Genomic DNA, 57,671 nt, shown 5'->3' on the forward strand with positions numbered 1-57,671 from the left:
CTGCAGAGACAGCTTATCGCCAACCTGAACATCAGGCAGCAGCAGATCTTCATCTTTCTTGCCCGCAGGAGGGGCAACTTTGAGAAAGCCATCAAAACGAATCACCCTGCCGCGAGCACGCAACTCAAAGTCACCGGCACTCACCACAATTGAGGTCGAAGTGTATTTTGCTGGGGTCATCTGACAGGCGACGAACTGCTGCCAAATCAGATTGTAGAGCCGCTCTGCATCCCGCTCCGCACCTGAGAGCATATTGGGGGCAACACGTACATCGGAGGGACGAATTGCCTCGTGAGCCTCTTGCGCTCCCTCCTTGCTGCTATAACTAACGGGCTTTTCTGGCAGATACTTATCGCCAAAATTCTCACCGATATACTGCCGGGCCGACTCAACCGCCTCTTTACTTAGATTGGTCGAATCGGTACGCATGTATGTAATATGACCGGCTTCGTAGAGACGCTGTGCAAGGGTCATGGTTTTCTTGACACTGAAACCGAGACGATTACTAGCCGCCTGCTGCAGTGTCGAAGTAATAAAGGGAGCACTAGGCTTGGAACTGGTAGGCTTATCGTCACGACCGCTAACAACAAACTCACTACCCTGAAGCAATTTCACCGCGCTATTCGCATCGGCTTCATTGGTGGGGCGGAAAGTTTCACCAGCTTGTTTTTTAACCTCTAGCCGCAGCTTGTTCGCTTTGCTGGTAGCGGTATCAGCGAAAAGCGTCCAGTACTCCTCAGGAATGAAAGCGCGGATCTCACGTTCGCGCTCTACCACGAGACGAACTGCCACTGACTGCACCCGGCCAGCAGAGAGTCCTCGGGCAACTTTCTCCCACAATAGTGGGGAGACCATATAGCCAACAATACGATCGAGGAATCGGCGAGCCTGCTGGGCATGAACCCGATTGATATTCAGGCGGCCGGGATCTTTGAACGCCTCCTGGATCGCGGACTTAGTGATTTCATTAAAAACCACTCGGCGATAGCGTTCGTCATTACCGCCAATTGCTTCCCGCAAGTGCCAGGCGATCGCCTCTCCCTCGCGGTCCAAATCCGTTGCCAGATAAATGTGATCGGCATTCTCAGCCAGCTTTTGCAACTCGCTGACTACTTTTTCCTTGCCTGGCAAAATTTCGTAGTGAGCCTGCCAGCTATTATCCGGGTCGATCCCCATGCGCTTGATCAGCTGCGCACGATTTTTCTTGCGCTTGTAAGCCTCTTTCGCCTCAGGGGAAAGCTTACGAGTCTCTGCCGCACGCCTTGCCCGTTCTTTTGCGTCAACGGGCTGTTTGTTGCCGCCACCGGTTGGCAAATCGCGAATATGACCGACGCTGGACTTAACAACAAAGTCCTTGCCGAGATATTTATTGATGGTTTTCGCTTTGGCCGGTGATTCGACGATGACCAGTGATTTACCCATAAGCCTTTGATTTCAAATGAAAAATTTACTGCTATCCGAAGCATTTCAGGCCCATCAATCGGGCCTGCGCTGCGCGAATATATAAGCCTCAGTCAAGGCGCGGTCAAGCAAAGCTGACAACTTTTAGTGCTTATTCGCCAAATTTCACCCCCAGAAAAGGGTAAAATTGTGACAATTTTCCCTATTTGAGCAGCCCGCTAAAATGCCTGTCGCCCTAGTCTTCTGGGAGCTTAATGGGACTGATCTTGCGTACAGATTCTTCTATAAGAGGGGTGTACTCCGCCAAACTCTCAGACAGCTGCGAAAAAGCTTTGACCCCGCCGTTTTCCTGCCATTGCACGCCCAATCCGACATCGGTTGCGATAATCGCACAGCAATCCGCCGGCAAGCTATCCAACAACTGGTGCAATTGCTGCCATGCTGCCTGGGGAGCTCTCACACTGTTGCCCCAATCCCAACTACCGGCAAAATTCATTTCGTGCGTAATCCGCTGGCGCTGTAGCTTCCAACCAATCTGTAGACGCTTTCTATCCTTCCACCGATAGTAATAAACCGCTGCGGTCCCCTCCCCCAAAGCTTCAGGTAAGGCTTGAATTTGCACGGTAATACCTGCCCTGGCGGCACGGCCACGCAAATCAGCCAGACGGCTGTCGCGCTGATTGGGCTTCAGCCACATCACTGGCCCCAGCACCAGGGCAATAGCAAAGCCAATAATGATTACCGGTAGCCATTCGGACATAAAAGTTCCTTATGATGGTTTTACAAACGGCCTATTCTGCGGCGCCATATATGATCCATGTCAAACAGTTTTTTTTGCGATAGACTGAAAATAGCTGTCGTAAGAGGCCCCACTGGGCAAATAGAAAAGACAGGAGCTAATGGAAAATGGCGAAATATGAACGAATATTGGTGGGCCTGGACCTCTCGGAAGAATCCTCACAAGTGCTGGAAAAAGCGGCCTCCCTCGCTGAAGCTTTCAATGCCGAAATCAGCTTGATGCATGCCATTGAGCCACTGACATTTGCCTATGGTGGGGATATCCCCATGGATTTATCAGAGGTACAGGATCAGCTGCAGAGACAGGCCAAGGAACAGCTTCACAAAGCCGCTCTACCGCTGAATATCCCCACTGAACGACAGCATGTAATTTTGGGCCAACCATCCACCGAGATACATCGCCTAGCCAAAGATCTAGAAGTCGATCTTATTGTTATCGGTAGCCATGGACGCCATGGCCTGGCTCTTCTGCTGGGCTCAACCTCTAATGGGGTTCTTCACGGCGCCAAGTGCGATGTTTTAGCTGTCAGGGTATATGTGGACGAAGAGTAAGCCCCCACTTTCGGCGAGAGAAGGGGTGCATGGCACCACTTCTCTCCAATACTCAAACCTTACTCTTCGCCCCCCTCCAACTCCGACCATCGATCAAAAGCGGTCTCTAATTGAGTTTGTTTCTCCGCCAGTAAATTGAGCCGGTTTTGCACCTGGACTTGCTCCTGTTGATAAAAAGAAGGGTCTGCTACTTCAGCCTCTATAGCGCCAATTTCAACTTCAAGCTGTTCGATCAAGGCTGGTAAGCCATCCAGTTCACGTTGCAGCTTATAGCTGAGCTTCTTTTTCTTAACCTGAGGCTTGTCCGCTTCGACCGGCTTCGCTTTCACCTTGCCTTCGGGGACTTTTTCCTCTTTTGACTCCTGTTCAAAACTACCTCCCTGGCGAATGAAGTCCGCATAACCACCCACATACTCTCGGATACGACCATCTCCCTCGAAGGCCAGACAGGAATCCACAACATTATCGAGAAATGCACGGTCGTGACTAACTAATAACACTGTGCCTGTGAATTCCAAAAGTAACTTTTCAAGCAGCTCCAGGGTTTCTACATCCAGGTCGTTGGTCGGCTCATCGAGCACCAGAATATTGGCTGGCTGACTGAATAATTTCGCCAGAAGAGCCCTATTGCGCTCACCACCACTCAACGCACTTACCTTGGTCCGCGCTTTCAAACCGCTAAAGAGGAAATCGGATAAATAGGACATGATGTGGCGGCTTTTGCCGCCAATGGTGACAGAGTCGCGCCCTCCACCAACATTATCCAATACGGTAAGTTCAGGATTTAATTGGTCCCTGCGCTGATCAAAGTAGGCTACCTGCTGCTTTGTACCCAAACGCACCTGACCAGACTGAGACTGAAGGTCCCCGAGCAACACTCGAATTAAGGTGCTTTTACCAACCCCATTAGGACCAATCAATCCCACCTTATCACCGCGCATTAAGGTAAATGAAAGGTCGCGAATCAGGGGGGACTCATTGGGGTAGGCAAAGGTAACGTTACTAAGCTCAGCCACCAACTTACCGGATGTTTCTCCACTATCGAGAGACATCCTTGCAATGCCCTGTTGAGTTCGACGCGCCTCTCTCTGGCGCCTTAGTCCCTGCAAGGCCCGCACCCGCCCTTCATTACGGGTGCGTCGCGCCTTGATACCCTGGCGAATCCAGGCTTCCTCCTGGGCTAGCTTTTTGTCGAATAGCGCTTCGTTCCTGGCCTCTTCTTCTAAAAGTTTCTCTTTTTCTTCCTGGTAACGCCCAAACTTGCAGCGAAAAACCCGTAGGTATCCACGATCCAAATCCCAGACTGTACTGGCCAACCGCTGCGCCAAAGCACGATCGTGGCTGACGAACAATAACGCGCCCCTAAAAGTATCGAGGAATCCTTCCAACCACTCCACAGCGGCAATATCCAAATGGTTGGTGGGCTCATCGAGAATGAGCAGATCGGGCTCTGTAACCAGCGCGCGCGCGAGAGCTGCACGGCGCTGCCAACCTCCAGAGAGATCAGCCACGGATTCATCAGGACTCAAGCCGAGGCGGTCGAGCACGCTATCTACTCTAGGCAGGAGATCCCAGCCGTGCTCCGCTTCAATTTTGGCCTGTAGCTCGGCCGATGGGTCCTCCCGATAACCAGCCAATACACGCCCTATAGGGCCCAGACCCTCGGCAACATATCGGTAGACAGAATCGAGACAGCCTGCGGGTAACTCCTGCTCAAGGGTTGCCATAACCATCCCACTCGCGCGCACAATCTCCCCAGCATCTGGGTCCACCTGCCCCGCAATTAAACGCAACAGGCTGGACTTACCCTCTCCATTGCGGCCAACAAGGCAAATACGATCGCCCCGCTCAATTTTTGCACTGACGTTTTCAGCAAGCACCTGGGTCCCGTAACGCAGACTGACCCCATCCAATAGAAGCAACATAATTAGGCACTACAATTAACAGACCCAGTTAACATTCTCGCTAGTTAGTTGAATGAAACGAAAATTGATACTTCGGGTCCTGTGAAAAATTCGCTATTTTACGCTTTTTTGCCAAGCCGTCTCATAAACTTGCGCGACCAGACTCAACTTTGGGGTTACTGTCATGTCAGTTAGCACAAGTCGACTCTTCCAGTTTATTGCCCCTTTAATGGTCTGGATCTGCCTCAGCGCCCAGGCAGAGCCACAAGCATCATCGAAGGATTTGTCTCAGCAAGACAAGCCAGCCACAGGTATATCCAACCAGCGCCAGCTATTACAACAAGCCAGGATAGCGATCAAATACGGCAATAAAAAACAGTTAAAGCAATTGAAAGCCAAGTTGGCGAATTACCCTCTAGTACCCTATCTCGACTACTGGGCGATCGGAAGAAAATTGCGCCAATTGCCTCTAAAAGATATAAATCGCTTTCTCGCTGAGAATCAGGGAACAGCGGTGGGTGACTGGATGCGTATTAGGTTGCTTAGAGAGCTGGGGCAACAGAGACAATTTCAGACCTACCTAAAATACTTTCAACCTGAGAAACACAAGCGCGCGGCACTGCGTTGCTATTATGCCGACGCACTGTTTCGCCATGGCAGCAAAGACAATGCCAATCAAGTAACCACCGAGCTCTGGCTGGTTGGGCACTCACAAGTAGAGGAGTGTGACCCAGTTTTTGCCCGTTGGAAGCGCAATGGTGGCCTAACCCAGGAAAAGATTTGGTCCCGCCATTTACTCGCCTTAGAAGAGGATAACCTAGAACTCGCTTCCTATATCGCCAGGAAAATGGACAAACCCTTCCAACAAAGAGCAGCCCTACTAAGGGAGGTGCACAAATCACCCAAGCTTCTTCTCAATTACCCCCGCTTCTTACAGTCACCGGAGCATCATAGGGAAATCATTCTCCATGGATTGCATCGATTAGCTAGGGAAGATGCAGCCGTCGCTGAACAGGCATGGCAGCGCTATAGTGCCAGCCTCCTGTTTAACGATAAGGAGCAAGCCAATATGCTCCGCCATCTGGCTCGACAATTTGCTCGTCAAGACGATACCCAGGGACTGCTACAACTGACCAAGAATCACACAATGGATGATGGATATTCCATTGAATGGCTGGCGCGGCAATCCCTGCGAGAGCTCGACTGGGAGCAGGTTGCCTTTTGGATTGATCGCCTGCCACTCGAACGGCAACAGCGCGATCGCTGGCTCTACTGGAAAGCCCGCTCACTGGAAGAACTTTATGGTAAAGCGCAGTCTGGCGCAGCCTCCCTGCTCTATCGAAAAGCTGCACGGGAACGCAGTTACTACGGTTTCCTTGCTGCCGATACCCTCGGACAAAATTACAGCTTTGTAGATCGTCCCGCGCCAATCACGCCAATTCAAGTGCAGCAGATGGCCCAGCACACCGGCTTACAAAGGGCACGTGAATTGCAGGCTATTGGTGAACTATTCCATGCTCGGCGTGAGTGGAGCTACGCTACTCGGGAAATGGATCACGAGGAACTATTAGCCGCGGGCAAAGTGGCAAGCGCATGGGGTTGGTATCACAAATCCATTCAATCTGTTCTTGCGGCAGACTACCTGGATGATCTGGAACTCCGCTTCCCCCTGGCCTTTGCCGATATTGTAGAAAGTGTAAGTGAGCAGGTTGGACGGCAGAGCACGCCTCTAGAGCCCTATATGATTTACGCAGTTGCCCGCCAGGAAAGCCACTTCAGCCACGACGCCAAATCACGGTCTGGCGCATTGGGCCTAATGCAATTGCTACCCTCTACCGCACGCGCAACGGCAAAGCGCGCCGGTGTACGCTATCGACGCAGCTGGGATCTACTAAGCCCCCAAACTAATATTGCCCTTGGCAGCTTTTACCTGAGCACCCTGTTAAATCGATTCGATAACAATCGCTTCCTCGCCGCTGCCGCTTACAACGCGGGGCCAACGCGGGTTGCCAAGTGGTTAAAGGAGACTCGTCAGCGTCTGCCACACGATGTCTGGATCGAGACGATTCCCTATAGTGAAACAAGGAATTATGTACAGAATGTACTCGCTTATACGGTAATTTATGCCTATCGGAGCGGCACCAAGCTGCAACTTCTCAAGGCGCATGAGGCAGGGAATAAACTTTAAGGTGCCTCAGAATAACCTTACAAACCTCTGCCCTAACTTTGATACCGTTTAAATAGGAATAGAGCCCCCCTTGGGCACCCGAGTCATTAGGGCTTAAGGTGGGAGTTATCTCCCAATAAATGAAGGGCGCCTAACCAATTCGTTTGGCTAACCAGGCTTGCAGCTGCGATTGCTGAAAGGGCCATGCATAAGTGTCTTCAGGATCACCGAGCCCCACCACGGGTATCAAAAGACTAAAGCGCTCGAATAAATTGTCATCATCGGCAATATCTACCTCCCTTAAACGCAACCCAAACTGCTCGAGCAGGGGCCATATTTCCAGCTTGGCCTTTTCGCACAGGCTGCATCCAAGGGTGGTATAGAGCAGCAATTCACGGGGCGAACTCATGAGAACACTCCCTGGTTATTAACCCAAAAATATCCGGCAGCACCGGCAACCAATAACAGAGTCAAGCCCAAGGCTTTTATAGGGATACGTGGCTGAAGTTTTTCCTCCTGGGGCTTAGCCATACTTGGGCTCTCTTCCCGCAGCCCGGCGATAGAAGCCGAGAAGGATCTCTGAGTGACATCTTCAGCTGCCACTTCACCTGAGCCAATTTTTGGAGACTTCATAAGATGTGAAGAGATTGCAGGGCGCACTGCAGTGCGATCAAGATCATCCACAGGGCCCACAACAGAAAAACTCAACGAATCAAACCGCAGCTCATCGCCTCTTCGCACACGGCTTTCCGTGATCCGTCGACCATTGACGAATGTCCCGTTGGCCGAGCCGAGATCAATTGCGAACAGCAACCCTTCACGCACCTCCAACCTTGCATGGCGACGTGAAAGGTGTGACAAGGAAAACGTGATATCGCACTCCTCAGAGCGCCCCACCACCGCGCCCCCTTTTACAGGAAACACTTTCCCCGCTATCGCCTTGTGATTTGCCCGTAGCGCCCAGGCGGTATTTTTCGACTTGCTCGAATTAAGCTTTGTTACTTTGGGGTCAATAATTTGTAGTGTTCGAGTACCGATTGTTATCTGATCGTTCAGCTTGATTCGACAGGCTGATGCTATCGGCTTCCCATTAACCAATACATGGGAGTCTCCAGAAACATTCCCCAGGGTAAGCTGCCCCCCCTTAATCGCGATCTTTAGATGTAACTTCGCAATCGAGTCATCCGGTATACACAGATCACAAACCTGATCTCGCCCCACCGTTACACCGGGGGCCACCAGCCAAACACTCTGGCCAGAATCGTTTACATCACAAAGTTTTAGCATTGATCACGCTCCTCAGCCCTAAGGAGACTGAATATAGGGCAGCCTAAATAAAGGGACTGTCCCAATTAACAGTAAAACCTGAAAAAAATTTGCAGATTGAAGATAAAACCGAGTTTAACACGGGCAATATCATTAGCGTGTGATTGGGTTTGCAGCTTACAATGGCGCAAAGGTCTAATATCCGGCTCAGGCAGGGGTGACCAATTCAGCTGCCATTGGTGTCGTTGGGTAAAGTACACTTGCAGCACCACAAGGAAAAGACGGATCTTTGCCAAATCGGCTATCACCGTCAGTTACGATGAGAAACCATAACAGGTAGTTGCACGCCAGTGAGTGAAGCCAAAGTTCGCGAGGTATCGCGGCACAGCGAAGTAGTTCAACACACCCCAAGTGCTGCACGTAGCGCTGGCGCCACTCATCCCGGCTACCGGCGAGAGCAGAATGAAGATGCCTATTGGGCTGATGAGGAAAAAGGCATCTGGGTTGTCGCCGATGGTTTGGGCGGACACCACGCCGGCGAGATTGCCAGTCAGACCGTAGTAGAAGAAATCCAACAATGTACGGCAACTGATCGCCACTATGAGCGTGCCCTACAAAGGGCCCATGCCCTACTGCTAGGTGATGAGCACAGCACTGCCAATATGGGCTCAACCGCAGTAGTGCTCGCCGAGGAAGGCGATTACTATCACATCTATTGGGTTGGAGATAGCCGAGCTTACCTTTGGACACCGGGCGACAAAAACGGCGAACTCAGCCAACTGACAAGTGATCACTCCTATGTTCAGATGCTGATGGATTCCGGTGCCATCAACTCCGAGGAAGCCGCAACCCACCCAAATCGCCACGTTATTACCCGATGTATCGGCGGTAGTACCAATCCCAAGCTCGAAGTTGACAGGGTATCTCATCGCTGGAGCTCTGGGCAAAAACTTCTACTTTGCAGCGATGGACTCAGCTCCGAAGTACCCAATGAAAAAATAAACCGGATCATCGCTGAAAACTCCAATAACCACCAAATAGTAGAGCTTCTCATAAACGCAGCCCTTGATGCCGGTGGCAAGGACAATATCACCGTTCAGGTTATCGAAGCACCAGCTATCGCCCCTCCCCCAAGCTTTTCGCAAGAATCTCACAACAGCACTGCACAAAACGAAACTAATAGTGACAGCCAAAGCAATAGAAGCTGGCGACCACTTCTGGCCTTACTTGCTGCTTGCGGAGCAATTGCCGCACTGGCAGGCGGAATATTCCAGTTATTTTAACGGGGCCATAACACACCATGGAGCTCGTAAAGAGTGGCAATTCGTCGCTACAAATTCCCGGCTATCGCATCCTCCGCAAAATTAACCAGGGTGGCATGTCCACGGTATACCTAGCCATTCAGCGCAGTGTCGGCCGCCAAGTGGCCCTCAAGGTTATGTCGCCGGTTCTCAATGCCGACCCAATTTTCAGTGAGCGATTTCAACGGGAAGCCAACATTGTTGGACAACTCTCTCACCCAAATATCGTTGGCATCCATGATATTGGACGCTATCGCAGCCTTAACTATATCGCCATGGACTATATGGCTGGGGGCTCTGTTGCGGAAAGACTCGCCAAAGGACCATTGGAGCCACTGGAAGCCCTCAATGTTGTACGCCAAATTGCCATGGCCTTGGACCACTCCCACAGCAAGGGGTATGTGCACAGGGACCTAAAACCAGAAAATATACTGTTTCGGGAGGATGGCTCTGCCGTATTGAGTGATTTTGGCGTGGCGCGCGCTGTTGCACATACCACAAGAATGACCAATAGCGGCATGGTCGTAGGCACGCCCCACTATATGAGCCCCGAGCAGGCCAGAGGTAATGCTATTGATGGTCGGGCCGATCTCTACAGCCTAGGTGTTGTCTTTTATGAAATGCTCACTGGTGCTGTCCCCTACCAAGCAGAGGAAGCGGTGGCTATTGCCATCAAGCACCTGACCGACCCCATCCCCAAGTTACCTGCTCGGCACGCGCTATACCAGCCGATCATTGATCGCGCCCTGGCCAAAGAGCCGGCCAAACGATTTCAACGGGGCTTGGATGTCGCAGATGCAACCGATCAGATAGTTACAACCCTAGCCGGCAAGCCCAGCCAGCAAATCAGCCAGTTAAACAACGCCTCTGTCGGTGTTTCCAGTCTAGCCCGTGCACTTTTTCTCACTCTTTTAAGCAGCCTCCGGGATCGCTTTATTAAAGGCTGGCAGGTGAGACTGGAAAACCCCCAGCAAGTGGACTCCGTACGTAAAGATCAGGATACCCTGGTGCGTTTACGACAGCTGGTCAGTGAACCAACAAAGCACAGGCGCCCATGGGCACTAACCGCCATCACCGCCATTACGCTACTCTTTGGCTGGAGCGTTCATAGCACTTTCAGTGGTAAGGAAACTTGGCTTAGCCAGATCACTTTATCCGACAGCGCAAGACGCCATACCTCCGATACTACGCCCAGCACGCCCAGCGCCGATCGCTCTGAAGAAGTACAAGTCAGAGATATAGAGAAGCCTCCAGTTGAAGATCTGGTACAGACACAAGGGCAGGAGATCTCTCAAGGTGATTCCGTAAACAACCAATCCCCGGAAAATTCACTATCGGGCAATCTACCCACCCAAAACTCGGTTGTGCTTTCGCAGGAGCAGCCAAACTCAGTACCAAAGTTTGCATTTACGGTCAAAACTGAGCCCGAAGATGCCCGCGTACGTATTATGAATATAAGTCCGCGCTATGCACCGGGTATTCAACTAGAGCCCGGGCGATACGATGTAGAGGTCAGCAAACCCGGCTATGACCGCTATCGTAATTGGATCATTATTGAGGATCAGAACCACAAGCTTTCGGTAAAGCTACAAAAAGCCTATTTTGCCGGAAAGAAAATACGCTCCAAGCTCTCCTCCGGCGGTCAGGGCCCTCAGATGATCGTAGTAGGTTCGGGAGAATTTATGATGGGCAGCAATAAACGCAGTAATAGCCGCCCTGAGCACCAAATAAAAATTCCCAAACCGTTTGCCATTTCAACTCAAGAAATCACTTTTCAGGATTATGACCGCTTTGCTCTCGCCACAGGGACCAATCAGCCCAGTGACTCAGGCTGGGGCCGAGGGAGGCGACCGGTCACCAATATTACCTGGCGGGACGCACAAAAATATGTTGAGTGGCTTTCAGAGCAAACGGGACAAAAATATCGTTTGCCCAGCGAGGCCGAGTGGGAATATGCAGCCCGCGCGGGCACTGACCAACCTTTCTGGTGGAAAAGCAGCGATGCAAGGGGAAAAGCCAATTGCAGGCGCGGATGTGACAGTGAATTTAACAGTCTCTTTATCACGAAAACCGGACCGGTAGCGAATTACCAAGCCAACCCTTTTGGACTATACGATACGGCCGGCAATGCGGCAGAGTGGGTGCAAGACTGTTACCAACCCGGTTATGATAAAAACCACAACACATCTGCACCACTGAAAATCAAAAACTGTCAGTTACGCAGTGTTCGCGGTGGCTCAATGCGAGACCCATCTAGCAGAATTGGGGCAGATTATCGCAAGGGGCTCAATGAAAATAGTCGTGCAAAGGATGTAGGAATGCGGATTGTTATGGATCTTAATTGACCGACCCCAGGCTACTTTCGAAGCAAAAAATAATCCTGTTTTTCATTGAGCCTGTGGCTTTTGATTTACACCAACCAAATAGTGATACAGAAATTCTTTATAATCTAACCCAATGACTGCCAGCAGCGGCAACACTTCCCTGTGCCGCATTAACTCACTGCATCATTCAGACCCTAGGCTAGCAGCTAACTCCCACTACTTAGCCCGAACTTCCCAAACGTTGTGGATTTTAGGGTTGCGTTGAAAATCCTTATCCAACAACTGTAAAGGCTGCACAGCAAAGGCATCTGTAATCGCCACATCCATTTTAAAACTGCGCAAATTATTGGAAAAAATCAGAGTGCCCCCCGGGGCCAATAATGCCATGCATTGGCTGATCAGCTTGGCGTGGTCGCGCTGAATATCCAGCACTCCGCGCATTTTGGCCGAATTGGAAAAGCTCGGGGGATCGAGGAAGATCAGGTCGTAATGGCCTTTGCGATTTTGTTGGGCCGATGCCAACCACTGCAGGCAATCAGCTTCCACCAGCTGGTGCTTATAGGGATCCATACCATTTGCACGGAAGTTTCGCGCAGCCCAGGATTGATAGGTTTTGGACATATCTACACTGGTACTTTGTACGCTGCCACCCAAAGCAGCTTGTACAGTGGCTGTTGCGGTATAGCAAAACAGGTTGAGAAATTTCTTCCCAGAGGATATATCGCGCAGGTGCTTTCTCACCGGGCGATGATCTAGGAACAACCCAGTATCCAAGTAGCGCCATAAATCCACTTCCAGCTCAGCGCCGTACTCCTGTACCTGCACGCTAGCCCTTACGTCAACCTGCTTTTGATACTGGCCAGCGCCCTTTTGGCCACCTTTATGGCTGTGGCGACGACGCTCCTTGATACTAATTTTCCCTCTAGGCAGCTCCAATACGGATTGCACGGCTCTCAACAGATCTCTTAACCGGTTGCGCGCCTTACCCTCATCAATACTGGCCGGCGGGCGGTACTCCTGGAGGTGAGCATAAAGCTCCCCCTCTAAGGTGCGATATAAATCTACTGCGGCGGCGTACTCCGGTAAGTCAGCATCGTAGAGCCTATAACAGTCAATAGCGTTTCTGGATGCCCACTTGCCTGTTGTGCGTAAATTCTTACGGAGCCGATTGGCCACCATTTCAGCTTCCGGGGAAAGCTTGCGTTCCTTGGGTGCGCTCTCGGCCTGCCCCCCCTGTTCGCGCACCTGAAACAACAACAGCTGACTGGGGATTGAGCCGTTATATAACTGGTAGTGCTTGTGAGAGCGTAGCCCGGTGGAATACCCCAACTCAGGGTTGCCGGTAAAAATTCCCACCTGCCAACCGGGAAACTCCGCCTTTAACTGCTTACCCAACTCCGCGTAGGTTTCTCGCAGAGCCTCCTGCTCACCAAGGCGTTCACCATAGGGGGGGTTGGTCAATACCAAACCAGTATTGATCTTTCGATGACTCGGAACCTTGAATGCGGCGACCGGCCGGCAACTTACCCGCACCTGGCGCTCCAATCCCGCCCTATCAATATTGGCTTCGGCAGCAAATAGCACCCTAGCATCGGCATCATAACCGCGAATTTCCGGCAAAGGCTTCTCCAAACCGGCAACGCGACGCTGTAGAGCCTCTTCACGAAGCTCATTCCAAATATCGCTCTGGTGGTTGAGCCAGCGCTCAAAACCAAAACTCTCACGGAAGAGACCCGGAGCAATATCAGCAGCCATCATGGCCGCTTCAATCAAAATAGTGCCCGAACCACACATTGGATCCAGCAGAGCCCCGCCCTCAGCCGCAATCTGCGGCCAACGAGCGCGCAATAACAGGGCTGCAGCCAGGTTTTCCTTGAGGGGGGCAGCACCGATATGCGTTCGGTAGCCTCTTTTATGCAAGCTATCCCCACTGAGATCTATGGCAATATCCAGCCTGTCCCGCTGCAGTCGCAAAGCCACAGTCAGGTCCGGATTGTGCTTATCAATACTCGGTCTCGCCCCGGTTTTATCACGCAAGCGATCAACGATGGCATCTTTTGTTTTTTGGGCTCCGAACTGACTATTACGGATTTCCCGATTGGTCCCCGAAAACTGCAACCACAGTTTGCCCGAAGGGCCAATATGCTCTTCCCAAGGCTGTGCAGCCACCGCCCGGTAGAGGTCTTCAGCATCACCGATGCGAACCTGATCGAGTTGCAGCAAAATCCGATTTGCCAGGCGACTCCACAGACAGCAACGATAAGCAAGCTTCAAGGAGCCTGCAAAATGTATGGCTGCAGGCTGCTCCCGAAGGACCTTAGCCCCCAGAGACCCAAGCTCTACAGCAAGTAAGCTTTCCAACCCTTTCGGACATGTCGCAGTAAACTTAAATTCTTCTATACGTGAGTCGATCAAAACTTTTACTCGATAACCCCTAGCATCAGGGGGATAAACATGGCGCCTCTTGGCGCAAATTAGATTTTCAAGAGCCTGGTAGACATACCAAGGGGTCAGTATTCCCCTCTACAGGCCAGATTTTCTGGCGCGATTATCCCACTTTGTAGCGGCGGAGCCTACGTAGTCGGGATATCTTGCTAGTGTCTACACAGTCACCCCGACTTTTAAATGCCTCTCTGTAGATATCTTAAGAGCGACGCCCAGCCGTTTTCCGTTTTTGCTGTCTCCACCATATTCTTGCTATGTGGGAAGCGATAGGAGTCACACAACTGCCCGCGTAAAAGTTTCGCTAAGCTTTAATTGTCGATGCAACAAAACCGTAATAAGCATCCAACGGACTGCGCCGCAGTTCGTAAATCTACAAGCAGAGGTGCCGTATAGATGAAACGCCAAAAACGCAATCACGCCGACAGGGCTTTCTACAAAGGGTATTTGGCAGCCCTGAACAATAAGTCTATTGATAGCTGTCCCTTTGTCGAAAATGACCCACACCAGGAATGGGTTAACGGCTGGCGTGAAGGGCGGGAAGATTACTGGAATGGCTTTGATAGGACTACCAAGGCGCAAAAACTGGAAATCTATGGCGCCATTTCCACCGATATCCAATATCCAGACGGCTGGAGTACTATTTAGCCTGCGGGAAAGGTGCAGGTTCACCTGCACCTTTTACAAGACCACCACCAGGCTACACCTGCATCCCTCTGAACCCGTTCAACGATAAAGATGAATTCGACATCTCAATCTAGGTTAATAGGACCAGGCGTTACTCGCCTATTCACCAGCTGAGCGACGACGCTCCATAGCTATAGACTCCACCGCTTCGCGGACAAGCTGCGGTCCCCGGTATATAAACCCGGTATAAACCTGTACGGCAGTTGCCCCTGCGCGAATTTTTTCTGCTGCACTGTCACCGTCGAAGATACCCCCAACACCAATAATAGGGATCTGCTTGTCCAGAGCCTTCGACAGCTGCGCAATAACCTCAGTGGAGCGGTGCTGTAGAGGCTTACCACTCAGCCCACCCTGCTCATTACCATGGGGCAGATTAGCCACAGATGACTTATCAATGGTGGTATTAGTGGCAATTACGCCATCAATACCGTATTCGCACAGAGCCTCGGCGATCTGCTCTATGGCATCCCCTTCGATATCTGGCGCGATTTTTACCGCAACGGGCACGTAGCGATCGCTCTTTTGAGCCAGTTCCGCCTGCTTCTCCTTGATACTTCCCAGTAGCCTGTTGAGGCTCTCACCAAACTGCAGGTCCCGCAGCCCCTTGGTGTTCGGCGAAGAAACATTGGCGGTGATGTAATCCGCATAGGGATAAACCTTTTCCATACAGAGCCGGTAATCATCCGCCGCCTTCTCTACCGGAGTGTCGAAGTTTTTACCAACATTGATTCCCAAAACACCCCTGTAACGGCGGTGCTTCACTCTGTCGATTAAGTAGTCAACTCCCAGGTTGTTAAACCCCATACGGTTGATAATGGCACCCGCCTCTTCCACACGGAACAGTCGTGGCAACGGGTTGCCCGGCTGTGGGCGTGGAGTCACGGTGCCAACTTCAACAAAACCGAAACCCAAAGCACCCAAACCGTTAAAAGCCTGGGCATTCTTATCCAATCCTGCAGCCAGACCAACAGGGTTAGGTAGGGTCAACCCCATCAGCTCTACCGGGTCGTGAGCGACTGCCTGTTTGAAAAAAGACATCAGGCCAAGCCGCTCAACGGCACCAATTGCATCCAGAGAGAGGTGGTGGGCCCGCTCGGGATCGAGCGCAAACAGAGCTTTACGCAGAGTTGAATACATACCTTTCCTTACGTGGAGACTGAACCCGTCCGCCAGGAGTCAACGAACGGAGATAGAATTTCATTGCCACCCGTGAAATAGCGCCAAGGAGAACTAACTCCCTAGCGCTATTTCCCGAACTCACTTCGGCCTACTCAGCCAGGGTTTCGCGGTCTGCAGTTGCGTGGGCAAGGTACATCAACTCGCGCAGCGCTACTGTAAACATCGCAAAATCACCGACGGCAGCTGCCTTCAGCTCGGCAATCATGTTGTGCCAACGCTGAATAGCCGGCGCCATAATAGCGCCCCAGCGCAACATTGCACTATCTACGTCCAATTTCTCCACAGTGGCAAGGCGCAGGATATTCACTGCCAGGGTGGCGAGCTGGCTGTCTAAGTCATCCATACTCGTTTCGCGTGCCTGGGCTTGCCAGAAGCTGTCCACCGGTAGATCGACAATCAAATTGCCAAACCAGTGTAGATTCAACTCGTCAGAGAGGCTGAAATAGACTTTGGCCACCTCTTCTACAGGGCGGTCACTGGCATAAGCAGATTCGGAAATGCCCAGTGCAGAATAAAGGTAGGTCGGAGATGCTGATAGCAGGGCAATCTCCTCTGGCAGCCCCGCCTCTAATAATTTTTGGTAGCGCTGTTCCCACTCACCCAGCGGACCACCACTCAGGACTTTCGGCAGGGCCTTGATCACCCTCTGCACCTGAGACTGGAACAGTGCGCAGTTTTGCCCAGGCTCTAAATCACTGCGACGATTGCGCAGGAACCAGCGGGTGGCACGGCGGACCCGACCGATCATGGAGTTGAGCAACTCGGTCTGCAGCTCGGCCGGTACTTTGTAGTCCAATTCAGCCAGTTGCTGCTGGAATTCCACCATCTTATAAACATCGCGGGCACTGATATAAGCCGCAGCGACATCATTGACATCTGCGCCTGTTGCCGTGCTGATGCGGTTATAGAAGGTGATTCCCATGCTGTTCACCATTTCGTTGGCCACCTGGGTGGAAACGATCTGGCGCAGTAGGGGGTGCTCGTAAACCTGGCCCTTATAACGCCCCACCAATGCCGAAGGAAAAGCGGATTCCGCAGCTTCACGCACTCGTGGGTTATCCGTGATTTCCGCCTCTTGAAGCTCCTCTTTTAACTTCACCTTCACATAAGAAATCAAAACGGAAAGTTCCGGCCGGGTCAGGGTCTGCCCCTTATGTACCCGATCGGAAATCTGCTCGTTATCGGGGATAAACTCCAGAGCCCGATTCAGTCGACCGTCATCTTCCAGGGTATTAATAGTGCGGCGGTATTCGTCAAGGCGTTTGGAAACCTGGTATTCCGCCACACTCAATGCACGAGTTTGATCATAGTTATTGTGCAGCACCAGATCACTCACGGAGTCTGTCATACCATGCAGCAGCTCATTGCGCTGCTTCTCGGTCAAGTCACCGTTGGCAACAACTTTATCGAGGAGAATCTTGATATTCACCTCATGGTCGGAACAGTCCACTCCTGCCGCGTTATCGATAAAGTCGGTGTTACAGCGGCCGCCATTGAGGGCAAATTCGATACGCCCTTGTTGGGTCATACCAAGGTTGCCACCCTCACCAAAAACTTTGGCACGCAACTCAGCACCATTAACCCGCAGGTGGTCGTTGGATTTGTCACCCACCTCACTGTCGGATTCAGTCCCGGCTTTCACATAAGTACCGATGCCACCATTCCAGATTAAATCAACCGGCGCACGCAGTAGTGCACTGATTAATTCGTTTGGCGTGAGTCGGTCTTCTTTGATATCGAAGGCTTCTTTCATCTCAGGTGTGATGCTAATGGCCTTCACCCGGCGCTCAAAAACACCACCCCCCTTGGAAATGAGAGTGCGATCGTAATCCCTCCAGCTGGAGCGAGGCAGCTCAAACAGGCGCTTGCGTTCTTCAAAGCTAGCCGCTGCATCAGGGCTTGGGTCAATAAAAATATGCATGTGGTTGAAGGCAGCCTTCAACTGAATATGCTCAGATAGCAACATACCGTTGCCAAAGACATCCCCACCCATGTCGCCAATACCGATGACAGAGAAGTCCTCTTTCTGAACATCCACCCCCATCTCGCGGAAGTGCCTCTGTACAGATACCCAGGCACCGCGCGCAGTGATTCCCATCTTCTTGTGGTCGTACCCCTGACTACCGCCTGAAGCAAAGGCATCCCCCAACCAAAAACCGTAGTCCTCAGCAATACCATTGGCGATATCGGAAAAAGTCGCAGTTCCCTTATCTGCAGCCACTACCAGATAGGGGTCATCCTCATCCCTGCGCACCACTTGCTTAGGCGCTACTATCTCACCATTTTTCAGATTGTCGGTGATATCTAGTAAACCGCGAATAAAGGTTTTATAACAGGAAATGCCCTCTTCCAGCATGGCTTCACGACTGCCATCCACCGGAGGACGCCGCACAACGAAACCGCCCTTGGCTCCACTGGGGACAATCACGGCATTTTTTACAGCCTGGGCCTTTACCAGCCCCAACACCTCGGTGCGGAAATCTTCTAAACGATCGGACCAACGCAAGCCACCGCGGGCCACCTTACTACCGCGCAGGTGAACACCTTCCACTCTGGGAGAGTAAACGAAGATTTCAAATTCCGGGCGAGGTTCGGGAATACCGGGAATATCCCGCGGGCTGAATTTAATAGAGATGTAGTCTTTAGGCTGTCCGTCAGCACCCGCCTGGAAGAAGTTGGTCCGCAAAGTAGCCAAGATCAATTCGAGATAACGACGCAGCACCAAGTCTTCGTTGAGGTTTTCAACAGCATCCAAACCGTCATGAATCTTAGCGATTAATCTCTCAACTCGTGTTTGCTCCTGCTTGCCACTGCTAAGACGCGGGTCAAACAATGCTCGGAACAAAGCCACTAGGTTGCGGGTAATTTCAACTTGATTGGCCAAAGTCGCAGCAATAAAGCTCTGGCTAGCGCTAGATTTTGTTTGTTTCAAATAGCGGGCGTAGGCACGCAACATAGAAACCTCTCGCCAATTCAGGCGAGCCGCCAGCACCAGACGGTTAAAAGCATCACTTTCCGCAGTGTGATTCCAAATAGCAGCGAATGCATCCTGGAACAGCCCGCGCGATGCTTGGGCATCAACTTTTGTTGGAAGGCCAAACTCCAGGTGGAACTCATGCATCCATACATCACTACTGCCACAAGGGCGAATGGTATATGGGAACTCCCCCATAACCCTAAGACCGAGATTTTCCAATACTGGGATCACATCGGAGAGGGTTAAGCCGCTACCCCAGTTAAATACTTTAAAGCGCAAACTGCCCTGGGCCGCACCTACCGGCTGGTAGAAGCTCATGGCCACCCGGTTGTTTTCGTTGAGATTCTGGATTGCTGCCACATCCTGTACAGCGATACGCGGCTCAAAATCCTCACGGTAACCAGCGGGAAAGGCTCGGCCAAAGATTCGGAAAAGTCGGTTACCCTCTTCCTCTCCACTGCTTTCAACTAAGGATCTTTGAAAAACGTCTTCCCAGGAACGGGTAATATCCACAATCTGCGCCTCCAACAGCGCTACATCTATATCGACAGGTTCATCGGGCGAGATGCGGAATACAAAGTGCACACGCGCGAGAATGGATTCAGAAAAATAAGTCGTAAAGTCCGATTCTTTGGCTTTAATTGCCTTGGAAATATGGGAGCAGATCAACTCACGTACGTTACTGTTGAATTGATCTCTCGGCACATACACGGTGGCCGTAACAAATTTTCCAAAAAGGTCTCTACGCATAAACAGGCGAACATGAGCGCGCTCATTCAAACTGAGCACACCCATCACCACTTTAAACAGGTCCTGACTACTACTTTGGAACAACTCATCTCGGGGGAAGGTATCCAAAATACGGCGCAACGCCTTGCCATCGTGTCCATAACCGGAAAGGCCACTGGACTCAATAATGGAGGCCATCTTACGTCGGATAATCGGAATTTTGGCTGGGCTTTCCGTATACACAGGGGAAGTGTATAGCCCCATAAATGCCGACTCTCCAATTACCTCACCCTCGGCGTTGTAACGTTTGATCATTACATAATCTGAATAGGCACTGCGATGCACACGGGATTTCACCGAGGATTTGGCAAAAGTCAGATAGTTAGGCCCCTGGTAAAAGCGCTGCTTACCCTCACTAAAGGCAGCTTCGAGCATTGGAGCTGCAGACTCTTCCAGTTTTTTGAAAATACCCAGGCGGCGATCTTCCACCTCACTGAGAATTTTCTTGTCATCAACCTGACTGAACTCGTATTCCCGGTAGCCAAGGAAGGTAAAGTTGCCATCGCGCATCCACTGCAGAAACGCACAGGCCTCGAGAAGATTGGTATCGTCCTCCGAGACCCCGGCTTTCAGCTGCCCTTCCATACCCCCACAGGTCTCGAGCATCGGCGCATAATCATCCACTACCAGCTCTACATCGCCTAGGACATCTTTCAGCGCCGCACTGAGTTCAGAGGCAAACTTGGCGGAAGTGTCATGATTGACCTCAATATAAATGAGGGCCTCACTGACCAGCTTCGATCCCTTGGCGGGCTTATGATCCTTGGCCGTAACATGGTCGAAAGATAGATTTGGAATTTCATCCCGCGGAGGCAGTAGGTGTTTTAATTTGCCACTGGCACTGCGCTCTAGTTTTAACACCGTACTCTTAATGGAATGAATAACCGTGTTTCTCTGGTTGACTTCCATACGCACCGAGTCCACCAGGAAAGGCATATCTCGCACCAACAGCCCAATTACAGTGTGCGAGCATTCCCAGCCATCGTCTTCCAGGCGTGGATTGAAGATCCGTACCTTCGGCAGGCCGTCAGAACGTTGTTGGATAAAGTTCCACCAGGTGTAGATACAACCGTAGATATCTACCAGGCGTCGGCCCTGCAGGTCTTCCAGCGGGTACTGGTGCAGGAACTGCTGCGCAAAAGCCACTACTGGTTCTGCATCAGATGCCAACTTGTCGCGAATCAGCTCACAGATCTGTGCTACCAATTCTTCACGGCTTTCGGTAATCACCGTCGCCATATTCACGGGGAACCTCCCAATCTCATTTTTGTCACATCGAATCCAATGACTGTAGATCCGAAAAGATCGTCATCTCATCCCTGAAGTGCTGCAGGGATGAGTCCTAAAAATTAAACTTTCACGTAACCTTGTAAGTGGCACTGGTGCCACCGAAAAAATGTCGCCTAAAAAGTGGGCTTGGGCGCGGTGGTTGCCTCTTCCTCTGGTGCCGTTAAAATCAACAGGCCCCACCGCTTTGGCGGCGACTATATATAAAAGATGGTAGATAGCCACCCGAATGAATAGGGCGGGTACATTTGTAGAAGAAGAGACGCTATGGAAGCAAACCGGAATAACAGAGATCACATCATCGCACTGGGCGACTGGCTTAAAGAGCAGATCATAGGCCAGGAAACGCTGGTTAATCGCATTCTTATCGCTCTGCTTGCCGATGGACACCTGCTTGTCGAGGGGGCGCCAGGCCTGGCCAAAACCAAGGCGATTAAAACACTGGGCGAAGCTATTGAGGGTGACTTCCATCGAGTTCAATTCACGCCAGACCTACTGCCGGCTGATATTACCGGTACCGACATTTACCGGCCGGAAACCGGAGAGTTCCATTTTCAACCGGGACCAGTATTTCACAACTTGATCCTGGCGGATGAGATAAACCGCGCGCCGGCCAAAGTACAGTCGGCACTGCTTGAGGCTATGGCTGAGCGACAAATTAGTGTGGGTCGAAAAACCTATCCGCTGCCGCAATTATTTTTAGTGATGGCCACTCAAAACCCCATTGAACAAGAGGGGACTTATCCTCTGCCCGAGGCTCAACTGGATAGGTTCCTCATGCAAGTGAATCTTGCCTATCCCGATGCCGAGGCGGAAGCAAAAATCCTGCGCCTGGCCAGATCCGAGGCCACCCTTGGCGAAAATCGCCCTACCGAAATCATTAGTCAGGAGACCATTTTTCAGGCTCGTAACCAGATTCTGGAAATGCAGATGGTCGAAGCCGTGGAAACCTATACTGTCCAACTTGTCATTGCTACGCGCGAGCCGGCGAAGTATGACAGCGAGCTGGCATCATGGCTAGATTTTGGTGCAAGCCCAAGGGCAACAATTGCACTCGACCGCTGCGCCCGTGCACGCGCATGGTTAGATGGCCGCGATTTTGTAACGCCCGATGATGTCATGGATGTAGCCCCGGATATTTTACGCCATCGCTTGCTACTCAGCTTTGAAGCCGAAGCCGCAGGTATCACTACCGACCAGGTTATTCAGCGCCTGCTGCAACAGGTGCCGGCTATCTGATGCACACAGCAACACCTCCATCAGATTTGGACCTGCGCGGCGCCTATCCGGAAGTCAACTCACTCGTACAAATGCGCTATGTCGCACGCCAGCTACAACTCTTTAAACCGCGCCTGGTACGTAGCGACCAGGCTGGTAGCCTTCTTACCCGCTACCGTGGACGAGGCATGAATTTCGAAGAGGTACGGGATTACCAGGCCGGCGATGACGTGCGCTCAATTGATTGGCGTGTTACTGCCCGCACCGGCACTACCCATACCAAGTTGTATCAAGAGGAGCGGGAGAGACCCATTGTTATCCTGCTCGATTTGCGCTCACCGATGTTTTTTGGCAGCCATCGCGCTTTCAAATCTGTAGCAGCAAGCGGTATTGCCGCCGCGCTGGGCTGGGCTGGACTGCAACATAGCGATCGCATTGGTGCCCTGCTCTTCTCGGATAACGACATCGATACAGTGCGCCCGAAACGCAGCCACCATGCCGTATTAGCGATGATTCACAGCGCGGTGGACAGAGCATCTAAATTACAGAGCCCTATCGCCGAGAATGGCAGCCAATCCATGCAGACTCTGCTGGAGGAAGCCCGCCGTATCGCTCGCCCCGGCAGTGCACTTTTTCTTATAAGTGATTGCCATGACCTCAATCAGGATTGCTCACAATCATTATATTTGCTGTCGAGACATGCGGATTTACAGGTACTGCGAATCACCGATCCGCTGGAACAGCATTTACCCGATCAGTCCCTGACAATTTCTGATGGCCGCCAGCGCACATTTTTGTACGCAGGCAACCGCCCCCTGCGTGAGCATTTTGCAGAGAAGCAGGCCCAGGCCCGCGCCGATGTTGAACAATTATGCCGGAGGCACCGACTTCCGCTGTTGGATTTTGACAATACAAAACCCATTGTCGGGGAATTAATGTCTTTTTACGGTTCACGCCAGCAAAACGGTTGGCATAAAAATAAAAGGCAATAGCCGTGAGCGATAGGCAACACTCTATATTTTCGCCAAGCAGGCTTTGTGTAATTGGAGCGATTAGCGCTACCAACAAAGTCATTCCAACGGAGGGGCAACTATGCTGAGAAAGCAGCAACAACTACAGCCCCCCTCGCCTGAGGCCCAGGAATTACTGGCACAACTATACGATATCCAGGAACCAGCACCAGTAAGCTGGTGGCCACCTGCCCCTGGCTGGTGGCTCCTAGCCCTATTAATCATGTTATCTCTGTTGGGAATTGCCCTATGGATCAGATATCGGCGCAAACAAACTGAGCGCAACCGCTACAAAGTTGAAGCGGTTAGTTTATTGAATGCGATGGATCTAAGCCGACCTCAAGCCACCGGGGAGATCAACGAAATTCTTAAACGTGTTGCTGTCACCACTTATGGCAGAACCCGCTGTGGCAACCTCACCGGTAGTGCATGGTTAAGTTTTTTAGAACAGAGCGCTTCTCTGAAGTGCCCTGATGAGGCACGGACAGCATTGCTCGAGCAACTTTATCGCGGCACTTCCAAGCCAGAAAGCAGCCAGGCTTTTCAACAATACGCTATTCAGTGGGTCCTGCAGCATCAACTGTCGATGCAGGAACCTGAAAAACAAGTTAGTGAGGAACATGCCGGTGTTTGAGTTTGCCTGGCCCTGGGTTTTCCTGCTCACCCCACTGCCACTACTCGCGCGGTGGCTAATGCCCCGCTCAAAGCCATTGAGCAGTGCCTTAAAAGTACCCTTTTACTCTGAACTCTCCCAACGCAGTGGTGGGGAGCAAAGCAACTATCTCAATTTATTATTGCTCACACTGATTTGGTTACTGCTGATCAGCGCTGCCGCGCGGCCTCGCTGGTATGGGGAGCCGATTTCCCAAGCCAGCAGTGCAAGGGATCTATTGGTTGCCGTAGACATATCCGGCAGTATGGAGACCCCCGATATGCTCCTTGGCGGGCGCCCAGCAATGCGTATTAATGCGGTCAAACAGGTAGTGGGAGACTTTGTCGAGCGACGCCAAGGCGACCGACTGGGCCTAGTGCTATTCGGCACCCGCGCCTACCTTCAAGCACCACTAACCTACGATCGGGAAACTGTAGGGACCCTATTGCGCGAGGCGCAAATCGGATTCGCCGGCCAGGGTACCGCTATAGGGGATGCTATAGGCCTCTCTGTTAAGCGCCTAACCCAGCGCCCAGCCGAACAGCGCATGCTAATCCTACTCACCGACGGCGCCAACACTGCCGGTGAAGTCTCCCCACTGAAAGCCGCCGAACTTGCACAGCAAGCGGGCATTACGGTTTACACCATCGGTGTGGGTGCCGAAGAAATGGTTCAACCGGGCTTATTGGGCAGCCGCTATGGCAGCCGCAGAATTAACCCCTCCAGGGATCTCGACAGCAAAACCCTGCAGGCGATTGCCGATACAACGGGGGGGCGCTATTTCCGCGCTCATAACCCCCAGGAACTGGCAGAAATCTATTCGGAATTGGATGAACTGGAACCTGTGGAGCAGGAAGCAGAAAGCTACCGCCCACTGAAGTCCCTATTTGTATGGCCGCTTGGAGTAGCCCTACTCCTGTCTTCTATTTGGGCAGTGGCTCCTCTCACCACTAATTTCAGATATTCCGGCAACGACAATAAACAAACCACTAACAACGGAGGCCAGGCATAGTGAGCACCCCTGAGCTACTCCAATCGTTTCATTTTCTCCGCCCGTACTGGCTATGGCTATTAATCCCCGCAGCACTCATTTGCTGGGGCTTGGGCAAAATCGTTCTAAACAATGCCCAGCTACAAAAGGTGATTGATGCAGATCTTTTACCGCACCTTTTAATGCGCGGCGGTGCCAAGCGCCCCTGGTTATTCGGGCTAATCTTTGCATTACTCGCCGCCATGATTATCGCTATGTCGGGGCCCACCTGGAGAAAATTGCCGACACCGGTTTACAGTAATCAAGATGCCCTGGTGATTTTATTGGATCTGTCTCCCTCTATGATGGCGACAGATCTCGCCCCCAACCGCCTCACCCGTGCAAGATTGAAAATTCTGGACATTCTTCGTGAGCGCAAAGATGGCCTGACCGCCCTGGTAGCCTATGCCGGCGAAGCCCATGTGGTCACACCACTGACAGAAGATACCGCCACCATCGCCAACCTGGTCCCCGCATTATCGCCGGCCATTATGCCAGTACCGGGAAGCAATATTGAGATGGCCGTATCGACCGGCATTCGCCTACTCAGGGATGGCTCTGCGGGACGCGGGCAACTGCTCGCAGTCACAGACGGCATTGAGCCTGCGGCAGCGGATATCGTCGCAAAATCCCTGGCCGAAGCTGGAGTTGAACTCAATATCCTCGCTGTCGGCAGTGGCGAGGGAAGCCCAATCCCCCGCGGCAATAGCGGCGGCTTCGTCACAGATGGTAATGGCGCAATTGTGATTGCCAATTTTGACCCACGGGAGCTGCGCAAACTCGCTAGAGGCAGCGGCGGCCGTTACGCCAAGATCACCGTCAACGACGCCGACATAGAACACCTGTTGCCGCAAAGCGAAACCCCCGAGCAGGCCGAATTGACCGAGCGAGAATTCGACCAATGGCGCGATGAAGGCCCCTTGTTGATTTTACTCCTCCTGCCCTTTGCTGCCCTACTGTTTCGCCGTGGCACTCTCGCCTGCACCCTGCCCCTCGCCCTTTACTTGGGCCTACCGAGTGAAGGTCAGGCTTTTGAATGGAAAGACCTCTGGCAACGCAAAGATCAGCAGGGACAGGAATTACTCAACAAAGGGGAGTCTGCCGAAGCCGCCGAAACTTTCCGCAACCCGGAATGGCGGGGCACGGCAAATTATCGCGCCGGTGATTATGCCGCTGCTCAGCAAGACTTTGCCCAATTAAATGATGCGCAAGGCCTATACAACCTGGGCAATAGCCTAGTGCAACAGGGCGACTATGAGCGCGCCATTGAAGCCTATGACCAGGCTCTGGCCCAAGCCCCGCAATTCTCCGATGCGCAACACAATCGGGAAATTGCCGAGAAACTCAAGGAGCTTCAAGAGCGTCAACAACAACAAAACCAACAGCAATCCGGTGATCAACAAGAACAACAAGATAAGCAGGACCAACAACAGGAGCAGCAGGCCGGCAACCAACAGCAAAATCAACAGAATCAACAACAGGAGAGCCAACAGCAGCCCTCCTCTGGCGAACCTCAGCCCTCCGAGCAGCAATCCGGTCAAGAGCAGGAGCAATCAGACCAACAGCAACCTGAAAATGCTGAGCAACAGAAAAATGAACAGGAGCAGCAGTCTCAGCAAGGCCAACAGGGCGAAGAAGAGCAAAAAGAACAGCAAGGAAAGCCCCAACCCGCCGGCGCCGAAGAGCGCCAATTAGACCCAGAAACCCAGCAGGCTCTTGACCAATGGCTGCGCCAAATTCCCGATGACCCCGCCGGCTTAATGCGAGAAAAATTTAAATACGAAAGCCTGCAAAGACGACGTGCCTATCGCAGTGGCGAGTGGGAGCCCCCTGAAAACGGCGCTACCCAGAGGTGGTAGATAGATGCCCACAATGCACAACATTATTTTCGGCTTTAGATGTGACCAACCCTCAGGAAGGCTTATGGATAGCTTTTTTAGAAAACATAAAATTACTCGGCCACTAAACCTTACAGGACTTCATTGCCTGCTATTTTTTCTTGCTCTCTTTTGCCTGCCCGCAAGCAGTTGGGGCAGCGACCTCAATGCCAGCGTGGACCGCAATAAAATTGGTATTGATGAGACCCTGAATCTGCGCGTGCGCTACTCCGGTGATGAAAATGGCGGCCAACCCGATTTCGAATTACTTGAGAAGGATTTCGATATTCTATCCCGTCAGCAATCCAACCAATATCGGGTAATTAATGGTCGTGCGGAAAGCTTCGTCGAATGGACGCTCACACTGGCACCAAAGCGGGAAGGAGAGCTGTTTATTCCCTCTCTGCACTATAAAGGACAAGTTTCGGATGCAATCCCCATAAAAGTCAGCGAAGCCGGTAGTACACCCGACGGTGCCGATCGCAAAGCCTTTCTGGAGATCGAATTAGATAAAGATAAAGTCTACGTACAAGAACAGCTACTTGTTAAGGTGCGCCTATACACAACAATCGGTCTGCACGATATCGCCACCGAACCTTTACAAGTAGCCGGCGCCCATGTAGAAAAAGTCGATGAACAGCGCTATGAGCGCAAGCTCGGAGGTATCAGCCATGCGGTATATGAACTCACTTATGCCGTTTTTCCCGATAGCTCTGGCCAGCTCTCTATCCCCGCCATGACTTATGTTGCGGTTGCCGGTCGCCGAGATCCTTTCTCACTGTTCAATCGCAACAGCCAGAGATTACGATTGCGCTCCCAGGCAAAAACTATTGAGGTCCTTCCCAAGCCTGACAGCTACAGCGGTGCCCACTGGCTGCCCGCTGCAAGTCTCGGAATCGTACAAAGTTGGAGCCAAAACCCAGATACCTTCACTGTCGGCGAGCCCATAACTCGTATTCTCACCATACGGGCAGAAGGTCTGCGTGCAGCCCAACTACCACCTCTCCCCAAGTTGGATATTGAAGGCCTTAAAACCTACCCAGATCAACCACAACAAGAAGATCAGATAGGCCCAAATGGGGTAACAGGTAGCCGCATAGAAACAACCGCAATCGTCGCCACCCAGCCCGGTAATTATCAGCTACCCGCCGTCACACTCACTTGGTGGGATACCAAGAGCCAAAAACAGCGCGCCACCCAGCTCCCCGCCTTCCGCTTTGAAGTCAGCGGTACTACTGTAGCCACACCCCAATCTCAAGAGCCGGGAAATCTCCCTACATTGGTACCTGGAACCACCACTTTGGAGGAACAAGATCATTTCTGGCGCAACCTGGCCATAGCCGCCCTTGCCTCCCACCTACTGTGGATTTTTTATCTCTATCGATATCGCCCCCAACGCCTGGAACAGTCCACAACGAGCACCAAGCCAGCAAGAAAAATGCACCACGAAGCCAAGCTAAAGAAGGCTCTTGAAAGTGAAGATCCTAGACACATTCAACAGGCCCTACTCGACTGGCTTCAGCAACGCTGGCCACAAGTAGAGGGTAATAATTTAAGTGAGGTTTCGCACCAGTTAGGCTTTGAGGAGCTTCATGAGATCCAATCGCTGCTCAGCGCAGCCATCTATCAAGAACCTGTTAAACCGCTAAATATAGTGAAGATAAAAGTTCTGGTTGATAGGTTGATGAGTCGGGAGGGTGGTATGGAGAAGACTTCGGAGGTGGGAGAGTTACCGAAGCTGTTTACTTAATGTAGTGATTTAAGCAAAACCAAACAGCCATTGGTTTACTATGGTTACATAGATTATATTTTGGTCTAGCCTCATACACTTTTTAAATAGAGAGTTATGCCAGCATTTATAAGTGGGCTAGATCTATAACATACTATTTCAAACTTGGTCTGAAAGAGCACCCCCTGAAAACCGGCAAATGTCAGACCAAGCCTTAACTGCCCCATGTGTAAAACGATCACATAGAAGGAGCATAGAATTCTTCGATTTATACTTCCATCTTTCCTTTCTACATTCGACCTCTAATTACTTCAGCAAATATTGGATCGTTATAATATCAACGCTCAATGCATTAACCAATTCTGGTTTTAAATTCTCACAATCTATTCCTAAAAGTAAAAATCAAAGTTCAGACTAACACATGAGTTTATTTACTTACTAAACACCCTGATACTAAAGTGAGAACTGAAGATCCTTGTGAGCTCCCAAAAATTGTTGCGGCTTAAAGTTTTACTCAGCCTTCGAAGATCTCACTTCAGACATTTTTATAAACCCATGATCCTACCCCCCAAGTTAAATCCATATTTTACATTTCTCAAAAAAAATCAATAATCAAAGAAATTATCTGACGTACTTAATCTCGTTGGCTGACAATAGCCATTACTACCAAAAAACTTAAAAAGCCTAACTTTTCCATAATAACCTTTAAACAATAGATTCTGCCTAAACTCATTAGCTATGGATGGACACTCTGGAGTTGGCTTTGTACACTCTTCACGACTAGTTTCCGGGCTACAGTACCACTCTGAATAATAGGCATCATAACCCGAAAAATAAAACCTATTCCTTACCACCTGATTGAAATTTGACTGGTCCCTGACGCGTATCGGATCTCCGCTATTTCTAACAAATCTATTTCTGGAGATTAGGTTGTATGAAGAATGATGCGCCAGATAAATAGAATGTATCAAATGAGCACGCGCCGAATTATTTGAAATATCGACAAAGTGAGAGTTAAGGATATAGTTATTCCTTGAATTTACAAACCTTAAAGCGGCGGTGGAGTACTCAAACCTTGAATATGCCCCCCCGATTTTGTAGAAGTACATTCCATAAAGAATGTTGCGTGAATTCCATTTCGATATATCAACTCTATTCCCCTCGAACGAAATTGCAGTATTATAATTCTGAATTTTCAAATACATAAAAGTTAAATTACTATCGCTTCCATCCGCTTTCCTAAGGGTAAACCAAGTTCTAAAGTTCCCACCCCCATCGAAAACCGGCCTTTCTTTCGAGAAACCCTCAGACGTAAAAACTATTTCTTTACCATTAGTATATGTCCATACGACATGTTGATTAAAATAAGTTCCCGGGGCAATATGAATTTCTATGCTAGTATTTGGATTATATTTATTAAGTATTTCTTGTGCCTTTTTAAGCGATTTAATTGGCTCCGACACTGACAACCCATCACTATAATCACTTCCCTCTGCGGACATGTAGACCTTAAAAGTTTCAGTGGGGAATGCTGAACTGCAAGAAAACGATACAATTAAGATTAATAAAACTCTCATCAGATTTTATACATCCTGAAGATACCAGACAGACCTACGTCAAAAACCTCCCAGATCAAAACCTTTCACTATTACTTACACTAGAAGGAGAACACATAAAACTCCACGCAAAACAGAACTTTTTGTGTCAACAATTAATGCTGACCTTGCGATAAAATCATGGCACATTTCTCTCTATTTCTTCAGGATTAATTTTTGGCGCGCTATATGCACTTATAAAAAACCTCCAAAAAGGAAGATTGAAAACACTAAGAAAATCAAACGCTTTCAATTTTTACCCATATATAAAAACACAACAGTAAAAAGGGTTTTTAGCGCTCAATCAAACCGGAACACCAACCCAGGTAATAAAACTGCCATGCAAAGCAGGGCTTTTAAATCAGAGAGCAATGTCGATAGTTTCCTTCTGAGTTTAAATTAGATACCTCTTAACAAGTAATAAATTGCTCAAGCTGCCAAGTCGTTGAACTTTGGCACAATGGTTATCATCCGTCGGACCAAAAAACTTAAGGCCGTGTAGTGGACTACTAAATCCGGACACCAATTTAGATGGTAAAGTTGCCATCGAAAATAGAGGTATTCAATGAGTAGACAACGTCGATCCTTTTCTCCTGAACTTAAATTAGATGCTGCCCGCTTGGTGGTAGATCAGGGCTATTCAATTGCTGAAGCAGCCCGATCGCTGGGTGTTGGTACAACGGCTATCTGCCGTTGGATGAAGCAATTAGAGGCAGAGTGGAGTGGAGTGGAGAGACGCTCTCAGCTAAAGCGCTTACCACTGAGTAGAGGCTGTTTCATAACTTGAAATCGGTTATTCTCACGTAATTACATAGAAAAAAGTCCAGCAATAGTGAGCCGATTCAAGTCAGAGTTAACCAATGATCAATGGAAATTGATCGAACCTTGTCTCCCTGAGTTAAAACGAGGAAAGGGAGGCCCAAAACCCATTGATAATCGAGCTTGTTTTGAAGGCATCCTTTGGGTTTTACGTTCTGGAGCGCGATGGAAAGATCTTCCTTCACACTATCCATCACCGAGTACATGCTGGAGAAGGCTTCAGTTTTGGGAAGAGCAAGGAGCTTGGTTACAGGCATGGAGAAGGTTCCTGGAGTTGTTGGATCAACAGTCTTTGCTTAACTGGGAGGAGGTATTTTCTGATGGCAGCTTTGCACCAGCAAAAAAGGGGGCTTCGAAATCGGAAAAACCAAGCGGGGCAAGGGTTCAAAGTGGATGGTGGTGGTCGATGGCGAAGGTATTCCACTGGGAGGCACCATTACTTCGGCCTCACCAGCAGAAGTAAAGTTATTGCATCCATTACTTGATGTTACGTATAAAAATACAAAGATTCATCGCTTAGTTTATGATAAAGCGGCGGACTCTGATCCTCTTCGAGATAGCCTGTTGAGTCGTGGAATCGACCTTATCTGTCCACACAGGAGAAATAGGAAAAAAGCCTCAAGGCAGGATGGTAGAAAGCTCAGAAGGTATACTCGCCGTTGGAAAGTTGAGCGGACTTTTGCGTGGCTGGGAAATTACCGCCGCTTGGTTGTTAGATGGGAGCGATATTTATCCACTTATCGTGCTTTTTTCTATATTGCATGCATGTTAATTACGTTGAAGAAGTTATGAAATAGCTTCTAGCAAAAAAAATCAGGAGCTTGAAGCCAGAATCAATCATCTGGAAAGGGAAAAGAGATACTAAAAAAGGCTACTGTAGATTCAATTGATCAGTGCAACACCCCTGTAGGAATATGGCCTATCGGGGGATCATTGAATGAAGCGCATATTTACAGCAGAAGAAAAAGAGTGGATTTTCGACGCTTGGAAAAAGGGCATTGGTTTTAGTGAAATTGCCAATGCCATAGATTCTAAGCCAGGAACCATTTTTACTGTTTTGAGAGATACTGGCGGAATTAAACCAATACTCAGAAAGCCATCTCCTCAACACCTCATATTAGCCGAACGCGAGGAAATACGTGCAGGTCTTTCTGCAAAACAAAGTATTCGAGCAATCGCTCGCTCCTTTAATAGGAATCCTTCCACAATCTCGCGTGAGATTCAGAGAAATCGGGGGCGACGATAATATAAAGCAGTAGACGCAAACAACCGTGCAAAACGGATGGCAAGGCGTCCTAAGCCGTATTTGCTGGAGCAAAACCCGAGGCTAAAGAAGCTTGTTTTGGAAAAATTAGAGTTGAACTGGTCACCAGAGCAGATATCGGGCTGGTTACGGAAGACATATCAGGCTGATGAATCAAGGAAGATATCAGCAGAGACTATCTATAAAACACTGTACTTCCTTGTGCGTTAAGCACTTCATCATAAGCTAGTAAAGCATTTGCGTCGGTCTCACAGTCTTCGTCACAGCAAACAACATTCACGTAAAGGCGAGCGCGGTACTATCAACATCGTCAACGGTACATCGATAAGGGAGCGTCCTCAGGAGATACAAGAACGATGTGTTTTAGGTCATTGGGAGGGTGACTTAGTGTTAGGTTCAAATAACACTCATATTGCCACGCTTGTTGATCGAAAATCGCGGTATACGATCATTCTTAAGTTGAAAGGGAAAGATGCGAATTCTGTGAACCAGGCGCTTGTTGCTAAGTTTAAAAAACTGCCAAAAGAGCTTTGCCAATCACTGACGTGGGACCGAGGAATGGAGCTGGCAAAGCACGCTGAATTTACGGAAAAGACAGGTGTTCCTGTCTTCTTCTGCGATCCTCAAAGCCCCTGGCAAAGGGGAACGAATGAGAATACCAACAGCTTAATCCGTCAGTACTTTCCAAAAAAGACATGCTTGGCGCAGCATACTCAGAGGAAACTCAATCAAGTTGCTAACGAGCTTAATAGCAGGCCAAGAAAAACACTGAGCTTTGCGACACCAAAGCAGGTTATTAAACAGGGTGTTGCCTTGACAGGTTGAACCTGCAACCGCTCTCTTGATGTCCGACGAGATGAATCGTACGCGCTGATAGACCTGCTGAGTAAGCAGGAGCCCATGGAGCTTGCCTGCAAAGCGTTTGAAATACCTCGATCATGCTGCTACGAATACAGGAAAAATAAGAACTCTGCTGATGAATCCAGAATGCAGCTTCGCCCCAAAGTCATTGGAGTCTTCGAGCGCAGCCGTAGCTTCGCAGGAAGTCGTACAGTCGTAGGTTTGCTTTATGAGTAAGGGATATCAATCGGACGCTTTAAAGTCAGAAGACTAATGTGTGAGGCCGGCTTAGCGTGCAAACAACCTGGTCCTCATAAGCATAAGAGAGCAATAGTCGGGCGCTTAGGTATACTGAATGAACTTGATCGCCAGTCTAATGTTGAGAAACCCAATCAAGTTTGGTGTGGTGACATTACCTATATTTGGGCTGGTTCAAGCTGGTGCTACCTGGCTACCGTTAAAGATTTGCACGCTCACCGTATCGTTGGATGGGCTCTCTGCCACACTAATGATGAAGACACTGGAAATGGCCTGGGAGCAGCGAGGGATGCCTAATGGGGTTATGGTCCACTCGGATCAAGGCAGTCGTATACCAGCCATCAGTTCCGCCAATGGCTGTGGTGCTACCGAATGGCCCAGAGCATGAGTCGGCGTGGAAATTACTGGGATAATGCACCAATGGAAAGACTGTTTCGGAGCCTGAAAAGTGAATGGATACCCTCTCTCGATTACACCTCTATCACAGAAGCAAGACGAGAGATCAGCCATTACTTGATGACTTACTACAACTGGAAGCGTCCCCACCAACACAATGACGGAGTACCGCCCACAAAAGCGGAAGAAAAACTTAACTAACTGCCCGGAAATAGTTGACCAATACATCCTATGATTTTTTACTTGAGAATACGATCGAAAAATTCTTTCCTCATGCTATCTATCTCCGAGTTTTTCTAGAAAAGAATTTAACCTTGGGAGGTCCAAGGAGCTTGCTAGTAAATCTAGAGAAAATCTCTGAATCAACTTTTTGCTTAGCAAAAGTGGTATTTTATGATATAAGTTTTACACCAAAAAAAGATTCCCTGCTTGAAATTGAAAAAATGAAACAAAGTAGATTTTGTTGATCTATGGAGATAATGTTTAATTGGGAATTACTTCTACATCTGCTTCACCAGCGGAGATCAAGCAATTGATTTATATTGCTTATAAAACACAAAGATTCATCACTTAGTTTATGATGAATTGAGGACCCTGATCATCTTCAATACTTTTTGTTGATTCGTTGAATTGACCTCATCAGTCCGTAAAGGAAAAACAAGAATAAAGCCTTTTGGAAAAGCGGTAGTAAGCTCAAAAGCATACCCGGTACTGGAAATTCAAGGGTAACTTTGCCTGACTCCGAAATTACCTGTAGTAGTTCAGACTTGATCTGACAGTTACCGGTTTTTCAGGAGGTGTTCTGTCAGGCCAAATTCAGTTCACGAGCTTTTCCTTCCAGATCCTTTTGTAACTCTTCATTGATCCATAGAACTTGCGGCGTAATGAAGGTTGGTAGAACTCTTGTAAAATGGTTTTATGGAAGCGCTCACAGATCCCGTTAGTTTGTGGATGTCTGGCTTTTGTCTTAGTGTGTTCTATTTTGTTCACACTCAGATATAACTGATAGTCGTGCTGCTCTAACTTGCCACAATATTAAGCGCCACGATCAGTCAGGATACGTAGCACCGGTAGACTATGTATGACATAAAATGGTAGTACACGGTCATTCAAGAGGCCCGTCGCAGTGATTGGCGTTTTGGTGATATACAGCTTGCAATGAGCGACCTTTACATAGGCATCGACATAGGTTTATTGGTAAACACGACCGACGCCCTTAAATGTTCCTACATAGAAGGTATCCTGCGAGCCCAGATAACCTGGGTATTGAAAATCAATTTCACCACAGGCTTCATCATCATGCCGTTTTCTCTATAAAGATTGAACCTGTGGCTCTGTGAGGTTCAGTCTCTCCTCAGCTACCTTGGCCTCAAATACCTTTAATCGAAATTTGAAGTTAGCCAGATCATGCCGTAACCAGACACTCCGAACGCCACTGGGAGAAAAAATTCACCGCGTTTACGCAGCTCATTGGAAACTCGAACCTGCCCATGTGCAGGCTCTTGGAGGGCATAAGTTAACACCGCCTCTTCAATGACTATATCAACACGGTTCTTGTGGTTGGGTACACGCCGGTTTTTCTCAAGAAGGGCGTCCACGCCGCCACTTGAAACGGCTTTCTTGTACCGATAGAAAGTGTCTCTCGATACACCCAACATCTTGCAAGCTTTGGATATATTGCCGAGCTCTTCTGCAAGATTGAGAATCCGGTCTTGCACTGGACGATGCGATCATTAGCATGGATCATGGGGTTTATCCTTGGTTTTACTTTTAGGCTTAGGCACCTTCATCAAAGCCAGCAAACCCCTCTTTTTCAAGAGGATATGTCAGATTTGGTCTGAACTAATCCAAATTATCCTCCTTTGACCATTAAATTATAGCTCTAAACCCTCTTATCGTTATCGTGCATTTTCTATTTCACTTGATTTCAAGTAATAACTGAAATTCTCTTATTCTGCAAGCAGATCATCCTGCAGCCCCATTAATTACTCATTCGGTGATTTTCCTCCACAGCTCACTCTAGGCCTACCATCCAGACAATCCATTACAAATTGAACCTGCTCGTCTGTTATTTTATTAAAGTCGGTATCCTTTGGGAGGCGCTGCCGAATGAGGCAGTTAGTGTTTTCGTTGATCCCTCTTTCCTAGGATGAATATGGATGAGCAAAATAAATATCGCCTTCTAAACCTTTTCAATTCTTTCATCGCCAGAGAATTGAAGATCATTATCGAAGGTAATTGACTTTATTTTATCTTTGAAACTCGCCATATGATTAATCGCTGGTTCAGCCAGCAGATCTGATCGATTACCTCTCAATCTAACTTAACAACCAAGAACGTCTTACGTTCAACCATAGTCAGCAAAGCTCCGCCCCCTCCTGCCTATAACGATATCGCCTTCCCTGTCACCAATCCGATTCATTCGGTCAATAACCGTGGGCCTATTATCAGTACTCACTCTGTTTTTGATCTTTTCGTGCCGATCATACTTTCCGTTACGTTTGCGATAGGATTTTTCTGCAACCCCAAGATACTTGTATAGGTCTCCACCATTTGCCTGATCTAAATAAACTAGCTGGTGGATCGTCTCGTGTTGTAACGGTATACCCGTTAGTCTCTTTAAATAGCTGACTGTATGCTGGCGGCTTAATTCTTTCCGAGTTAGAGTAGCTATTTGTTGCCGCACGCCATCAGTCACTTTTTGTGCCTTGTACCCTTGCCGGCGTTTAGACCCAAAAGCTTATGCGCATGCCCTAGGCGATACCCACGCAAACCAGTATTGCACTGCAGCTCTCGACTGATCGTCAAGGGGTGTCTCTGCAAAAATTCTGCAAATACTTTCTGAGAGTGTCCGGCTTTTCTCAGGCTGTCAATCTGGTATGTTTCGTTCTCACTTAGTTGGTAGTAGCTCATCAGCGTCTTTCCCTTAGTCGGGAGAGATATCGACTCTACCAGCTGAGCCTTCCCTTACCAATTGCACTTATTATCCAAAACCAGTTATATGTATGCTGATTGCACCAAATATTTCATGGGTTAGCTTCTATTTACAAAATAATTGAAAGAGAGAATATACATCCAATGGAATCCTTCGATTAATTTTCACCATCAATACTTATAGATGAAACCCAACCATTTAAAAATAATACTAAATACACATTTGTTTGATGAGCTTCCTGGACTCCACGTCAAAGCAATCACCTATCGACAACTTATATGCTGAAAGTGGAAAAAGAAAATATTACATACCACACCTACGAACCAAGAGATCAACTATCAACCAATCAATTTGAGGTACCCCCTATAAATCATTTCCATGAGGCGAACAATTTCTTCCTGAAATAATTTCACCAATCTCGCCTGCCATTTCGTTCATTATATTGCAACGCAAATAACGACAAATAAAATTCTTCCTATCAATCACTTCAACCCTAAGAGACTTTAAGCCTTCAAGTGCCTCATCAAGATTGAAAGAAGTGAATACCGCTGAGTTTTCAATCTCCTCTTGTATAAATTTCCGTGCAAAACCAGACACCCCAGCCAGAATTGGTTTTCCAGTTGCCCCATATTCGAATATTTTTGATGGGAGTACGTTTTCCATTGATTCGAAATTCTCCAGATGCAGTAATAAGATATCCGCATTTTTATAAATATTAACCAATCGTTCTCTAGGAACTGGATTGCTAATCTTGACATTATTAATGTTTAGCCTTCTTACAGATGATTCCAGCGCTTCCCTTCGAACCCCATCACCAAAAATAAGAATATCGAAATCATTTTGTATAAGAGGGGCAAACTCTGGAATAAATCGATCCAACCCCTGCGCTTTACCAATATTTCCAGCATATACAATATTCAGCCGGCTAACTGAGGGGTCTCTTTGTTTATGATACCTCTCTTTAGCATTAATAAACAGTTCGTCAATTCCATTTGAAAACCAAGATAGTTTTTTTTCAGGGTATCTATTTGAAAAATACTTCTCAAAACCTTTAGAAACCAAATTCAATTTGATACTGGGCCGCAAAGTCCAGCGCTCTAGCATCGAAAAAAAATATACGCCTAGAGATCCAACACCTTTAGGAAGTATATGCTTGAGGTTATCTACGAAAATGTCTCTAATATCTACAAAAAAAGCTGCACCTGATACCCTAGAGATGAAAGAACCAAGAGTTGCCGTCATCAACCTAGACGAAGTTGCAAAAACAAAATCAAATTTTTTTACTTTAACTAGGGTAATCACCTTAACAGCAAAAATTAAGAATGAGTAAGACTGACTTATAAATCCACCTTTGTGAAGCGGTACATCTAGCCGATTAATTATCAGCCTACCTCCATGTAAAACCTCACGCGGTGGTGCAAGCTGTACACTTGATGCATATCTATTTGGCTGTGCTGCTATAACATGTATTATTACATCATTCGGCAAACGCCTTATCAAAGCATCAACGAGAGCCTGTGACCTAAAGGATCCAGCACTAAGGTCTGGAGAATAATAGAAGCTTAACAAGAGGAGTTTCTTACTCATAACTATAAAATAATAAACCTGAATTAAATCGCATATATTTTTCTATAGAAATTTATGAAATCTTTCTCCTGCTCTTCCCAGCTCAACTTTTTTGCAGCTTCTCTAGAATTTCTGGAGCATTCATCCCTGAGCGATTTATTGTTTACAAGCTGAGAAATTGCACGATGCAAACTCTCCTTACACCCAGGATCGGATAAAAGTCCCACCTTATTCTCTTTAACAATTTTGCTGATTTCAGGTAGCCGACTAGCAACAACAGGCAAACCGGCAATAATATACTCAAATAATTTATTCGAATCAGTTGTATAATGATTCAAGCAAGTATTTTCTATCGGTTGAACACCTATATCAGCTGATGAAGTAAATAATGGAAGCTGATCAAGCGACTGAGTAGGAATAAAAAAGACTCTGCCTTCTAATTCAAGCTCCACTGAGTATTCATGTAGCTCGGATGCCTGCCTTCCGCCACCTATAAGTACGAAATATGAATTTGGAATAGCAATCGCAGCATTAACAAAATTCTTAAGCCCTCTCCCCTGCTGCAATCCTCCCTGATATAAAACAATAGGCCAAGACTTTTCTAAATTTAGAAAATTGCGTATGGTATTTTCATTTTTAACACACGAAAATCTAGGTCTATTTTGCAGTACTAATGGACGCTGAACACCATATGCCCTAGCAAAAAATTTTGCCCTCTCATCTGTAGTAGTAATGCACCCAGCAGCACGAGGCATTACATATTTTTCAATACAAGCAACTAGGTTTCTAAAGGATGAATAGCCTTCTCTATCGGTACTTATTTCATGAGCATCGTAGACTAATGGGGCACCACAAAATTTAGCCGCCAACCAAGCTGTAGGCAGAACATTTACATCATGCGCATGAATAATTTTAGGCTTCAATTTACATACATTACAAAACAAAAAAAAGTGAGTCCATAGTCGAGCTATTAACTTTAACAATTGACGGAATGGGGACAATGATTTGGGCTTAGAAATACCAGCAGGTTTATTGAAGCTTAAATTGTGTTTTCTTACCCTCCACAGAGGACTACGCGCCGTACGAACAACCTTAACACCACTATCAAGCGTTTCATGTTGTTTTGTGATACCGGGTGTATGCAACGCATGAACTGTTACTTTATACCCTACTTCTTGTAGTGTCTCAGCCTCCTTAAGCACTCTTGCATCATTGGTAAATTCATTCCACACCAGCATGGATATTGTAGTCAAACTAGAAACCTCATGAGAAATTTTTATAAATCAACAAGCTTTTCAACTTTAAAAGTTGAGCAAATAGCATTAAGATGTGGAAGCAGATCAAGGGCATCACCGTATCTCAGCTTTCTACAAGAATTTAAAAAGGAAGATGTATAAGCTGAAAGCTGAACATCAGTAGCACTTACATTCTTTAGGTCTTCTCTTATTTTTTTTGAAGCCTCGAAAGACTTTAGCAAATTAGACATCAAGCCTGTATCAAGCGGCCAATTTGCACCTATTGGCTCTAAGCTCCACCGCCCCCAGTGAGCACAAATATATCTATCGCCATCATCTTTTAAAATAAAGTCCCTTCTTATATCAGGGTTAACGACTATCAAAGGTAAAGCTTTTAGCCTTGCTGCTATCGAAGAAATATTTTTAGAAAACATTCTTAAATCCCTCTCCCTATCCTTGCCAATAGAAATTGTTCCTACATGGAGTTTAGAACAAATATCATTAGTAAGCTCATCCCAAATCATCTGTCGAGAGCGACTATAACTTGATTTTAGCTGACTTGATGGTATAGACAGAAGTAATTCTGCATTTATTTCCCAAGAACACAGCCTGACTTGTTTACTTGAAGCTGGGGCACAATTCGATATATCAAAAAGATGACATTTGAAGCCATCAATCATAAACGAGTTCAAGAATAAAGGAGCTGGCAGACTATTAATTCCGGATAAAAGCTCTAATTCGTGGACAGACTGACGCTCTCTGGAAACATTAAAAATTTTGAGCAAATATTGGCTGCCACCTTTTTTTTCTTTATCGCCAGATATAAGAACACTAAACATGACAAGTTCTGGGGAGCTTGTCTGCAAAAATTCAAAGCTAACATTTCTATCTTTTGTTGCGCTCAAATCTGGAAAAAATTTTCTTAAAAGCTCCCCCTGAGACATCCCATGAAAACTTGAATAAAGCCCCTTCCTGCAATCTTTACTTTGAGAAAGTAATACATGGGAGTGGAAAAACAGGGCGTTAAGCTTATTTTTTCTCCCATTAAGCCAAATCATATCATTAATTGTGCTCAATGCTTTACTACTGATTTGCCGCACAAGAACCAATGTTATAATTGCGGACAAAGGGCTAACTTCTGCTTCGGGCTCACTTAGAAAAAAAATAAGCATAATGAAAAATGCCAGCAAAAACCCTAAAGAAATATTAATTTTTACAAAGTTAAGGGTAGAGCCTGCAGAGAGCCCATTATTTCTATGCACCTTAAAACCATAAAATCCATATGAAAAAGCTGCAAACCCCACGATAAATAAAAATACTGGGGTATTCAATAATGCCGTCCCACAAGAAGCCAAAAAAATAAGACCTAAAGAACCATTACATCTTAAAAACCGAAAAAAACCTTCACTAGCCATATCAACTTGATTATCGAAAAGCAACACTTTCTTAGTTGATTTCAAAATTCTACGTGTGGTTTTTTTCGATTGATATGTCACAAACTTGTCCAGCGACAAATGGAGTACATAAAATAACGCCGCAGTCCCTCCTAAAAGCAAGATTAGAGGCTTTCGGTCCATCAAGCCAAGAGCTGACGGGAAGTAACTCGGAAATTTTTCCGAACTCACAAGGATAAGAACCTTTAATGGCAAAAGAAATGCTAAAATTATAAATACTTGCGATAATATATTAGCCGCTACCACCGTTAAGACTGGCCATCTTGCTTTCTCAAGAAGCTTCTTCCCCAAAGAAGAATACCACTTGAAAAAAATAAATAAATTAGCAATCAAAACAAAACCTCTATCGAAATCAAAACTTTATGAAGCTCAATAAAATATTGATTTGGCTATTACCTACAAAGAATAAAAAATTAATAACCACCCATAAAATCAAAAAATCTGCATTCCATCAAAGCCTTACTTTCGAGCACCCCTAGATACTTAGAGTTAATTTTTAACCGGACTCTAATATACGATCATACAAAGCACTTAAAGCGAAGGAACCGTTTTTCCAATCTCGATTAGCGCGAACCCATGCTCTGGCATTTTCCCCAAGTACATTTCTATACTCTTTATCCACAATAAGTGTCTCTAATTTAGAGCTTAAATCATCGACATCGCCTTTTTTAAACACTAATCCGGTACTATCATCCTTTATAATTTCTGTTAATGCCTCACAACTGGAAACCACTATTGCTTTTCCGCTTGCCATGGCCTCAAAAGGCTTTAAAGGAGATACCTTTTCACACACCTCGAAGGGCTTTCTTGGAAATGGAGTAATATCTATTAAAGAGTAATATCTTTGAACCTCATGATGAGGTATACGTCCAGTTATTGTAACAAGGTCTTTAATTTTTAATTTTTCCACCGCATTTATTAAATCTTGAAGAATCGCTCCATCCCCCACAATCAACGCATGAAAATTTTTAACACCCTTGTTTTTAAGCATACAAAGAGCAGTTAGCAGGTCATCAAGCCCTTCATAGTTAACCGTCGAGCCTACGTAACCAACAACCACATCAGAACTAGAGATTCCAAGCTTATCCGCCAAAGCCTGATCTCTTTTAAGGGGCTTAAATCTGTCTGTATGGACACAATTAGGGATCACTGTTATTTTCTCTTCAGGAACACCCCTGGATACCATAACTCCTTTTAAAGCCTCTGTAATAGTAATAACTGCATCAGCATTTATACAAGCTTCAGCTTCCATTTTTGCCATATATTTATACTGATCTGATTTTTCCCAACCGCTCTGTCTTGAAGATCGAGTAATTTCCCAAAGCCCCCGTACCTCATATACAGATTTTATTCCCAGCTTTCGCGCTGTTTGTATTGCTGCATATGCATTTGGAAAATTTGATGCAGCATGAACTATGCATATATTTTTTTCTATACAATATTTTTCAACATCTTTTGAATATGCATCTTTATATTCACTCAATGTAAGAGCACTACGCCTGATTGTTTGATCACATCTTAGATAGCTTACATTATCAATGCGATCCTCCGAGGGAATGTTTTTTGGTAGTCTTTCACTGATGTACTTCTTAGAGTCGCTTGGAAACCCTGGTCGAGAAACACCTAATACTTGGAAAGTATTCATAGCGTTTATCGAAGACAAAAGACCATGCGTCCTAGTTGCATAACCACCAGAATTATATGGAAGGGAATTATGCAACAGATAAAGCACTTTTCTTTTCTGAGAGTATGCAGTTACATTTGATTTAACAGGCAAAAAGAAGCCTTTTTCGTAATGTTGAATTTCATCAATAATTTTTTTTGCCGAAATTGAACTTTCTCTATTTAGAGCCTTATCAACCTCTTCGTTAAAATCATGTAAATCATACATCTTTCCAAGATGTGTAAGTTTTGCTCGAACAACGCTAGCCAAGTGAAGATCATCCTGATTTGATCGCCAAAGGACCCAACCCACGTAACTTACAATCTCAGAGGAATCCCCTTTCATAGACCAGAATAAGTCGCCTAGACTCCTTACTTCCTCACTCAATTTCTCAATATAGTTAAGCTTTTCCTTAGTTGAACCTAAGCACCCAATCTGAATATTAATCTTTTCTATAAAGTCAGAAAATTTCTTCTTTTTTCGAGCCATCAATACAGGTAGAGATTTAGCCCTTAACATATGGTAAATCTTCTTCGGACGTAACGCGTATTGATAGAGGAAGGAAATATATGTCGCAAGCCTAAACCTTCTTGAGTTTTTTACTTGCATCAACTCAGTCGAAACTTTCTCTCTTAAAAGCTTCTCTGAATAAATTTTACGTTCAAGAAGTTTTATTTTTTCTTCCACTCTTTGGCCTTTATCCCACACCATCTCAGATATCTCTGGATAAACATTTACTGACAATCGAAATTCAGCCCTCTGCTCTACCCACCCCGAAAAAATATAACCTTTTGCAAACAGAAAATTTGAAATACATACAAAAGATGCCTTATCTTTAGCGACAACTAAAATGTGGTCATTCTGAGGTTCACTATTCAAAAAAGCTTTCAGCTCTCCCATTGACCTAAGTTCGTTAGAATTAGATTTTCTCGAGAAAGTTAGCGAACATCCATCTTCAGACATAGGAATCCCAAAATAAACTTAACTGAAAGAAATCTGCCAGGATTTTAAAGATAAAACGATAAACAGAGGATCTAAAGGCTTACAAAACTTACATACTACATACTACATACTACATACTACATACTACATAAAATATATGTTGATGGGGTTGTAAGCCCTATCCTACTGTATTCAGCTACAAGATGCCCCGTGTATCAATAATATTAGATACCTGCCGCAGTCTATCCGCACTCTTTATAAATTCCTTATGGTCTACAAGTATTACATTTATATCTGCATTTTTAAGAGCATAATCGAAATCCACCAGAGTAACTTTACCTTTTAGAGAGTGAGGAACCTCAGATATATTAGGCTCCACCACCATAACGCTCTCTGGATATTTTTTGGCTAGAGTGGTGGTAATTCCTAATGCTGGACTTTCACGAAGGTCGTCAATGTCTGGCTTAAATGCTAACCCATAACACGCTACTTTGCTGACGACTGTATTTTCATCAGAGGATTTAGCGGAAATGTTAGTTAACATTTCATCTACTTTCTTCAGCACCCATTCTGGTTTAGCATCATTTACCTCTCTAGCCATCCGAGTTATTCGAGCAAGGTCAGGCGTCTTAGAGACAATAAACCAAGGATCTACAGCTATACAATGGCCGCCCACGCCACAACCTGGCTGTAAAATGTCAACACGAGGATGTTTATTTGCCAAAGAAATCAATTCCCAGACATCAATATCTAACTTATCAGCTATCATAGAAAGCTCATTTGCAAATGCAATATTTACATCGCGAAAAGCATTTTCAGTAAGCTTAGCCATCTCAGCCGTACGTACATCTGTTAAGAGGCAATCGCCATGAACAAATACCTCATAAAGCTCTTTAGCTTTTTCGGCACAATCCTGGGTCATACCGCCGATTATCCTGTCATTTTCAACGAGCTCTCGCATTACTTGACCGGGCAACACCCTCTCCGGACAGTGGGCTATAAAGATATCAAAATTACCTGTACTACGGTTTTCAGTAGGAATTCGTAGATCTTTCCTAAACTCCGCAATACCTTTTGCCATATGCTCCGTCGCACCCACCGGAGAAGTTGACTCCAATACCACCAAGTCGCCTTTTTTAAGAACAGGCGCTATTGCTTTAGTAGCTGCCTCAATATAAGAAAGATCGGGATCATTACCCTCCTTAAATGGAGTGGGGACAGCGATAATAAACGCATCAGCAGGTTCAGGTGAAAGCGATGCTTTCAAATAGCCCTCTGATACAGTCGCATGTACCACCATATCTAACTCTGGCTCGACAATATGAATCTCACCCCGATTAATAGTTTCAACCGCACTTTTATTAACATCAACGCCACAAACTTGGATTTTCCGAGCTGCAAAGACTGCAGCTGTTGGTAAGCCTATGTATCCAAGCCCCATAACTGTTAATTTATTAAATTCTTTTTTCATTTTTACAGCCCTCGATTAAGCTAACTCTTTACTTTTTTGACCGATACTTTCGTCATTTAGAATTAAACTGACTATTCTTGAGCAAGCCTTTCCATCACCATAAGGATTGTGGGCCTCCGACATCCTTCTGTACAATTCGTTATCATCAATTAATTTCATTACTTCACTCATTATCGAGTGACTATTTGTTCCAACTAATTTCACAGTGCCAGCAGATACAGCCTCCGGGCGCTCAGTGGTATCCCTCATGACAAGTACAGGCTTACCCAATGATGGAGCTTCTTCTTGGATACCGCCAGAATCAGTTAGGATTAAGAAAGAGTGACTCATTAGGTATATAAAGGGCAAGTACTCAAGGGGCTCAATTAATAGAACATTAGACAAGCCACTTAATATTCTACCTACAGGCTCTTGCACATTGGGGTTTAAATGCACAGGATAAACAATCAATATATCAGGATTAGAAGCTGCTATTTCTTTTAGTGCAGAGCAAATATTTTCAAACCCTAAGCCAAAGTTTTCTCTTCGATGGCCAGTCACAAGAATTATTTTTTTATTAGCATCAATAAAAGAAAATTTCTTTAAAAATTCATTTTCAATTTCAGGGTTAGATTTAATAATGGAAATAGCTTCATATAAAGCATCAACTACTGTGTTTCCAGTAATCTTTATGGCCTTATCTGCAACCCCCTCACTTAACAAATTTTCTTTTGCTTTCAAAGTTGGGGCAAAATGAAGCGTGGCGATGGCCCCTGTAAGTCTCCTGTTCATTTCCTCAGGCCATGGTGAATATATATTGCCAGTTCTTAAACCTGCCTCAACATGTCCAACTGGAATTTTTTCATAATAACAAGCAAGAGAAGCAGCTAAAGTCGTTGTCGTATCACCATGAACCATTACAACATCCGGCTTCCACTCTTTAAGAATTGACCTTAATCCCAGCAGAATTCCACCTGTTATATCAGTCAAATCCTGACCGTGTTTCATAATATCCAGGTCCCAATCTGGACGTATTTCAAATACATCTAAGACCTGATCTAGCATTAAGCGATGTTGTGCCGTCACACATACTTTACACTCTATTCCCTTATTCTTGGAAAACTCTCTTACTAGGGGGGCCATTTTTATAGCCTCTGGACGTGTTCCAAATATGATTAAAACTTTTTTCATTTGTCGGTCTTAACTCTTTTTAATTTGCCAATTCAGTTTGGTTCGACAAGTTTCATAGAAATTATGATCCAAAGGGTGGATAAGTGTAAGTCGATGGGGTTTTTTATGGATTCGAATTATATCACCGGGAGATGTTACAAATTGATGAGCTCCATCACAAGTTACGTGAGGATTAGTGGTGTTTTTCTCACTCACAACCAACATAAATTCACTGCTGCCCTCGACAACTATCGGGCGGCTACTTAGAGTATGAGGGTTTAACGGGACCAGCACAATTGCATCTAATTTAGGGTGCATAATAGGTCCGCCTCCTGAAAGCGCGTAAGCCGTAGATCCTGTCGGCGTGGAAATAATTAATCCGTCGGACCTCTGTTTATATACAAATTGTCCATCAATATACAATTCAAACTCTATCATTCGAATATATTCACCAGGGTGCAGAACCACATCATTTAATGCTGAACCACCGCCCTCTATTTTACCATTTCTGGTTATGGACATATCTAGTAAAAAGCGGCTCTCCGCTAAGTATTTACCCGAAAGGACATCGCCAACTTTACTCTCAAGCTGATCGGGTGTTATATCAGTAAGGAAGCCTAACCGCCCTCTATTAACTCCTAACAACGGAACACTGTATTTCGCTAAAGCGCGGGCTGCTGCAAGCAAACTTCCATCCCCCCCCACTACGATAACCAAATCGCAAGACTCTCCAAGCCTGTCTTTTGAAGAGGTTTTAGCATTATGATAAGAAAGCGCCCGAGCTGTGTTTGCTTCCAATACTATTGTGTATCCACCAAGTTCAAGAAAGGCTATTAGGCGCTCAAGTGAGGCAGTTGTGCTCTCACTTTCAGTTCGACCAATCAAGCCAATATTTTGAAATTCCTGCATTTCTTCCTCATACATGCTCTTGGTGTTTGTTACGCAGCATGAATCCAACTACCCTATCGCACCCTTAACAAACCCAATAGACCGTAAGATTTCAAGCCCATCATTATGCCGGAGTGTGACTTTAGTGTCGATCAAACGGTATTTAGCCCCCCCCATCATAACTGCGCCCCCCTTGCAAGCCCCCGGAGTGGATCATGAGGACAGTCTTATTTTTTTGATCTATTTTGTTATCAAATGATGCTAGTGCATAGATTAGTTTTCCCATATAAACGGGATCAACAGGATGAAAGCTATGCTTTTCAAACTCCTCCATGGCAACTTTCATAGCGCTTGAGCTTTTGCCATAGCCGCCGCAATGATAAGAATTCAGCAGCCTCTCTCGCAGACTTGACAATTTGCAACATTGAATTTTATTGGCTATAGATTTATCGTGACGTAATCGTTGAACCCATAAAGCAACATCCTTCAAAATACTATCCCCGGCATTTAAAACCTCAACACCAATGACTGAAGCGCTTGAAATACTTGAATACAACCCCCCAAAAGTAGCCCCCGTCCCGCAAGCCACCCATACCTGATCAAACTTTACAGGTGCGGTATCCTCAATAACCTGCCCCAACAGCTGTATCCCTCTAACACCGGCAAGATTGGAGCCTCCTTCAGGAATAAAATAGAAATTCTCAAGTTTCAAACCAGCTCTTTTAAGAAAACCTACCCCTCCCCTAAGGCGATATGTGGCTCGCGTTACAAAAACGAGCTTCATCCCGAAGCGTTCAGCATCTTGTAGAGTTGCGCTTAGTTTAGTGGGCCTTTCCCCTCTAATTATCCCTACAGTTTTAAATCCAAACCGCGCACCCGCTGCGGCAATAGCATGTATATGGTTTGACCAAGCTCCCCCGCAGGTAACTATTGTTTTTGCCTTGCGCCACCTCGCCTCAATCAAGTTATAAAACAACTTATAGGCCTTATTGCCCGAAATCAGGGGGTCGATAAGATCATCACGCCTCACCCAGACATCTAAACCAGGAAAAAGGTGGCTCTTCAACTGCTGATAAGGGATATTGCGAGCTATATCAGTAAAGGCTTGAAGGTTCAGGCTATCTATTAGGCGGGGCGACATAATGTTTTCTTATACTTAATATGTTAATCAAGCCAGCCTTGCTAAGGCAATTACTGACTCAATACAAATAAACGGCTATTCCATCTTAGGAAGGAGTGAAGCCCTTCACTGCAACGCCTGGCAAAACGCTCACCCACCTGAGGGAAGGCTACATGTTAATTAAGTATGGGATCTTGCAGGGCTTCTCGAAATCCTTATAAATGCACTTATTGGCGACCTCCATAGCAAAGTCTACCTTTAACCCCCCAGTGAGAAAGCCACTCACCAAGATGAGCCAGCATAAACCACCACTCACCCACCTCTTTTGAAATAGTAAACTGTGATAAGCTTTAACTTTAGACAAATAACCTGCAGGCAGTCCGTAAAGAGAGATGATGCTAAGATAGGCATGGTATAAAAATCCAGATACAAAAAAGCCCTCAAACTGAGGGCTTTTTTGTATCTGGCGGACCGGACGGGACTCGAACCCGCGACCTCCGGCGTGACAGGCCGGCATTCTAACCAACTGAACTACCGGTCCTCGGTAGCAAACTTCCATTTAGGAAGCTGGTGGGTGGTACAGGGGTCGAACCTGTGACCTACGGCTTGTAAGGCCGTCGCTCTCCCAACTGAGCTAACCACCCGCTGCTCATCTTCTTTCAGGGCCTTGCCCCTTGAGCGAGGCGCATATTACTGGAATAAAACTTCCTGTCAATAATTTTCGCGCCAAGTCCCACTATTATTCATCGGGCATGCTTTCCGGTGGTACAGACACCGGTTGCATCTCCTCTTCCCCAACACTTGCCTCCTGCAATACCTTACCCTGTCGATAGTCTGGGTCAATTAAATGACCCGCGATTCGCACTGGGACCTCTTTAGGAATCAACTGCTCTCTTGGGCGGGCCAAATCCTGTTCATTGTAGTTGCATACCCCTGTTGGAAAGATACGGCGTAAGTCATCGAGACGACCTGATATCTCTTCCGTATGAGAGCCATAGACGCCTTTTGCAAGAGCCCTCTCCACCGGCTGAAGCGCGCACTTAAAGATGTCATCAGTCACTGGTGCTCCGGCTACCTGCCTTGAGGTGCTGTGGGCAGGGTATTCCCGCATACATTTCCCTTTCGACTGGCGGTTCCAGTCTCCATTCCAAACATCAGATCCTGATGCTAGTACATTACCTTCGCTATCAAAGCATTGGTCACTGGCATCCTCAGGTCGATTACCAACTACACCTTTAGCAGGGTCATTAATGATGTTTTGCATCCACCGGTCGACCAGATCAAGTGCATCATCCAATGGGTTGTAGTCTTTGTGACTCATCCAGATCAGTTGATTGTCAGCGTGGCCACGGGCCCTCCGGATACGCTCTCGAGTCGAAAAAGAAGCCGAGCTGTGATGCATATCTGGTTCTTCGTCCAGATAGTGGCGCATATCAATTATCGGAATTTCTACATCCCCAAGGAAAACATGACCAGACCTATAAATCCCCTTGATTGCCTCCATATCCGCGCGGCTACGCTTAGCTGGGCTCGCCAGAGTCCCCATGTTTAAATTTTGCTCACTCCATACTGAAAGGCGCACAGGAAAAAGCCCACCATTGAGAAACCAGAGCTTTTCTTGCGACTGATTCTGCGGGGCTTTCCACCCACCTATTGCAGCATTGATTTTTAAGAAATTATCGATGCTTATCTCTCCATCAACCAACGCTTTCAACCCATACTGAACCCCTTCATTATCCCAGGTTGTATTCGCATAGCCATTTTCAGCAGCACCATAGAACTGGCGAAGATTTTCCCAATGTGTCCAATGCACTCTATCCGGCAAATCACCGGAAAAACTTTTAAAAAAGTGTACAAAGTTTGGGTTATTTACCAGTGGCACCAAACCACGCCAACCTTCTACACATTCAGTTGCACCGCTAGGTCGTCCCCTATAACGGCCATCAAACAAACCAGCGGCTAAAGTAATCAGCTTAAAGCGGCTATCCGCTTCAGGGTTCGCAGCCAACCCCTGTATCCGTTGACGTTCCTCAACATCCTGCCAGCGGGGGTTGTTAGCATCCAGGACATCGAAGAAATACTCTAAAGGCTCACAGTCAAAGGCATAGATAGTCTGGGTTACCATATCTGGATAGGAGTAAAGTGGTATCGCCGCATCCAGTAGCCCCGGTGCATTTTGCGCCAAGATGTACTGCTGAATAGCACCTCCCGAGCCACCGATACCAACCGTATACATGGGCTCACCATAGAGTGCTTGGAACTGTTTTTTTAGGCGCCGTGCCGTATCCTCTGCCAACCATAAGTTATAGTGATTTCTGGTTTGATTCGCCGTCGAGTAAACGATGGCATATCCTCGAGCCAACTGGTCCATTCGCCGAGTTGTCACATCTCCTTTGCTCAAATTACCTTGGCGCCAACCTATACCTACTCCCCCACGAAACTGATAGATCAAACGCCGGTTCCAATTGCTGGCATTTGGTTTTTCGGCAGTTTCGCCGTCTCCTCGCAGAGCTGCAATAGCATAATGATGCCGGTTAATCGTGCCTGTTTCGACACGGACAATAAAATCTACTTGGCGGCCATTTACTGTTACCTTATCAATATCGTTACGTGCTTCATGTAGGTAATAAAAGCTTCCATCCGTTGTGCTCCTATAGAAGTACGTTACCTCCGTTGCATGGCTACAGTCTCGGCTATAACCAATCACCTCTTTGGTTTTCTTCCCGTCTGAACCTAAAGCAAAAACTGGGACTCCCTCCTTAGCTTGGTTATCAACCAATGGCTGCTTATCGGTGATCGCATTACGACCACAAAAGAAGGGGTACTTTGAGGGGCCAGTAAATAACGTTTCTACTGGTCCAACCTCACCAATTGAGATAGGGAATGGGAAATACTCAGGCGGGCGTGACATCATTCTAGGGTGAGGCCCCGCATAAGCCGGTGTAGAAGCATAATCAAGAGCTCCAGCCGGCACCCCTATTACTGGAGCATCTGCTTTACCATGTACTTTTGGCAATTTCGCATACGCGATCCAAGCGACTACCCCCAGCACTCCGAGCAGCGCCAAGAAAAATACAGAGAGAAACCAAGCTCCCCTTGTCGACATAAACGCCTCCACAGCTGTCAACTTCACCAAGTGATACAGCTTGAGTATATGAAGGGATAAAGAGGTCAACCGACAGTTGGCGCCGGGGAGGACTTATAGGAAGGATGTATCAGAAATATCGAACCAAGTAGCCCAACAAATCAGGCAAAGACAAAAAGGAAGCCCGTCAGGCTTCCCTTCTAATATGCCTCAAAAAATTCAGCTTAATCCTTGGCAATAAGACCTTTCTCTTGCAGGGTAGAAATAATCACTTCCACCTCTTGTTCCAAGGTCATTTCTGCCGTATTGAGACGCAACTCAGGGGAAATAGGCGCTTCATATGGGTCATCAATTCCAGTAAAACCCTTAATTTCACCCGCACGAGCCTTTTTATAAAGGCCTTTAGGGTCACGAGATTCTGCCTCCTCCAGTGGACAGTCTACAAACACCTCCAAATAAGGCAGATTGCCATCCTCATGCATCTTTCTAACCATATCGCGATCTTCTCGATATGGACTAATAAAGCTACTGAGAACCACAATCCCAGTGTCCGCAAACAGTTTAGAAATCTCACCTACACGACGGATATTTTCTTGGCGATCTTCAGCAGAAAAGCCTAGATTGGAGTTGATACCCAGACGTATATTGTCACCATCCAGGCGATAGCTCAGGACACCACGCGCAGCCAAAGCCTTCTCAACTGCTACTGCTACCGTGCTCTTGCCGGAACCCGACAGGCCGGTGAACCAAAGGGTCACGCCTTTGTGACCAAGAATACTGGCCCTGTTGTCACGAGTTACATCGCCATCATGCCAATGTACATTGGTCGCCTTGCGTTCAACTGTTGTCGTCACCGATCACTCCAAGATTTTGATTCAATTCCTATTCCCTCTTCAGTGAGAGGTTCGCAGGAAACCACCCCCCAGAGGCTAGACGGCCAATTATCAGGCATTTGAAGCATTAGCGTAAAGACTTTGCTTATAGCATATTCAACCACATATAGTGGTGGATGTGCATAAGTACCTCTGGCCACTTAATTCTAAATTTCGACCTCAAGAAAGAACAGTGGCATCAAAAAGAGAAAATTTGAGGTATTAAGCCCTTAGGAAAAGCGCCTTTTCCCTGGTCGAGAAGTAGAGACTATTTTTCCATTGACTGTTGTGGGCCAGCAAATAGATTTAACCTAAATTTGATAATGATTATAATTCTATTGAGAGCATCATAAATTCAATTCCTCAATACTGTGCACTTTCAAATAAGCTTCATTAAACAACAATCAGTATTAACCAAATAGCAATTAAAGCATATCACGCAGCATTATCTCACTGCGTTCTATATTGCAGTTATAACACATATAAACAATTGAATATTACGTTATGATTCTAGCTTTGTTTCATCTAATGACATTATGCAAGCACATACAACTATACCTTTAAATATAATCCGCATTCCGCATTCCTCATATAGAAGTGCCACATAAGGACTATGGCACAACCTATCAGAGGGTTAGCAAACAAGTAACCCTAAAAAGTTATAAGGTGGTATAAACCCTTTAATAATTAGCTGATATTCAAAAGGGAGATTATCTTTTAGTATGTGCCATGCTTCACCCTCCAATTACATATGTAAGCAATATCATACATATAAATTTGTGCTTACTTAGTGCCTACTCGTAAACAAGATATGCCTATCTCTCCCCCTATTTTCAAACCTAAACCCAGTTACACCCTACTCAATAAAACACGCCAAATATAGAAAGTGACACTATGACCATGATAACCTCTGCTTTGAATAGGCATGAAATAGCCCTGCATTTAGTGGGGCTTAGCTTTATAAAAGGAGGCAATTAGCCGATGGCAAAAAGTGTTCTGGATAGATTCAAAATTCGTAAAGGAAAAGTCTTTGAGGCACCGCTTGAGGAGGCCTTTGGCCGCCTGGTTACACCTTTTGAAGAATTTATCCATCGCCAAAGCAGCAGTGGTATCTTACTGATGTTCTCTGCAATGGTTGCACTGATTGTTGCCAACTCCCCCCTACAGGATGCTTACAAGCACCTGCTGCACATGCCAGTCAGCATTGGCACTGGTGACTGGGTGCTTTCTTTATCACTACATCATTGGATTAATGATGGCCTAATGGCCATCTTCTTTTTCTTGGTAGGGTTAGAGCTTAAACGTGAATTTTTAGTTGGGGAACTTTCAGATCTACGCCAAGCAGTCCTGCCCGTGATGGCAGCGGTTGGCGGCATGGTAGTTCCAGCCTTGATTTATAGCTCCCTAAACAGTGGCGACATCGCAGAACGCGGTTGGGGCATCCCTATGGCTACTGATATCGCTTTTGCCGTGGGCTGTATAGCATTACTAGGAAACAGAGTACCAAGGGCTGTGGTAACTTTTCTTGTAGCCCTAGCCATCGTAGATGACCTAGGAGCAATTCTTGTAATTGCTATTTGGTATACAGAGCAAGTGAACACTACCGCTTTAATGGCCTCCGGATTTCTAGTTGCAATCATGGGCTTACTCAATGCCGCCGGGGTTCGCCGCTCCTCTGCCTACGTCTTTACCGGTATTTTGCTCTGGTACGGACTTTACAAGGCAGGCGTCCATGCCACTCTAGCAGGCGTAATTACGGCAATGGCACTACCTGCCAAGCCAAAGTATGATCCCGTAGCGTTCAGCACCTTTGTTAAAGATATTATCCGCAGCTTCGATCGATACTTTCGTCCCGGTGATAAGATCATTGCAAACGATGCCCTCCATGCACGTGTAATGGCCTTGGGTAACGGTGTAAATCTAGCTCAGTCCCCCCTGCAGCGTATGGAAACCCGCTTACATATCCCGGTGGGCTTTATAGTAATTCCAATTTTCGCACTGGCTAATGCAGGCATCCCTTTCGATAGCTTTAGTAGTTCAGCAGCGGTACTCAACCCAGTAACACTTGGTGTCATTAGCGGCTTGGTTATTGGCAAGCTAATTGGCATTGTAGGCGCAACTTGGATTGGCTGGAAACTTGGCTGGGGCAAGCTACCCAAGGCTGCGAACTTTCAGCATATCGTAGGTGTGGCATTACTCGCCGGCATTGGCTTTACTATGTCTATCTTTATAGCCGAGCTGGCATTTAGCTCCCAGTACGAACTTCTGGTGCAGGCGAAAGCCGGTATCCTACTAGCTTCTGTAATTGCCGGAGTTGCCGGCTTCCTAGTTCTACGCAATGCACCTATCTCTGCAGAGCAAGAGGATGAATTCAAGGAAGCAGAGGAAGCTGAGAGCTCAAATTCTGAACTGCCGCCTCATTCCGTCTCGTAGCAGAGTAGATTTGTGGTAGGCCTAAAATTTCCGCTTTAAATTGTACAGCCGGAGCCGAGTAACTATAATCAATAGTTACTCGGCTAAGATTTACTCACATAACGATTACTTAGATATCAGCACCGGCTAGGCTTGGTATCGAATAACTCAACTAACAACAAAAAATAAGTTCAGCATCAATTAAATCCGCACCAAAGTCACATCACAATGAGCATAATTTACGATACTATTTGCCGTAGAGCCTATTAGAGAGCTTATACCTTTCTTAGAGTGAGTCCCGAGCACGATTAAATCTACACTTCTTTTTTCAGCTTCCTTGCAAATCACCTCATAGGGCTTGCCTACTTTCAGGAGTCTATTTTTCTTAGAGATACCGAAATCTGAAACTATCTCCTCAAACTTCGGAATAGCATCCTCTTTAAGCTCTCGCTGATAATCCTTAGGCAAAAAACTGTAGGGAAGCACATTTAATACGATTAACTTACTTTCATGCTGCCTTGAAAGTTCTACGGCCCTAGAAAGCACAAAGCGCCCTTCTTTGGAAGCCTCTATAGCGCAAAGAATTGTTTTATACATCTAACCCCCTCCCCTTATTATGATAACTAAACACCACTAAAAACCGCCGATCAACACAAAACGCCCACTGCTAGATTCATTGTCACACAGAAATCCCCTCCTAAGCACCCATCAAAAATCAAAATACATCAGTTTCCAGCCTACCCATGCGGCATCTCTGTATTTGCAAATGGATCCAAGCTTTTCAAACAGGAAGGAGCTTAATTCACTTGGAATCGGGGCTCAAAGAAGTCACCTTGAGAACAACTTAGTATCACTAGAACACCCAAAACACAATAAGGTCCCAATTCACTTTAAAATTTATTACATTTCAACCTTCCATAGCCTTTAAAAATAAAGTGATCACTTAACGCTCACCAGCATCAACAAGCGCTCGATAAATTCGGCCTGGATAATCACCAATAATCCCATCTACACCCAATGATATACTGCGCTCAATATGGTCTTCATTGTTCACTGTCCAAAGGTCCACAGCCACTCCTTTTTTCTGAAAAAAGCGCACATAGGGCTTGGTCGTAATACTATATGGCAATTGTGCAACATCAAACTTGGGCTGAAAAGCCCAGCCAAAACCTGTACTCCAAGCAAGACTTGCTTCGATAAGCTCACCTATAGTTGCACTGGTTCTAACCTGACCCCCGCTAAGTTCACGGAAGTGCTTCATGGCTTTACTATGCTGGCTAGCAACAGTAACTTGCTGCTCCATACGGTAATCTGCAATGACTTGCCAAAGAGTCTCAGAAAGAGTCTTATCATTCGGCTTAATCTCTATATTAAAATAGCCATCCGGGTAACGCTCAAACAATTCATTGAGAGTTAACAGGGTGAGTCCTTGCCCCCTAAAAGGGTAGCTATTGCCATTATCTAATGTGAATTCGTGACCAGCATCAAGGGTTTTAATTTCACCCAACGTCAAATCCGCAATTTTTTCAGATATCCCAACATTATCCTTAAGGTCTGAATCATGATTAATGATGACAAAATAGTCTTTCGACAGATGAACATCTAACTCTAGTATATCGGCACCTTGCTCCAATGCTCTATCAAACGCTAGCGCTGTACCCTGAGGATATTCACCAGATGCCCCCCTATGTGCGAGAATCTCAATAGAAAATGCCTGATTACAAAATCCAGCATAGTAAAGAAAGAAGGTCATCACTTTTATAAAAACTTTCATTTTAGCATCCCGTTTTTGTATCAAAAAATCGCCACATAAAAATAATTATATATAATCCTACCCAAACTAACTTAAAGGATCATCACTTTTTCTCTGCAAAAGATAAGAAATCCAACAACCTTTTTATCTATTATCAGGTAAGCTCACCAATTCCCGCAAAACAATTCAGTCACATACAATTAGAAACACTTCTCAACAGACAGGATCTGCCGACTTAAACTATTACCTTAAATATTTTAACTCTTGTTCGCCGGCCAATACTAACCAACACGATATACCCAAAATATCTCAACAAAGAAATATAGCTGAAGCCGCAACCCTATAATAAACCCTGTCATGCAAAATACTAGTTGACACTATCGTTAAACCATTCTCGTTAGTAATCTCCACTCAACTTATGAAATCAAATAAAACAGGCCCCTAACAAGTTCTTGAAGTAGACATTGACGTCAAAGCTTACTGATACTTTTCAGTTCAAGTCTAATAGGTACCGATGGCTTTACATCCATAAGCACTGAATAGCAATTAGAAATTCGAACCATATGGTGGGGGTGGGAGCAGAGTTATCAGCTCTTGGCACTTCAATAGAACCCATCTCTACCACACTTTAATGTGACGTACAAATATATACATGAAACCATTTGTTAAATTGAGGATAATTTAATAAAAATATTCACAGATAATGCCACTTGCAGCGCAAAAATAGTAGAGATAAGAGAATTTAACAACTCTGAAGGGTCATTGCTAGACAAAAAAGCTCCTCAGGTCATCCTTATAAAGAGATTTTCACTATCAGGCAAAAATATTCGACAAAGAAACAATTAAATTTGCAACCCAAAAAAAGAAGGCGAAATACTTACATGCAGAGAAGAAAGTATCAGTGCCCAAAACCACCCTATCAATCCTGTGTAATATGGACCTCACTAACAACTCGCAATTAAATTACAACTAAAAAAAAGCCCATAAAATCTTATCAATAGACAAAAGCCGAGCATCTAGCACTCCGTAAGACGCCCAAAAAAATGCGTATTTTGATCGGTTCGCTGAACTCCCATTACCACACAGAATATGCTTAGAAGCTATTTCCTAACTAGAAATTAGTTATTCTTGTGGCCTCAAGGAATAATAAGACTAGCAAGCGTGAATAGATTTAAGGCAGTATTAACTGACGCTCAGGCGGAGTTGATTGAGTCTTGCCTTCCCCAGCTAAAACGTGGAAAAGGTGACCCCGAGCCCATTGATGGGCCGTGCATGTTTTGAAGGTATCTTGTGGATTTTACGCTCATGAGCGCGATGAAAGGATCTTCCCCATCCAACCCATCGCCATGTACTTGGCTGGAGAA

The 57,671-nt window shown here is 46.6% G+C and carries 34 protein-coding genes, 2 tRNA genes and 6 pseudogenes (1 of these 42 cut by a window edge); 17 read left to right on the plus strand and 25 right to left on the minus strand.

The genetic code is table 11. The annotated features are described in order from the left end of the window. Positions 1 to 1,422, minus strand: partial view of a type I DNA topoisomerase gene (gene topA, locus ACJJH9_RS10945; protein ID WP_444886418.1) — the 5' portion only. 1,248 nt of this gene lie to the left of the window's left edge; only the first 1,422 of its 2,670 coding nucleotides appear in the window; its start codon is at positions 1,420 to 1,422; its stop codon lies beyond the left edge, outside the window. 214 nt (positions 1,423 to 1,636) lie between these two features. Continuing rightward, positions 1,637 to 2,161, minus strand: coding sequence for a hypothetical protein (locus ACJJH9_RS10950; RefSeq protein ID WP_252081966.1), 525 nt, complete (start codon positions 2,159 to 2,161; stop codon positions 1,637 to 1,639). A gap of 146 nt (positions 2,162 to 2,307) precedes the next feature. Between ACJJH9_RS10950 and ACJJH9_RS10955 the strand changes: the two genes are divergently transcribed. Further along, entirely contained in the window at positions 2,308 to 2,751 is a 444-nt protein-coding gene (locus ACJJH9_RS10955; protein WP_444884600.1) for a universal stress protein, read from the plus strand. 59 nt (positions 2,752 to 2,810) lie between these two features. Here ACJJH9_RS10955 and ACJJH9_RS10960 read toward each other — a convergent pair whose 3' ends face one another. Continuing rightward, a complete protein-coding gene (locus tag ACJJH9_RS10960) occupies positions 2,811 to 4,676 on the minus strand; it encodes an ATP-binding cassette domain-containing protein (protein ID WP_444922749.1) in 1,866 nt (621 codons plus the stop codon). Between the two features lie 163 nt (positions 4,677 to 4,839). Between ACJJH9_RS10960 and ACJJH9_RS10965 the strand changes: the two genes are divergently transcribed. Next, on the plus strand, positions 4,840 to 6,843 hold the full coding sequence (locus ACJJH9_RS10965) for a transglycosylase SLT domain-containing protein (protein ID WP_444922750.1): 2,004 nt from the start codon (positions 4,840 to 4,842) through the stop codon (positions 6,841 to 6,843). A gap of 130 nt (positions 6,844 to 6,973) precedes the next feature. Here ACJJH9_RS10965 and ACJJH9_RS10970 read toward each other — a convergent pair whose 3' ends face one another. Then, positions 6,974 to 7,231 carry a glutaredoxin family protein gene (locus tag ACJJH9_RS10970; RefSeq protein ID WP_252081970.1) on the minus strand — a complete coding sequence of 86 codons (258 nt, stop codon included), beginning with the start codon at positions 7,229 to 7,231 and terminating at the stop codon, positions 6,974 to 6,976. Then, on the minus strand, positions 7,228 to 8,109 hold the full coding sequence (locus ACJJH9_RS10975; protein WP_444922751.1) for an FHA domain-containing protein: 882 nt from the start codon (positions 8,107 to 8,109) through the stop codon (positions 7,228 to 7,230). The genes ACJJH9_RS10970 and ACJJH9_RS10975 overlap by 4 nt, the downstream gene beginning before the upstream one ends. Positions 8,110 to 8,438: 329 nt before the next feature. Here ACJJH9_RS10975 and ACJJH9_RS10980 point away from each other — a divergent pair, with 329 nt between their 5' ends. Both ACJJH9_RS10980 and ACJJH9_RS10985 read left to right on the plus strand, forming a co-directional pair. Beyond that, positions 8,439 to 9,371, plus strand: a complete 933-nt coding sequence (locus ACJJH9_RS10980) for a PP2C family protein-serine/threonine phosphatase (RefSeq protein ID WP_444922752.1) — start codon at positions 8,439 to 8,441, stop codon at positions 9,369 to 9,371. Positions 9,372 to 9,388: 17 nt separating this feature from the next. Beyond that, positions 9,389 to 11,734 carry an SUMF1/EgtB/PvdO family nonheme iron enzyme gene (locus tag ACJJH9_RS10985; protein WP_444922753.1) on the plus strand — a complete coding sequence of 782 codons (2,346 nt, stop codon included), beginning with the start codon at positions 9,389 to 9,391 and terminating at the stop codon, positions 11,732 to 11,734. A 195-nt stretch (positions 11,735 to 11,929) separates the two neighbouring features. On the opposite strand, the gene rlmKL is transcribed toward ACJJH9_RS10985, so the two are convergent. Continuing rightward, positions 11,930 to 14,128, minus strand: coding sequence for a bifunctional 23S rRNA (guanine(2069)-N(7))-methyltransferase RlmK/23S rRNA (guanine(2445)-N(2))-methyltransferase RlmL (rlmKL, locus tag ACJJH9_RS10990; RefSeq protein ID WP_444922754.1), 2,199 nt, complete (start codon positions 14,126 to 14,128; stop codon positions 11,930 to 11,932). A gap of 423 nt (positions 14,129 to 14,551) precedes the next feature. On the opposite strand from rlmKL, the gene rmf reads away from it, so the two are divergent. Further along, positions 14,552 to 14,803: a ribosome modulation factor gene (gene rmf, locus ACJJH9_RS10995; RefSeq protein ID WP_444884593.1), complete on the plus strand. Its 252-nt coding sequence runs from the start codon at positions 14,552 to 14,554 to the stop codon at positions 14,801 to 14,803. Between the two features lie 138 nt (positions 14,804 to 14,941). Here the strand turns inward: rmf and ACJJH9_RS11000 are convergent, their stop codons facing one another. Then, positions 14,942 to 15,979, minus strand: a complete 1,038-nt coding sequence (locus ACJJH9_RS11000) for a quinone-dependent dihydroorotate dehydrogenase (protein ID WP_444900554.1) — start codon at positions 15,977 to 15,979, stop codon at positions 14,942 to 14,944. 130 nt (positions 15,980 to 16,109) lie between these two features. After that, the gene (locus ACJJH9_RS11005; protein ID WP_444925218.1) at positions 16,110 to 21,026 is read right to left on the minus strand and encodes an NAD-glutamate dehydrogenase; all 4,917 of its coding nucleotides are present in this window, start codon (positions 21,024 to 21,026) and stop codon (positions 16,110 to 16,112) included. A 315-nt stretch (positions 21,027 to 21,341) separates the two neighbouring features. On the opposite strand from ACJJH9_RS11005, the gene ACJJH9_RS11010 reads away from it, so the two are divergent. The 6 genes from ACJJH9_RS11010 to ACJJH9_RS11035 all read left to right on the plus strand — a co-directional run bounded on the left by ACJJH9_RS11010 (position 21,342) and on the right by ACJJH9_RS11035 (position 28,611). Then, positions 21,342 to 22,313, plus strand: coding sequence for an AAA family ATPase (locus ACJJH9_RS11010; RefSeq protein WP_444884591.1), 972 nt, complete (start codon positions 21,342 to 21,344; stop codon positions 22,311 to 22,313). Further along, positions 22,313 to 23,284 carry a DUF58 domain-containing protein gene (locus tag ACJJH9_RS11015; protein ID WP_444884590.1) on the plus strand — a complete coding sequence of 324 codons (972 nt, stop codon included), beginning with the start codon at positions 22,313 to 22,315 and terminating at the stop codon, positions 23,282 to 23,284. Before ACJJH9_RS11010 ends, ACJJH9_RS11015 begins: the two co-directional genes overlap by 1 nt. Positions 23,285 to 23,384: 100 nt before the next feature. After that, positions 23,385 to 23,936 carry a DUF4381 domain-containing protein gene (locus ACJJH9_RS11020; protein ID WP_444922755.1) on the plus strand — a complete coding sequence of 184 codons (552 nt, stop codon included), beginning with the start codon at positions 23,385 to 23,387 and terminating at the stop codon, positions 23,934 to 23,936. Further along, positions 23,929 to 24,966: a vWA domain-containing protein gene (locus ACJJH9_RS11025; RefSeq protein ID WP_444922756.1), complete on the plus strand. Its 1,038-nt coding sequence runs from the start codon at positions 23,929 to 23,931 to the stop codon at positions 24,964 to 24,966. The genes ACJJH9_RS11020 and ACJJH9_RS11025 overlap by 8 nt, the downstream gene beginning before the upstream one ends. Beyond that, a complete protein-coding gene (locus ACJJH9_RS11030; RefSeq protein WP_444886430.1) occupies positions 24,966 to 26,843 on the plus strand; it encodes a VWA domain-containing protein in 1,878 nt (625 codons plus the stop codon). Before ACJJH9_RS11025 ends, ACJJH9_RS11030 begins: the two co-directional genes overlap by 1 nt. Positions 26,844 to 26,907: 64 nt before the next feature. After that, positions 26,908 to 28,611 (plus strand): BatD family protein, encoded by a 1,704-nt coding sequence (locus ACJJH9_RS11035; protein ID WP_444922757.1) that lies wholly within the window; start codon positions 26,908 to 26,910, stop codon positions 28,609 to 28,611. Positions 28,612 to 29,195: 584 nt separating this feature from the next. Here ACJJH9_RS11035 and ACJJH9_RS11040 read toward each other — a convergent pair. Continuing rightward, positions 29,196 to 30,167, minus strand: a complete 972-nt coding sequence (locus tag ACJJH9_RS11040; protein ID WP_444922758.1) for a hypothetical protein — start codon at positions 30,165 to 30,167, stop codon at positions 29,196 to 29,198. A 583-nt stretch (positions 30,168 to 30,750) separates the two neighbouring features. Between ACJJH9_RS11040 and ACJJH9_RS11045 the strand changes: the two genes are divergently transcribed. The 5 genes and pseudogenes from ACJJH9_RS11045 to ACJJH9_RS11065 all read left to right on the plus strand — a co-directional run. Further along, positions 30,751 to 30,972 (plus strand): transposase, encoded by a 222-nt coding sequence (locus ACJJH9_RS11045; protein ID WP_444922759.1) that lies wholly within the window; start codon positions 30,751 to 30,753, stop codon positions 30,970 to 30,972. Positions 30,973 to 31,017: 45 nt separating this feature from the next. After that, positions 31,018 to 31,197: pseudogene (locus ACJJH9_RS11050) on the plus strand (transposase); the annotation flags it as partial. A 146-nt stretch (positions 31,198 to 31,343) separates the two neighbouring features. After that, positions 31,344 to 31,796, plus strand: a pseudogene (locus tag ACJJH9_RS11055) (IS5 family transposase); the annotation flags it as partial. A gap of 145 nt (positions 31,797 to 31,941) precedes the next feature. Next, a pseudogene (locus ACJJH9_RS11060) lies at positions 31,942 to 33,093 on the plus strand (IS30 family transposase). A 12-nt stretch (positions 33,094 to 33,105) separates the two neighbouring features. Further along, positions 33,106 to 33,963, plus strand: a pseudogene (locus ACJJH9_RS11065) (IS3 family transposase); the annotation flags it as partial. Between the two features lie 634 nt (positions 33,964 to 34,597). On the opposite strand, the pseudogene ACJJH9_RS11070 reads toward ACJJH9_RS11065, so the two are convergent. From ACJJH9_RS11070 to cysC, 14 genes and pseudogenes are all read right to left on the minus strand, one after another. Beyond that, a pseudogene (locus ACJJH9_RS11070) lies at positions 34,598 to 35,509 on the minus strand (helix-turn-helix domain-containing protein); the annotation flags it as partial. Positions 35,510 to 35,747: 238 nt separating this feature from the next. Further along, positions 35,748 to 36,675, minus strand: a pseudogene (locus ACJJH9_RS11075) (IS30 family transposase). Between the two features lie 385 nt (positions 36,676 to 37,060). After that, the gene (locus ACJJH9_RS11080; protein WP_444922760.1) at positions 37,061 to 38,266 is read right to left on the minus strand and encodes a glycosyltransferase family 4 protein; all 1,206 of its coding nucleotides are present in this window, start codon (positions 38,264 to 38,266) and stop codon (positions 37,061 to 37,063) included. 41 nt (positions 38,267 to 38,307) lie between these two features. After that, a complete protein-coding gene (locus ACJJH9_RS11085; protein ID WP_444922761.1) occupies positions 38,308 to 39,516 on the minus strand; it encodes a glycosyltransferase family 4 protein in 1,209 nt (402 codons plus the stop codon). A gap of 23 nt (positions 39,517 to 39,539) precedes the next feature. Next, positions 39,540 to 41,285 (minus strand): hypothetical protein, encoded by a 1,746-nt coding sequence (locus tag ACJJH9_RS11090; protein WP_444922762.1) that lies wholly within the window; start codon positions 41,283 to 41,285, stop codon positions 39,540 to 39,542. A gap of 163 nt (positions 41,286 to 41,448) precedes the next feature. Then, the gene (locus ACJJH9_RS11095) at positions 41,449 to 43,578 is read right to left on the minus strand and encodes a glycosyltransferase family 4 protein (RefSeq protein WP_444922763.1); all 2,130 of its coding nucleotides are present in this window, start codon (positions 43,576 to 43,578) and stop codon (positions 41,449 to 41,451) included. A gap of 175 nt (positions 43,579 to 43,753) precedes the next feature. Continuing rightward, the gene (gene wecC / locus ACJJH9_RS11100; protein WP_444922764.1) at positions 43,754 to 45,028 is read right to left on the minus strand and encodes a UDP-N-acetyl-D-mannosamine dehydrogenase; all 1,275 of its coding nucleotides are present in this window, start codon (positions 45,026 to 45,028) and stop codon (positions 43,754 to 43,756) included. Positions 45,029 to 45,043: 15 nt separating this feature from the next. After that, positions 45,044 to 46,198, minus strand: a complete 1,155-nt coding sequence (gene wecB / locus ACJJH9_RS11105; protein WP_444922765.1) for a non-hydrolyzing UDP-N-acetylglucosamine 2-epimerase — start codon at positions 46,196 to 46,198, stop codon at positions 45,044 to 45,046. A gap of 9 nt (positions 46,199 to 46,207) precedes the next feature. Beyond that, positions 46,208 to 47,086 (minus strand): NAD(+) kinase, encoded by an 879-nt coding sequence (locus ACJJH9_RS11110; protein WP_444922766.1) that lies wholly within the window; start codon positions 47,084 to 47,086, stop codon positions 46,208 to 46,210. Positions 47,087 to 47,228: 142 nt separating this feature from the next. Then, complete coding sequence (locus ACJJH9_RS11115) at positions 47,229 to 48,206, minus strand: 1-aminocyclopropane-1-carboxylate deaminase/D-cysteine desulfhydrase (protein ID WP_444922767.1); 978 nt, start codon at positions 48,204 to 48,206, stop codon at positions 47,229 to 47,231. Between the two features lie 443 nt (positions 48,207 to 48,649). Beyond that, positions 48,650 to 48,726: transfer RNA gene (locus ACJJH9_RS11120), tRNA-Asp, on the minus strand. Positions 48,727 to 48,753: 27 nt separating this feature from the next. After that, positions 48,754 to 48,829, minus strand: a tRNA-Val gene (locus ACJJH9_RS11125). A gap of 95 nt (positions 48,830 to 48,924) precedes the next feature. After that, positions 48,925 to 51,291 (minus strand): DUF6351 family protein, encoded by a 2,367-nt coding sequence (locus tag ACJJH9_RS11130; protein ID WP_444922768.1) that lies wholly within the window; start codon positions 51,289 to 51,291, stop codon positions 48,925 to 48,927. A gap of 203 nt (positions 51,292 to 51,494) precedes the next feature. Further along, the gene (gene cysC / locus ACJJH9_RS11135; RefSeq protein ID WP_444886443.1) at positions 51,495 to 52,124 is read right to left on the minus strand and encodes an adenylyl-sulfate kinase; all 630 of its coding nucleotides are present in this window, start codon (positions 52,122 to 52,124) and stop codon (positions 51,495 to 51,497) included. Positions 52,125 to 53,123: 999 nt separating this feature from the next. Between cysC and nhaA the strand changes: the two genes are divergently transcribed. Continuing rightward, entirely contained in the window at positions 53,124 to 54,575 is a 1,452-nt protein-coding gene (gene nhaA / locus ACJJH9_RS11140) for a Na+/H+ antiporter NhaA (protein WP_444922769.1), read from the plus strand. A 180-nt stretch (positions 54,576 to 54,755) separates the two neighbouring features. Here nhaA and ACJJH9_RS11145 read toward each other — a convergent pair whose 3' ends face one another. Together ACJJH9_RS11145 and ACJJH9_RS11150 are read right to left on the minus strand one after the other, a co-directional pair. Then, complete coding sequence (locus ACJJH9_RS11145; RefSeq protein WP_444884573.1) at positions 54,756 to 55,151, minus strand: universal stress protein; 396 nt, start codon at positions 55,149 to 55,151, stop codon at positions 54,756 to 54,758. Positions 55,152 to 55,497: 346 nt separating this feature from the next. Beyond that, positions 55,498 to 56,328, minus strand: a complete 831-nt coding sequence (locus ACJJH9_RS11150) for a glycerophosphodiester phosphodiesterase family protein (protein ID WP_444922770.1) — start codon at positions 56,326 to 56,328, stop codon at positions 55,498 to 55,500. Positions 56,329 to 57,671: the final 1,343 nt, after the last annotated feature.

This window comes from Microbulbifer mixtoriginis (SeqCode) (assembly GCF_052466715.1).

Excerpts from the sequence above, each read along its gene's own strand:
- ACJJH9_RS10965 (WP_444922750.1), top strand. The coding sequence starts at position 4,840 with ATGTCAGTTAGCACAAGTCGACTCTTCCAGTTTATTGCCCCTTTAATG.
- ACJJH9_RS11010 (WP_444884591.1), top strand. The coding sequence starts at position 21,342 with ATGGAAGCAAACCGGAATAACAGAGATCACATCATCGCACTGGGCGAC.
- ACJJH9_RS11035 (WP_444922757.1), top strand. The coding sequence starts at position 26,908 with ATGGATAGCTTTTTTAGAAAACATAAAATTACTCGGCCACTAAACCTT.
- ACJJH9_RS11020 (WP_444922755.1), top strand. The coding sequence starts at position 23,385 with ATGCTGAGAAAGCAGCAACAACTACAGCCCCCCTCGCCTGAGGCCCAG.
- ACJJH9_RS11095 (WP_444922763.1), bottom strand. The coding sequence starts at position 43,578 with ATGTCTGAAGATGGATGTTCGCTAACTTTCTCGAGAAAATCTAATTCT.
- ACJJH9_RS11145 (WP_444884573.1), bottom strand. The coding sequence starts at position 55,151 with ATGTATAAAACAATTCTTTGCGCTATAGAGGCTTCCAAAGAAGGGCGC.
- ACJJH9_RS11000 (WP_444900554.1), bottom strand. The coding sequence starts at position 15,979 with ATGTATTCAACTCTGCGTAAAGCTCTGTTTGCGCTCGATCCCGAGCGG.
- ACJJH9_RS10985 (WP_444922753.1), top strand. The coding sequence starts at position 9,389 with ATGGAGCTCGTAAAGAGTGGCAATTCGTCGCTACAAATTCCCGGCTAT.
- ACJJH9_RS10955 (WP_444884600.1), top strand. The coding sequence starts at position 2,308 with ATGGCGAAATATGAACGAATATTGGTGGGCCTGGACCTCTCGGAAGAA.
- ACJJH9_RS11110 (WP_444922766.1), bottom strand. The coding sequence starts at position 47,086 with ATGCAGGAATTTCAAAATATTGGCTTGATTGGTCGAACTGAAAGTGAG.
- ACJJH9_RS10950 (WP_252081966.1), bottom strand. The coding sequence starts at position 2,161 with ATGTCCGAATGGCTACCGGTAATCATTATTGGCTTTGCTATTGCCCTG.
- ACJJH9_RS11015 (WP_444884590.1), top strand. The coding sequence starts at position 22,313 with ATGCACACAGCAACACCTCCATCAGATTTGGACCTGCGCGGCGCCTAT.
- ACJJH9_RS11130 (WP_444922768.1), bottom strand. The coding sequence starts at position 51,291 with ATGTCGACAAGGGGAGCTTGGTTTCTCTCTGTATTTTTCTTGGCGCTG.
- ACJJH9_RS10975 (WP_444922751.1), bottom strand. The coding sequence starts at position 8,109 with ATGCTAAAACTTTGTGATGTAAACGATTCTGGCCAGAGTGTTTGGCTG.
- rmf (WP_444884593.1), top strand. The coding sequence starts at position 14,552 with ATGAAACGCCAAAAACGCAATCACGCCGACAGGGCTTTCTACAAAGGG.
- ACJJH9_RS10960 (WP_444922749.1), bottom strand. The coding sequence starts at position 4,676 with ATGTTGCTTCTATTGGATGGGGTCAGTCTGCGTTACGGGACCCAGGTG.
- ACJJH9_RS11115 (WP_444922767.1), bottom strand. The coding sequence starts at position 48,206 with ATGTCGCCCCGCCTAATAGATAGCCTGAACCTTCAAGCCTTTACTGAT.
- ACJJH9_RS11040 (WP_444922758.1), bottom strand. The coding sequence starts at position 30,167 with ATGAGAGTTTTATTAATCTTAATTGTATCGTTTTCTTGCAGTTCAGCA.
- ACJJH9_RS11045 (WP_444922759.1), top strand. The coding sequence starts at position 30,751 with ATGAGTAGACAACGTCGATCCTTTTCTCCTGAACTTAAATTAGATGCT.
- wecB (WP_444922765.1), bottom strand. The coding sequence starts at position 46,198 with ATGAAAAAAGTTTTAATCATATTTGGAACACGTCCAGAGGCTATAAAA.
- ACJJH9_RS10970 (WP_252081970.1), bottom strand. The coding sequence starts at position 7,231 with ATGAGTTCGCCCCGTGAATTGCTGCTCTATACCACCCTTGGATGCAGC.
- ACJJH9_RS11150 (WP_444922770.1), bottom strand. The coding sequence starts at position 56,328 with ATGAAAGTTTTTATAAAAGTGATGACCTTCTTTCTTTACTATGCTGGA.
- ACJJH9_RS11005 (WP_444925218.1), bottom strand. The coding sequence starts at position 21,026 with ATGGCGACGGTGATTACCGAAAGCCGTGAAGAATTGGTAGCACAGATC.
- wecC (WP_444922764.1), bottom strand. The coding sequence starts at position 45,028 with ATGAAAAAAGAATTTAATAAATTAACAGTTATGGGGCTTGGATACATA.
- nhaA (WP_444922769.1), top strand. The coding sequence starts at position 53,124 with ATGGCAAAAAGTGTTCTGGATAGATTCAAAATTCGTAAAGGAAAAGTC.